We start from the raw sequence: 57,671 nt of genomic DNA on the forward strand, positions 1-57,671 counted from the left end.
CTTGGTATATCTAACTCAATTTCTCCAAAACGAGTGCTTACAGTCTTTTTCGTAGTACCATTTCTACGATTATCTGTATTTTTGTTCTTTTTATCTCCTTTTACATATCCTAATTCTACCTCTAATTCTGCCTCTAACATCTCTTGTAGTGCATCTTTAAACATTTCTTTAAGATATGTGTGGAGATCATTTACTGTTTTTAAATCTCCATCTACTATCATATTTCTTAAAACTTCCTTTGGTAAAGTTGCCATAAAAAATTCTCCTTTCTAGTTTTGGTCTTATTTAGATTCTTGCCAGAAAAGAGAATTTTATTTCCTAAAAGCACAAATTATTTTACACTACCTAATTGTGCATTGATAAAAATTATCAGTTGGACTATTATATCTGCATTTCTTCCCTGTTCGTTATAGCCATAGTTATTGGCGGCACTACTTGCTTCTTCCTAGACAACACTCCCGGAGCATAAAATGAATTATTGACAATGATTTTTCCAAAAGCATTGGCTATTAACTCTTTATATTCTCCTACTACTACCATTTCTGACGCTTCGTTGAATATGTCTGTTAACATCAATATAAATGTGGAATATCCTTGACTATTCCTTCTTTCTTCCATAGTTGATATTAGCTCTTGCTTTAAACCCTTTAAACTCTCTAAATCCATAGTATATACTTGAGCAATGCCTATCTTACTTTCATTAATATTAAATACTTTTAAATCTTGGTTTAGTAATTGTTTCGGTGTTTTATCTACTAAAGAAGTTCCCGCCTTAAACATTTCCATAGCAAATTCTTCTACATTTAAATCTGCAATTCTGGCTAATCTTTCTAACATGATCCTATCCGTGTTGGTAGATGTGGGAGATTTAAATAATAAAGTATCAGATATTATAGCAGCTGCTAATACTCCAGCTATTTTCTTCGAAGGCCTTCTTCCATTTTCAAACATTATGGATGCTATTATTGTTGAAGTGCTTCCCACTGGTTCATTTCTGAAATAAATAGGGTAACCTGTATATACATCAGCTATCCTATGATGGTCAATAATTTCTAAAATCTCACATTCCTCAAGCCCATCTACAGATTGACTCCTTTCATTATGGTCTACTAGTATTACTTTCTTCTTCATGCTAGATATTAAATGGTATCTAGAAATTAAACCTACTACTCTATTGTTATTATTATCATCAATAACCGGGTAGGACCTGTATCTAGTCTGAGACATTTTCTCCTTAACGTTGTCTACTAAATCGTCAAGAGCAAAAGTTACCAGATTTTCCCTAGTCATTACTTGGCTAATAGGAATAGATTGGGTTATCAATCTTGAGGTTGTAAAGGTATCGTGAGGTGTTGTTATAAGGGTAACTCCCTTTTCTTCAGCAATGTTTATAATATCTTCATCCATTTTCACATTTCCAGTTACAATCATTAATGAAATATTGTTCTCAATTGCTATTTTTTGTACATCCTTCCTATTACCACATATGACTACATCGTTCTCTTCCAAGTATTCTACTACGGTTTTAGGTTCCATGGCTAAAACTAAAATTTTCCCCTGTAAAGGTTTCATATTCTTTGGAATTACAATGGCTTCTGCTGACAGTGTATCTATTATATTATCTATGGTTGTACCCGATTTGCCTAAAATACCATTGTCCCAGACATCAATATAGGAAGATATGATATCAGAAATGGTAACTATTCCACATAGCTGTTCATTTTCTTCTATAACTGGAAGACTATTTAAATTGTTCTTCTTCATTATCTCCAATGCCATCCTTAAGGATATATCTGGACTGACTGGAGCAATTTTATCAAAGTCTAAATCTTCAACACTAAGCTTCACAGTTTCTAAAAGCATCGGGGGTTCTACTCCAAAATAGTCTAAAATGAACTTGGTTTCCCTATTAACAGGACCTAATCTCACTGGAATTGCGTTTACATCTCCATTTCCATTTTTATATTCTGCATAGGCTATAGCAGAGCAAATGGAATCTGAATCCGGATTTTTATGTCCTATTATGTATACCGTTTCCTTCATAAAATCCCTCCACTACTGTAGTCAATACATTGTTTTTACCTTACTAGTTCAATACATATAATTAAATTAAAAAGTGGGTCTCGGTTATTAAATGATACTCCCCAACTTAATTATCATCATATTCTCCACTTTTGTATTTATCATATTCTATTAATACCTCATATAAACCTTCACGAACAACATTATGCTTTTTCAATAATTCTCAACCTCTCCTTATCCAAATCTTCAATTACCCTAATGATATCACCTAAATCTGATTCTAACCTTCTCACTATGCCATTAACTTTACTAATGGTATCACTTACCTTTTCCTTTGCCTCATTTATTCTAGATTGAAGTGTTAGATCGACAAGTAATCCATCGAAAAAATAGTCTGCAAAGGTTAAAAATGAACCTATATCAATATCAATATTCACATGTCCATCTACATCCTCTAATTCCCTATAAAATTTTGAAAGCAATGTTTGAACTCTTGAGATTTCCGATTTTGCTTGGTCTATTTTAGAATGTTTAGCCATGGTTACAATCATGCCTCCAGCTAATACATCCCATAACCCCCAGTTACTTGCAGATTGTAAACTTTCATCAACCTGTCTAAGTGAATACAATAAGGACTTCCCAGCTCCAATGGCCTCTTCAACTTCCTTCTTCTTGTCTATGTAATAAGATTCCTTTTCTATAATCTCATCTAATCTATTTCCTATTTCAATATCTAAAGTTCTAATGAGTTTCTTCTTTTCATCTATTATTAACCTATACTCACTATCTAGATCACCAAGTCTTTTTATATTCTCTTTTATGGTTGCAATACCCTTATTCAAATCCATAATTTCTTCATTCACTGCATCAACTTTTAATTTTGCTGCTAAAGCTTCCTCTTTTTCTTTTTCTAATTTTTCAAACTTCCTTCCAATAATGGTATTAATAAAATTGGCAATGGATATTCTTTCAAGCTTTTCCACATCCAGTTCTTCTTTTCTCAATTGTTCAAGCAATTTTGCTTTCTTCTCTTCTAAAACCCTTTTTTGTTTTTCAGCATTCTCAAGCATCTTAAGAAGTCTTTCCTTCTCTCTCATATTAGACTTAATATTTAGTAACCTTTCATTCAATTCTTTCATAATAAACCTCCATAACAGTTAATGGATTTGCAATTTTATGAAGACTGAAAACTATAATCCATTATATTAGACTTTATTCCCATATGAAAGTGGATGCTCAAAAGAAGAATTAGAAAAATTAGAATACTCTCTAGTTCTTTTTCCTCTTAAGAATATTCTCATTCTTTATTGCAAAAATATCAAATTTCAAAATAATTTTTTGTTAAACTCTTTTTGAAACATTTCTGAGTAATATAATATCAATAGACTTCTAAATGTTAAATCACATATACGCCTTTTTTCAGATTTCCAGTCTTTCTCTAATGCTAAACCTATATAAGTTCCCCATTTTGTAAAGTAATAATGTCTTAGTTTCTTATTAAACAACCCATCATTTTCTTCTAATATTTTTGCTAGAAAGTCAACTTGCTCTTTCAATTCACTAATATGTCTGACTACATTAAGTCTAGATAACAATTCTAACCTATGAAACCACATCATCCAATCTCTATCCTTAAAATTGCTTATATTTGGGATAAAGTCATGCATGCAGAAAGAAGCTGGTGCAATCAGCTGATGTCCCTTTAATACATATATATCTGGAATAGGAGATAACTTAACTAATTGTCGTATTGAAGTAGTGACCATCTTTTTATTTTTTTCATTTCTCCATCCCTTGGTAAAAGCAAGTAATCTTAAATCATATATACTTGGCCATTTTACTCCATCAACAAAAATCAACTTGTCTTTATACTGCTTTGTAATATCTTCTATTTTGCTTACAGTAATAACAAATCTAAACTTATCCAGTGAATTTTCTATCTGTTTTTGAATAAACTCTTTATTTTCTATGCCAGCATAAGTAAATACAGTAGCCCTAATTAATTCTGAACCTCCAAATCCCTTTTCATCTAATATTTTCCCTACCTTAAATAGACACCCTTTATCAAATGTATCCTGTCTTTTTTCCAATTCATTTAACATTCTTGCCATTGAAGGGTGTCCAGATAATATACCTTTTTCTGATAATACCCTTATCGCAGTCTCAATTCCTTTTTCACTATGAAAATCTTCATCTATCCAACCATTTACATTTTGTTTCTCAATAAACTCTTGGACTAGTTTATCCCTTAAAATTTGATCTTGTAAACTTTTCTCTTCATCTATATCTATATGATTTAAAATTTCTTTTTTGATTCTATATATTATTGATGGACAAGCATTATTAAATATAAATTCTAAAGTTCTATTCATTAATTTCTCCTTTCATCGTTAATTAATAAACACTTATGAAATATAATACTTCTAATTTGAATTAACTATTTTTTCATAAAGTTAAAACTTACTATCCTTATAATATACTTTAAATGGTAAATAAGTTATTCCTGACTTTTCCCACTCCTCTATCAATTGTGGTAAATACTTATCATCATTAAAAATTGCAATCCCACAATCCCCTCCACCTGCTCCAGAGGGCTTTGCGTAGCCATTTAATTTTGATGCTATATGGCATAATTTAGTTAATAGAGGTGTTTCTATAGTTATGCCTAGATTCTTGCCTAATTCCACTAGAAGTTTTCGATTTATATTGATTTGCTTTTGTATTTCATCAATGTCTTTCTTTTTAAATGCAGCAATCATTTTATCCACACATCTTTTACTCTCATACAAAAAGTTTTCATAGGATATATTGTAAATAGTTTTCCTATCATCTACCTGAGTTACTAAATTCGATGTAATTGCAGGCTTACCTGTCCATCCAACGATCAATTTTAATTCTCTAGGAGGCGTTAGATATTCTATTGACAGATTTGGCCATGGTTTATTTAACAATTGGGTAATTGTATTCTCCTTTTCCTGTTCTATTACCCAATTCCTATCAAAGGACGTATAAGCAATCCAACCTCCATAAACGCTAGCAGCAATATCACCACAGGACCCTTTTGGATTTATAGCCAAATTTGCTAAAGCAGATAACTTAAATAATCCCTCATTAGATACATTAATTTTATAGTGAGTACACAGTGCTTTTACCGTAGCTACTATAACTGCTGCACTAGAACCTAATCCATATTTTATTCCTTCTTTAGTTTCCAACTGACTAACAACCTTTAAATGATAATATACTAATTCTTTACCCAACTCTTTTGCATAATTTTCAACTATTTTAATGGCAGAAAGTATATGGGATAATCTATTACAATCTTTGGTTAGTACAATTTCTCCATCTTCTCTACTCCAAAAAACCTTATCATTATTAGATATTATGCTCCCTTTATCTAGGGATCCTATTAATGAAACTGTAATACCCTTATCAATAGCTACTAAAATTGCAGGATATCCTGGTTCTAGTACCGCATAATCACCAGCTATGAATAACTTGCCAGACGCAAAAGTTTTAATCATACATACATCTCCTTTATAGAATAGTAATACCAGGTCCTGGTTTAGCAATTATAACTTGATCTGGGTCAAAAAACTGAATCAACCTGTCTTTAATTTTATGGCTTTCCGATAGTCTACATAGTATTTTAACATTAGGTCCTGCATCCAGAGTAAAATAGCAATAAATCCCTTCTCTTCTCAGTTGTCGTACTATCTGCATTACCTTAAGACTATCTGGTTCCCAGTAGCAAAATGGCGGGTTAGCTCCTAACATAATAGCATGCATTTTTAATCCATTTCTTTCAGCAATTAAGCCAGTCTTTTTAAAATCTCTATTTCTGATTGCAATTTTAATATGTTTTAAATCTTCTTCAGCACTTTCCACCCAAACTTTATAGAAAGGTGAAGTATCAACTGTCCGCTTCATTCCTTCTCTGCTTGATATTAACTTTTCCATGCTATTTACCATAACGATTACTATTCCAATATCCCATTGAGCATCATCTATTGGCACCGCATAGGAATCTTGATGGGAGGAACCTTTCTTCCATTCTACAAATCCTCCATAAATACTCCTTGCTGCACTACCTGAGCCTTGCCTTGCATATATGGATAATTGCCTATTATCTAAATTTAATCCACTTGCCACATTTGCAGCTGCTGCCAAGGCAGCAAAGCCTGATGCGGAGGAAGCCAACCCTGCTGCAGTAGGCACATAGTTTCTGCTCTTCACTACTGCTGATAAATTTAACCCAGCAGCCTTTCGAAACAAATCCAAAAATTTGCTAACTTTTTCTGTGGTATCTTTCCCTTGAAGCTTATCATTTAAATAGAAATAGTCCCTATCCACATCTTTCCTAAAAATTACTTCCGTTTCAGTGTAAAAACAATCTATGGTAAGGGAAAGACTGCTATTCATTGGTAGAACCAATTTTTCGTCTCTCTTTCCCCAGTATTTAATCAAAGCAATATTGGCATAGGCTCTTGCCCTTCCCCTACTCTTCATTGCCATCAACTCCCATATTAGATATCCAAGTATTTTCTGCCCCATTTAATATCAATTTATTTGATAATTTAATTGCTTCATCTTTAGTAGCAGCTAGGGCAATCATACATCCACCTCTGCCACCGCCAGTTAATTTAGCACCTAATGCTTCATTTCTCATTGCCACAGAAACTAAATGATTCAACTTATCATTGCTTACACCTAGCTTATCTAATATTAAATGGGCCTTGCTCATAATTTGCCCAAGTTTTACAATATCCTTTGATTCAATGGCATCCTTTGCATTTCGAGTTAAAAAACCTAATTGTTCAATCAATGATCTGCCTTTTTGGGGATTTAAATCTATTAATTTTCTTACATCATTAACAGCAGCTTGGGTTTTGCCTAATTCGCCAGTATCTGCCACTATCAAATATGCATCTAATTTAAATGGAAAAGGTATAAAAGACTTCCCTTTAATATAATAAATGGGTTCTTCCCCTATGACAGTTGCTGCATCAATACCACTTGGATTCCCATGGACTATTTTTTCCGATATGTTTGCCCATTTAAACAAGTCCTCTTTGGTTAAGGGCTGACGGAAAAAATCATATAAAGCACGAATAGTTGCCACTGCAACTGCAGCACTAGAACCCATTCCCCTTTCTGGTGGAATGGTGCTTTCAATTCTTATCCGAAAATCCTCTAACTTTTCATCGAAACTATTTACAATGTCCCTAATAATAGTAGTTAATCCTAGTAGCCTATCTGGCACTTCTGAAAAAAATCCATTATAGAAAAAGCAATCCAATGTTAAAGAGCCTTCTTTTCTATAAATAGCAGTTTTAACCTTAGTCGCGGGAAAAGGCATCGCCAATGCAGGCTGACCATGAACTACTGCATGTTCTCCTATTAAAATTACTTTCCCAATAGCTATGCCTATGCTAATTTCATCTCCCATACTATGCTCCCTCTTTACTAAATATTGTTTTTAATCCCTAAGCTCTTTCAACAATTCTATCTCCTTTTTATACCCCTCTAGTTCATTAGGGGTTTCTAGATAAAAAGGAAGGTCCTTTAATAAAGGGTGATTTATTATATTCTTAATGGCGTCTAATCCTATGGTTCCTTCCCCAAGCCTAGCATGTCTATCTTTATTACTATCAAATTCTATCATACTGTCGTTTAAATGGATGGCCTTCAACCTTTCTAACCCAACTATTTCGTCAAATTCTTCTAAAACCCCATCTAAATCCCCTACAATATCATAGCCTGCTGAATAAACATGACAAGTATCAAGACAAACCCCTACCAATTCATCATATTTTACCCCACCGATTATAGCTTTTAACTCCTGAAAATTTCGGCCTATTTCAGTTCCTTTCCCTGACATGGTCTCCAATAGTATCATAGTTGTTTCATTACCGGTTATTATCTCATTTAAAGCATCTATTATTCTCTGAATACCATACTCTACACCCATTCCAACATGATTTCCAGGATGAAAATTAAAATAGGGTATGGAAATTTCATTCGCCCTTTTATAGTCTTCCTTAAGTATCCTTTTAGCCATTCCATAGGTTTTATCCTTATGGGAAGCCAAATTAATAATATATGGAGCATGGGCTAGCAAAGGTCCAAAATCATGTTTCCTTAATATTTCCCGCATCCCTTCAACATCTTCTAAATCCAATTCCCTATTAGATGAGCCTCTTGGATTTCTACTAAAAAACTGAAAAACATTAGCTCCTATATCTAAAGCCAATTCTGCAGCCTTCTTGTAGCCTCTGGCAATAGTTAAATGACAACCTATAAGCATTAAATCATCCTTTCTATGACATCACACAAATCCCTAATCAATAATAAAACCACTTTGTAGGCAATAAAAAGGTCCAAGGCATGGTAATAATCGCAATGGTCAATGCAAGCTTAAACCTAGTACTTAAATCTTCTATTAATTCTTTAAAAGTAATCCTGTAGTTAAATAGGAATATAAAAAATCCCGACATTAATATGGCAAATAGAATTATGATAACAGCCCATATATTGCTGAAAGGGTCATAATTTATTCCAGATAATAGTTCATTGGATAAACCAAAAGAATCACCTAATATTCCCAATATAAATAATATTATAGCACCAATAAAATCGGCCAAAAATCCAAAAATCCATACTTTGACTATACTTTTTCTATAAAAGGACGTCATACTATAATGAAAATCTGCCAATTTAAATATCTTAAAACAAGCTAATATTACTAAAGAATCGATTATATAGTTTCCTATCAAAGTTATGAATATAACTGGTGGAAAAAATAATAAAAGCCATATGGGAAAAATAATATTATTTAATCTTATATCTTTCATCTACTCATCTCCTTAATATTGATTTAATAACTTAGAACATGCTTAGCTGCTGATAGTCTCTATCTTCACATCTTTCAATTATAAGGCTATCATCCATATTCCTTTTTAGTATCTTTTTTAATTCTTCAGTAGGGGTATTTTTCTTTAGCCAAACACCTACCATATCATCCTTTATTATAAGAGGCATCCTTGAATGAATAGATTTCATATTCTCATTAGCTTCAGTAGTTATTATAACAAACATTAGCCTTTCATTTGAATTTTCGTCAATAGTAATCTTATATATCCCTGCAAGAGACATTAATGGATTGCTTTGCAAACTGATCTTGTGCCTTATCTTCTTCTTATCTCCTTCATCTTTCCATTCATAAAATAGATTAGCAGGAATAATACATCTTCCATTATAAAACGAATCTTTAAACATGGGTTTCTCCATGATAGTTTCAGCTCTTGCATTTATTACAACTCCCTTTTTATTTATATATGGAAAACCCCAGTTTGCAAGTATAATGGTTCTATCATTATTTTCTACAAGAATAGGCACATCTTTAGTGGGATAAACATCTCCCCTATCAAATTCCTTAATCTCCCTTTTGTATACTCCATAGGTTCTAGCAATCTCTTCAATATCCGTATCTAATAAAAACCTTCCACACATATATGAACCTCCCTGTAACGAAAATATTAATAACAAAAATACCTTTATACCATTTATACTACAATATATCCTATTTCCCATTATATCGTTTTCATTCATTATACCCTATATTGATGTGTTAAATGTTTTAATTTTTCTATGGCTTCCATATAAAATATGATATAATTTATTCTAGTTATAGAAAAGCTATTATAAATATAGTTTTAAACCAATATGGATTAATTTATATTAAACCATTTTATCCCTAACAGAAGGAGTATTTGCTTATGTTCAATCTGAAAAGAAAGGCATTCAAAAATTTCGATTTCATACTATTTATAACAGTTATAATCCTTTGCCTATTTGGAATCGTAATGATTAAATCTGCTACCTTAACATTTGAAACCAATCGTTTTGTTAAGGTGCAGTTTATCTCTACAATATTAGGCATTTTAGCCATAGTATTTTTATTATTGTTTGATTATCAGCTTTTAGGGAAATTTTATATTCCCATTTATATAGTTTCAGTATTGTTATTAGTAGCAGTAATTTTTTTTGGGACTGGAGATGAGCAATGGGGAGCAAGGTCCTGGTTATCCATTGGAGGTTTTACCTTTCAACCTGCTGAAATTGCAAAAATAGGGATTATAATCTTTCTAGCTAAATTTATTGAGAAAAACGAAAGTGAAATAAACAGGCCCTTTACCCTATTTAAAATACTGTTGTTTTCTGGAATACCCATTTTGTTAATTGCAAAGCAACCTGATCTAGGTACTGCTATAGTATTTGTGTTCTTCGTATTGGTAATGCTCTTTGTAGCAGGTTTAGATTGGAAGTACATTGGCTATGCAATACTAGCTGGAGTATTGAGTCTTCCAATACTATGGTTCTCCCTTGAAGATTATCAGCGAGATCGTATATTAAATTTCTTAGAGCCAGAAAGAGACCCTTCTGTAACAGGTTATCAAGCATTACAATCAAGAATTGCAGTTGGATCTGGAAAGGTATTTGGAAGAGGCTTATTCCAAGGAACCCAAACCCAATATAATTATCTACCTGAAAAACAAACTGATTTCATTTTTGCTGTAGTTTGTGAGGAATTAGGTTTAATAGGAGGACTAGCCATAATACTTTTATATTTCATACTCCTCTTTAGGCTTATTAAAATTGCAAAAAATAGTAAAGACACTTTTGGTTCCCTTCTGATTACTGGCTTTGCTGCCATGTTTTTATTCCATATATGGGAAAACATTGGAATGACCATAGGACTTATGCCAGTAACTGGTATTCCCCTTCCCTTTTTAAGTTATGGAGGAACCTTCCAATTGATAAACTTAATATGTATTGGAATTGCCTTAAGCGTTTCTGTTCATAAAGAAGGTCTGAATTTTTAGCTGCATCTTGCAGCTTTTTTATTGAATAGTACCTTGTATTAAAAGGTAGCATAATATATAATATAGTTAATCATATTTGGAAGGGAATGCTTATGAATATTCAATTTAAAAAAGGAGTATTGGAACTATGCGTTTTATCTTTGTTAACTAAAAGGGAGTTTTACGGTTACGAATTAGTAGAATACATATCAGAATATATTAATATATCTGAAGGAACTATATACCCCCTTTTAAGACGATTTAGAAAAGAAGGATATGTAACAACTTATCTACAAGAATCTCAAGAAGGCCCTCCAAGAAAATACTATAGAATTACAGAGGAAGGATTATCAGCTTATGAAGAACTATTAAAAGAATGGGAAGAATTCACAATTGGAGTTAATAACATTATAAGGGGTGATTTTGTTGAATAGGACGGAATATATCAATACCTTGCGTAATGGATTGATGGGGCTGCCAGAAAACGAAATTATGGATATTTTATACGATTATGAAGAACATTTTGAAATAGGCTTATCTAAAGGAAAATCGGAGGAAGAAATTGCAAGGGAATTAGGTGACCCTAGAAATATAGCAAAATCCTACAAGGTATCTTCTACTATTTCAGAGGCGAAAAACAATCCATCACCTAAAAATTTGATTAAAGCTATATTAGCTGCCATGGCATTAGGCATTTTCAACTTGATCATCGTTTTAGGTCCATTTTTATTAGTCATAGGACTGTTATTTGGCCTCTATGCTGTTTCGATATCCTTTATAGTTGCAGGGATTGGTTCCTTCTTTGGTACAATAGTAGCACCTTTCTTCCCTTATACTATTAGTATAGGCTTCTATCCTATAACAGCTATATCCTTTGGAATTGGTTTAATTGCATTAGGTCTGTTGATGGGTATTGGATGCTTTTATTTAACTAAACTATTGTATCAAGGAATTATTAAATATTTAAGATGGAATATAGATATTATCAATAAGTAGGGGGTAATTTCCATGAATATAAAGAGATTAGTTTCTATATTAATTGGTGTGACGTTAATAGCTTTCGGTGTAGGATTTTTGAGTCTGAGATTAGCTGGAAGTTATTCAATAAATGCAAATAGAGATAAAAACTATTCGGTAAATATAAACAAATCATGGGCAAATAATAGTAATGGTAAATATAAAGAAATAGATGAGAAAGAATTTATATCCTTAGATGGAATTAAAGAAATAGATGTCGATGTAGATATGGCAAGCATTAAAATTGTAACTGAGGATAGAGAAGATCTGTCCTTACACTACTATGGCACAATTTCAAATCATATTAGGACGGATTTAAGCAAAAAAGTATTTGGAAATAAATTAGTTCTTGAAGCTATGGCCCAAATCAATACCAATAAAAATTTAAATAAGTCAATGAAAGCCGATTTATACCTAGATATAATTATTCCCTCCTCATATGCAAACAAGTTAAACTTAAAGACTGATCTCGGTTCTGCAAATATTGAAGGATTGAAACTAGACAAAATGTATGCTTATGGGGAATTGGGAGATGTAAATGTTAAAAATTCAACATTTAAAGAGTTGGATATTAAAGCCTCCCTAGGTGAAATAAATATAGATAATGTAGTTGCAGCAAAAAATAAACTTAATGCAGATTTGGGTTCCATAAAAATCAATAATCTTAAAGGCTCTTTAGATGCAAAGACTAATTTAGGAAGTATAGATATAAAATATGATAAGTTGGATTGGGATATAAAGGCAGAATCAAGCTCAGGTAGCATAAAAATAGTGTTGCCTAAGAATTCAAATTTCACCATCGAGGCTAACACCAATTTAGGTAGTATAGAATCCAGTATGCCATTAGATATCAAAGAGAAAACCAATACTAGATTATCTGGTAAATCTGGCAATGGAAAAAACTCTATAACCCTCATTGTGGATTTGGGAAGTATCAACATTGAAGGGAAATAAGATAATAGGAGGAGTAAATGTTGCAAAATAAAAGGCTTTTGAAGGAAACACTAATATTAGTATTGATAGGAATTCTAATTTCTTCTATAAGTTGTAGTAAAGCATATAAAAGCATTTCTATTAATGATAGTCCCTTAACTACGAAAGAAAAAATGGAGGATTTTGAATATACCTATAATATCATAAAAGAAAACTATCCTTTTTTAGAAGTAAATAAAAGGCTACACGGTGTAGACTGGCTAGCCAATAAGGATGAATATATAGAAAGGATTAAAAATACAAGAACGGATGATGAATTCATAGAAGAATTATCGAATATAATGAGAGAACTTAATAATGGCCACACCCATGTGGTACAGAAGGAGCATTTTAAATGGTATTATAAAGTCTATTCGCAGAATAAATTCCTTTTGAACAGGCCTTGGTTTAAAGTTTTTAACGACAAAAAGGTCTTAGCGAGATACGATTACCTAGGCCAAGAAGAAAGCACTGAAGAATTCGGTTATTTTGGTAACACTGATCCTGCCTTTGAAATGGACATAATCCTTCCTGATGAAGTAGCTTATTTAAAAATCCATAGTATGGATGGTAATCGGGTAGAAGAAGATGGAAAGGAAATAAGAAGGTTTTATGAAGAAATAAAAGATTACGAAAAGCTTATAATAGATATTAGAGGAAATACTGGCGGAAGTGACTACTATTGGCAAGAAAATGTTATTTCTCCTTTAGCTAAGAAGTCAATTACCGTAAGTAATTATCTATTCATAAGAGGAGATTACGGTAACCCCTTTTACAGATCACGGGGCATAAAGCTAAAGCCCATATCTCATTTAGATCAGGATATTTTAAAAAAGATGCCAGAGGAAGTAGAAAGGAATTTCCAAAGATATTGGAAGGTTACCAAAACCATAAAACCTAAAGACCCTATAGATTTTAGGGGTAAAATATATCTGTTGGTTGATTATAGGGTTTATTCTTCCTCAGAAAGCTTTGCAGCCTTCTGCAAGGATAGCGGATTTGCTACCCTGGTAGGTGAAACCACTGGTGGGGATGGAATTGGTATTGACCCCTTATTCTTTTCGCTGCCAAATAGTGGAATAGTCATAAGGTTTAGTTCTATGATGGCTTTAAATGGGGACTTTACCATTAATGAAGAAGTAAAAACCATTCCCCATATAGAGGTAAATGCTACACCAATTAAGGATTATAGATATGACAAAGCTATTCAGTATGTAGTTAACGAAAATTAAGTTGGCATGTGCCCACTTAATTTTCGTTAAGCCTTTTTAATTTTTCTACTATCTCATTATATTCTTTATCCAATGCTTCTATAGCATCGTTTTTATCAGCCAAAGAAAGTTTTCCTAATATTTCCGATAGCTTATATTCAAGGATTGCCTTTTCTTCTAATATCTTTTTATCCATATCTTTAGATTTATTCTTGCTATCTTCCAATTCTTTTAATCTCCCATTAAAGGTTCTTATCTTTTGGTTCTCAATATAGATAATATTATCTGCAATTCTATCTATGAACCTTCTATCATGGGATACAAATAAAATAGTTCCTTCATAATCCAATAAAGCTTCTTCCACAGCTTCTATGGAGTAAATATCCAAATAATTGGTAGGTTCATCTAATATGAGCATATTAAAATCAGAGCTTAATATTTTCGCTAGTGAAACCTTAACCCTTTCCCCACCGCTTAATACCTTAACCTTCTTATATACATCTTCCCTTTTAAACAACAATCTAGCAAGTATAATCCTTATGGTGGTTTCATCATAAATACTTGTTTTCATAATATTTTCTATTATGGATTTATTCTCATCTAATATGCTTAAATCCTGACTAAAATATCCTATTTTTGCTTTACGGGATATTTTAATACCCTTTTCCTCATTCATTATCATGTTTAGTAAAGTAGTTTTTCCACTACCGTTATCCCCTATAAGGGCAGTTTTACTGCCATTATAAATTTGAAAATTCCCCTTCTTAAATAATGTTCTCTTACCAAAGGATTTATTTATATCTTGACCTTCTATAAGGATCTTTGTGTGAATTTCGTCTCCCAATATATCTACCCTTACTTTTTCTAGATCCTTTACCTTCTCCTTCACCTCTAACTTTTCTAACCTGCTTTGTATAGCCTTTGCTTTTTTCTCTAAGCTCCTCTTTGCGCTTTGATTCCCCATTTTATGAAGTCTAGCTTCTGAAATTCCCATCCGTCTTGGTGTTTTCTTAATACTTCTAGACTTGTTTTTGGTTTCAATGATTGCCCTTTCCAGTCTCTTTTTCTCCTTAATATACTTTTCATATTCTAATTCCTTAGTTTTTCTTTCCAGCTCCTTCTGTTCTTTATGGTCAGAGTAATTCCCATCATATAATTTTACATGACCATCTTCAATTTCCAAAATCTTATTACATACCCTATCTAGTAAATCCCTGTCATGGGAAACTATTAACAAGGCATTATCGAAATTTAATAACTTTTCTAGCAGCATATTAATTCCATCTAAATCCAGATTAGATGTAGGCTCATCTGCAAGAAGCAGGCTGCAATCTTTGGAAAAAGCTTCAGCTATTTTTAGTCTGGTCAATTCTCCCCCACTCATATAGGATTTGCTCTTACCCTTCAAGCCAAATTCTGATATATACTTTCCGTGGGCTATTTCTGCATTTCCATATTCCAACTGTTTGATATAGGATATATTCCCAAATCTTCTTATAAATCCTTCATCTGGCAATACGTCTTTGGAAATCAAGTTTAACAAAGTGGTTTTCCCACTGCCATTTAAACCAACTATTCCTACCTTATCTTCCCTATATATTTTTAAATCCTTAATATCTAGAATCAACCTGTCTCCATAATATTTTTTCAGCTTACTAATATCTAAAACAAGCATAAAAAAACCCTCCTTATATAGGAAGGGATTAATTATCATTTATAATAAAATATAGAAATTATACATTGGCAAAGTTATACTAATGTTTATAGAAATATATAATAAATGATAAATTTAATCGCCTTCCGAACATCTTTCAACAACAATAAAGCCTATTAAAATAGGCAGTTTAAGACTTAGATTAAAATGTTCTAAATAGCGAAGGCTTACATTCTCATTATTATATATTTCCATCCTTTCTTACTTACTTACTTACCAATATTTTATCAAATTTTTATTGAAACTTCAATAATTTAGAGTAAATAGGTACATTTATTCTCTAGACGACAAACTAATTTTGAACATCTGGTATTATTATCTCATGGTTTAACTTTAGAAATAAACTATAATCCTTACACTAATTTTTCAAGATTTTTACTATAAAAATTACTCTGATTATAAAGGGCCATATTTTTATTCAGCTTTTTGGAAATAGTTTCACAGTTACTTGAGCAAGTTTAATAATTCAAAATTAATGATTTTACTAATTTTTTCAGTGCAAAAATGGTTTCATCTCATTAATGTCAAATAGTAAAACTGTCTGTATTCTTTAGCTAATGGACATTTTAGCAGATCTATATCATCAGTACATTTTCTTATTTAAAACAAAATATTTGAATACCAGTTTTACATGCCCCAACATTTATTTTAAAACCTAAGCAAATTGGTGCATTGCTTCTATTATCAATGCACCAATAAATAATAAATCAAAATCATATACATCATTTAAGCTTCTTTAAGGCTTCCTGATTTATATAAAGCAGGAACCATTAACTTTATTAATATAGAATAAGTAGGAATATTTACTGCTTGTCTGGTTGCAGCTTTTGTCATGGTTAAAAATAAAGGATGATCAAAGAGAATATTTCTGAAATAAGGCACCATAAAAACGCTTGTTGTTACTTGTCCTACGAATATAGCTATAAATATTTTCCACAAGGATGGCTTATTCCAGTTTAAATTCAGTGTTTTTACTAATATTCCAGGAATTATGCCCGTAAGGGCTGAAGTGAGTACAAAATGTGGCATAAAAGGTCCTGTAGGCCTTAAAAAATGACTAAGAATATCTCCGACAGCACCCACTATACCTCCAACCATAGGCCCAAAGACCACCCCTCCAAATATAATGGGAAATCCTCCAAAATTAATTATACCTGGAATAATCAGTATCCTTGATAGTACGATGTTTAAAGCTATTAAAAAACCTGAAACAACGATAGTTTTTGTGTTTAGTTTTTTCACAAAAAAATACCTCCTTTCTGTAAGATATGACAGCCTGTCACATCAGAAAGAAGATATTACTGAAGTGACAGCGAACGCGATAATATGTCGCAAGCCGAAGCTTTTCGTTTAGAGGCAACGTTCCATCCTCTAACACTTTACGCATATTATCTACTCTGTCATTTTGATTTTTTTCATAAAATTTCATATACTACTAAAAGTATACATCAATGTGAAATACTAGTCAAGCAATAAATACAAATAAATTGTAGAACTCATTCTATATAACTGGACATAGTCTTGAAATTATGTTCTAATTTATAGCTTTAGATTATGGTATAATATAGCAATAGCATAACATTTCTTAATATTGCTAAAGATCGTGTACTAGGAGGATAATTGGAAAACTTAAATAACTTTCAGAACTCTTCTTAGTTAATCAAGAAGATATAATAATTGGAATTACTAACAAACAAATATCAGACGTATGCATTTTTATTGGTATAGTAATAGGCCTATCTAAAAATTTTAATATTATATAGAAAACAAATTGGCCTTCCTGTAAAATATTATAAGAGTATACTAAATAATGGGCTTAATTAGCACTAGCTTCTTAATTTAGAGGTGAATACATTATATAATAAGATTACATTATAAGAACTAGTAATTCCCCTAAAATTAAAAGTTCATTTTACATATGGAGGTGTTAATATCAGAAAGTTAATGGATAGTGTTGCAAAATCGGTAGAAATTAAAGGATCTTTTTACTATTTTTTTTGGATAACTTTTATTGGAACACAGCTATTAATTGATTACAGTAATTATGAATATTATAAATTTATGACGACTGTTAGAACGGTATATTTAGCAATCTATTTTATATTGGTCTTATCTTCCTATGTCTATTATAAACTCAACAAGAAGGATTCAAAAAATACTAGAAATTATATGATAATACTAGGTGTGCTATTAGTTTCTTACTTGTTTAAACTTAGTAGATTATGAAATGAGAACGGATCATTTGCATTAATTCAAAACCCTATGGAAGGGGATGCAAATTGATCCGCTTTTTTGCATTAATTTGAAACTTTTTTAAGCTTTTATCCGTCTTATATATAGAATCTTGTTTTTAGGAGGTGCTTTAAAATAGAACTATCTACAAAAGAATTTGAAACATTATTCAAAAAATATAAAGGCGATATCTATAGAATAGCATATACCTATGTAAATAATGAAGCAGACGCTCTAGATATTGTCCAAGAAACAGCCTATCAGGCTTATATTTCAAAAGATAAAATAAAAGACAAGCTTAAGTTTAAATCATGGCTTTTAAAAATAGCCGTCAATAAATCGAAAGATCTACTTAGAAAAAATAAAAATATTCTATTAGATGATTTATCAAGTGCAAAAGTGCTGAAAACAGAGGAAAAAGAAAGTATTAATATGTTCATGGATAATTTAAAAACCTTATCTATAGATGAAAAGAACATTATTGTTTTAAAAATATATTTTGAATATACCTTTGAAATAATTTCAGATGAACTAAAGATGCCAATAAGCACAGTTAAGACAAAATATTATAGAGCATTGGAAAAATTAAAGATTGAGGAGGGTGTATATGACAGATAAGTTAAGAAATATGTTGAATAGTATTCCTCTTCCTGATAATTTAGATGAAAGTATAAACTTAGGTTTTGAAAAGGGAAAAGAATATAATAACATCAGAAAAACAGAATTAAAAAGATCATTAATTGCTGTAGCAGCTTCATTAACTATAATTATCAGTTCAATAAGTATAATAGGATTAGAAAGGGTCGAAGCAGCCCTAAAACAAGTGCTACAATATGTTCCCGGATATAATATTCTAGTGAATAAAGATGAAGGAATAGTTTTAACCCTTAAAGAACAAGTATATTATGAGGAGGATGAAACCTTTGTTAAGATTATAGCTGCATCTAAATTGGATAATAACCTAACAGTTAGCATAGAAAGTAATTATGACTTAATTGATAATGAAAAAGTTTTGTTAAAAGATGAAAAAAATAATATCTCCCATCCAAAAATCTGTGGTAAAGCAGGCGGTGGAGATTTTTGGCAAGGAGATTATATTTATGAAGTAGAAGGAGAATATAGGGATTATAGCTTGATATTGGGAAACTTGGAGATTCCTTTCACTCTAGAAAATGCAAAAGAAGTAGAAGATTTTTTACAACTAGGGCCCTATGCTCAAGATAAGGGAATTAGCATTGTAGCCATTAAAAAACCTATGGATGATAAAATTATGGTAAGTTTATTGAATAGATCCAAAGATAGAAAAATTGTAGACTATCCCTTTGAAGAAAATTTATCCATATCTGTTTGGAACCCTACTTTAAACATAGATAAAAGCATGTATCTAATAGATAAGGAAGGAAATAAAACATATCCTACAATACCATCTTCCTTTGGTAGCCTAATGTCAGATTTTTATTTCCATATTATGGATAAAGAAGGGTTGAAGCTTGTATTGCCTTATGTGAAAGTTAATTATCCCGATTTGAAAACAGAGAAAATTAATATTCAAACACCAGATGATGGCGAAGTAAAAAATATTAATAAAACTCTAAATTTAGGAGATTTTAAGATAAATGTAGTAGATGTGAGAAAAGATGGGGATGAAATAATAATCAGTTTAAAGGCTAATCCTTTAGAAGATGAAATATTAGATGATGTAAGAATAGGTGGTATTTCTGGCTATGGAATCTGGTTTAATGAAGATACAGGTTTCACAGAACTATTCATAGATAAGGAAGAGGCAGGTAAGGGTTTTTCGATATATTTTGAATCACCAACAACCTTACTTTTAGGAAATTGGGAAATAGAGTTTGAATAAGTTTTAGAGGGGCTAGGTAATGATGATTAATTTTCTCTAAAGCACAAAATTACTTATAGTCTCGTACTATAATAAATGGGGATGGTTCTGTTTGTATCCTAATCTATGAAATTAGGAGTTAACGCAAAAGAACCATTCCCGTTACATTACAGGATTTCCAACATTAAATCATTAGAAGGTTATGATTGTTTACAAATTAGATTCCAGACAGCTTAAGTATACAAGGTCTTGACTTGCTATTCTTATTTGAACGGTTCTATCCGTGCAACTTCTAATCCCATAGAATACTATGCGACAAAAACTGTCCTTCTTGCATTCCATCTCGTGATGGACTGCCTTATCCTAGGTTAGCGATTGATATTTTACTCTCACTATTGGACTTTCACCAACTAGTTTAGCCTAGGTCTGATATCTAGCAAAAAGACTTGTAGAAAACCTCTGTATGACTTCACCTATCCTAGTTCCAACCTTATTTTACTTCCAAAGTTTAAATTACTATAAATAATCTTACTCGCCATTTCTTCAGAGTAATGATATCTATAAATTAATATTAATAATTTCCTTCCATCTATATAATTCCCTTTCAGTCATACTTAGCACCTACATTTTAATTTTTATTTAACCCTTATTAACACATGCTAATTATCTGCAATTATCATGTGTTAATCCCATATTTTTGTTTAGTTTAGTTTGCTTGTTGGTCTAAATAGACTATGTGACAATTTAGATGATATTGAAAGTGTATAAATCAATTATCAAGACTATAACTAAAACACTTCACATCCTATGAAAAAATATCTATACAAAATTGCTTGAGGCCACTTATGTGGATTTAAAATACCATGACAGATCAGAAGCGATATATTTGTTAATTGAATCAATTAAATCTAAAATATACGCTTTTCAAATTAGCAATTATAAAAACTTCAGCTACAGTCCTATAGAAAAAAGAATCCTTATCAATATATCAACTATGGCATATAGTTTGTATGTAGATGAAACCTATCTAAACCTGCTATCCCATATTAGAACGTTACTATATGAGGATAATATTCTTTTTCCAAAATCAGTTATAAACTTGGCAACGCTGTATTATATAAAGGGCGAATATGAAAAATCTCTCTATTTTTCAGATAAAGGAATTGAATACTGCATTAAAAATAAAAGTTTAGATATTCTACCTAAATTCTTTTTTAGAAAGTTTACATCTGAATTGAATTTAGGCTTTAAAAATTATGAGGAGACTTTAAGAAAGGCAATATTTTTAGCAGAAATAAACGATCAGGAATATATTAAAAACATATTTATCAGAAATGCTGAAAAATATTATGGAGTTACAGTCGATTAAATTGACCTCAAGGCACACAAAACACCTCAGGCAATTATAACTGCCTGAGGTATATTTTGTTTAACCTAACTAACAATGTAATCATTTGATTAACCACATGAGTTTGTTTCTCTTATTGGTATCTCTTATTTCACCGCCCTATTTTACAGCTTCATCCAAAAAACAATTAAATCATCTATTTTTTCATCAGCCTCCAAACCATCCTCAAGTAATTGATATATTTCTTTAAGAGAATCTATAACGGATTCAAGCATAGATACCGTCTCTTTTCCCAAGCTGTTGTAGCCTAAACATCTCTCGCAGAAACTCTAATAAAGTGTCCTTCATGAACTAAAAGCCAAAAGGTTTTAGGGGATAAATCTTTATCTGATAGGATATCACCTACTTTTTGCACATAGGCAAAGTGTGCTACAGTAAATACTTTTCGCCTACCATAGGCTACACTGGTCAGTGGATTTATAAGTATTATTATTAATAAAACTGTTAAGATTATGTAGCTGACTATAAGGATTCTTCATAAAGTCTCATTTATGTTACAAATTTAAATCTATGACCTCAAACCTATTTCCACAACTACAATAATACTACATTTTAGGTATTGTAAACAGGATATATTTTAAAATTATATCATATTATAATGGCGATTATAAATCTATAAGAGAATAAAGCCTATTTTTATGAATATCATGATTAGATTTGGAACAGAAACTTCAAAAGGGACAGCTCTATCTGCATCTTCTTCATTAACTTTGAAATTGATGCAAAAACCCCCGTCCCTTTTGCATCTTTTGTATTATGCAAAAGTTTTCTTCTTGCGTCTTCTAATTATAATTCTTATTAATAAAGCTATTAGGGTTAATATAATTAAAATAATGGAATATAGTATTAGAGCTATTCTATTGGGGTTTTTAATCCTTGCAATGATGCTAGGATCATCATCTACTATTTTTCTTCCCTGTTTTTGACTATAGTATTCTGGTACTTGTGGTATGCCATTTTCTTTATCGAAGGATTTTAAATATTCAGCTAGGGCTAGCCATTCTTTAATCTCATGCCCACTGTCATATATTATATGTGCTTCAAAATCCTCGATGGGAACTCCATCCTTGGTCTTAGGAACTATGGACAATAAACCAAAGGATTTATCCCCTACTATTGAAAGCATTTGTGCAGAATATAGACCTGCTACTACCCGGTAAAGTTTATCGTCTTCAATTTCTTCCCTGCTACCATCTTCTCTTTCTAAATAGACATCTGTAACCTTATTAAATATCAGCCTATTAGGATTAAACGTGTAATTAAGCCCCGAAGTGTATAATTGGGCAACACTCATAATTGGAGCAATGGATGCGTCTACCTCTGCAACGGTTTTTAGCTCTTTTCCAGTCAAGTATACTGAAATCAATGGATAGCCTGAAACCTTGTCTGCTCCTATTCCTAGAGAACTTACGGTAAATACATGGTCCACCGTTATATATCCTTTTACGAAGGAACCTCTTATAGTTCCATTAGGTACGATTGCAACGGCAATTGGCTCATAATTCTCTCCTTCTGCTTTCTTAACAGCATAAATATAAGAATCACTAATGAGATTGCCTAAGATATCCTCCCCATGCTCACTACCTAGCTTTCCTAAAGGTGTAAAGCTAAATGGACTATAAGCTAAAACCTCATCGAAAGTTAGATTAAATCTGTCTAAATATTTATCCTGTACAATGGATTTATAATATTCTATTTCCTCAGAAATAGTTTCATCCATTGGTATAGAATCAGTTATGGGCTCTAATCTATAATCCTTTAAGTGCCATTTATTATCTTGACCTGGAGAAATATTTATTATGCCTAAGTTTTCCCCATACTGGCCACAAGAAGCTATTATGGTATTTCCTACTATTATAGGTTCATGAAGAGTTGTATGGGTATGTGCACTTATTATAACGTCTATATCTGGGATCTCCTTGGCTAATATCTCGTCTTCCGATTTTGATTTATCGCTGCTAGTCCCCGAATGGGATAAGCATATTATTAAATCTACGTTCTCTTCGTCCTTTAATATATTAACCATATTTTTTGCTGCCTTAATTTGGTCTGTGAATTCAACTCCGGCCATAGGAGCATTGGAATCTGCTTCCTTTCCCATTAGACCAAATATCCCTATCTTAAAACCCTTTCTTTCAATTATGACATAATCTTTTACTCCATATTCCACCATGGATTTTTTCAATTTCTCTAATTCTGGTGATAAAAGTTCATTGTCATCTTCAGGAAAGAATATATTGGAGGCTACAATTTCAGGTAGTGGATCTCTACTATTCTTTGCAGCCATTAAACTCTCTGCTAATCCCTCTGCCCTGAAATCAAACTCATGATTTCCAAAGGTGGTCACATCATATCCCATTTTCCCCATTATCCTAAGAGCTGGGGAATCGGTAGAAAATATAGTTTGAAAAAGGGTTCCCATGGAAAAATCCCCACCATCTATCAATAATAAATTTGGGTCCTTTTCCCTCTCACTTTTAATCACAGAATATAGACGAGCATATCCACCTAATGTTTTAATCTGTCCTTTTTCCTCAACTTGAAAAGGATAATAATGATCATGCAAGTCATGGGTAAATAGTATTGTTAATGAATTTTTTCCCTCTTCCACAAAAGTCTTATGAGGAATAGCCATAGCTATTAAAAGAATCATTAAAATTAACAATACCTTAATATTCCTTTTCATCGCTCTCCTCCATTCCCATGTTAATATGTTTTTATAAACCATTCTATTAATTGAGATCCTAAACTGATAGATTTATTATGCATCCTCAACACTTCTTCCTTAGTAAACCAATTAGCATCTATTATTTCATCTCCATCTACTTTTATTTCTCCATCTAAATATTCTGCTGTAAATCCTATCATCATGGAATTTGGGAAGGGCCAAGGTTGAGACCCAAAATACTTTATATTTCTTACCTTAATTCCAACTTCCTCATATACTTCCCTTTTTACACATTCCTCAAGGGTTTCCCCATATTCTACAAACCCAGCAATCACACTATATCTTCCATTGGGAAACTGTCTATTGTGAGCTAGTAATAGCTTATCTCCTTTAGTAACTGCTACTATAATTGCTGGTGAAGTTCTTGGCCAAGTAGTGTTATTACACATGGAACATACCATAGCCCTTTCAGATTTACTATCCTTCATATGCATTTTAGAACCACATCTACCACAGTATTGGTTAGACTTTAGCCAATTAAGTAATAATTTGGCCTTTGAGGCTAAATAATAATAGTTTTCCTCAATGGATTTAGAAAGAGTTTTTAAATCCATTAGTTTGTTTTTTTCATCGTCTAAAATATCGACAAACTCTCCACAATAGCAATTGTACCCAAAATAAGCTCCCATACATTGAATATTATATATACTTATATTTAATTTAAGAACATCTTTCCTTCGAGGTATAGATATTTTCCCGTCTTTCTCATATACCATTAACTTATCATCTCTAAACAAGAACCAATAATCGCCCTCGTCTTCATTATGTAAAGGCTTTACTGATGGCTGAAATAGAATATAATCGTCCATATTAAACCTCCTACTTATTAAAACCAGATTCTTCTCTTGCTTCTAGGAAGCATTTTCTACATAAAGGCTCATATTCATCAGTAGCGCCTATTTTAATTCTTTCCATATCCTTTGATTTTCTGTGACTTACCCATCCATCATTACCACATCTTACGCATACAGCATGGTGCTTATATAGGTAATCTGCAATAGGCATTAGTTCCTTTACAATCTCAAAAGGCGTTCCAGTAAAATCTATATCTAATCCAGCTACTATAACGGTCAATCCTTTTTCAAGCAAACTATTAATACCGGAAACAATATTCTCCACTAATCCACCTAAAAACTGTATTTCATCAATGGCAATTACATCAGGTTCTAACTCATTACAGTACTCTATTATCTCATCTATATCATTGACTAAAATTGCATTTATTGAAGTCAGATCATGGGTTACAATTGCATTTTTCTTATATCTATTGTCAATGGCAGGTTTAAAAGCTAATGTTTTATATTTGGCAATATTAAACCTTTTAACATCCTTTTCTAAACTAGATGTTTTACCTGAAAACATAGAGCCAGTGTGAACAATTAATTTTCCTCTGTATTGATGCAAGACAATTTCCCCCTTTTTCCTATTAGTTTTTTCTATTATACCATGATTTTTCTAATTTTATCTTGAAAACTTCCTTGTCTATTCACATAATTTTTTTTATTGAATATTATGAAGTATCATATGTCCTATAAAGGGGAGTTGCTCATGGATAAAAAAACTTTAGTTGAAATTAAAAATTTAGGTATGACCTACCATACTTTTAATGGGGAAACAGAGGCCATACACAATATAGATTTTAATGTATACGAAGGTGAAATATTAGGAATTGTAGGCCCTAGTGGCTGTGGAAAATCTACCTTGCTTTCCATTATTGCAGGTCTAATTAAGCCTTCAACAGGTAAGGTGTTAGTTAATGGAAAAAAGGTAACAGGTCCAATGAAAGATATAGGCTATATGTTTCAGCGAGACCACCTGTTTGAGTGGCGAACGATTCTTCAAAATGTATTACTAGGTCTTGAGATCCAGGGTAAGGTAAAAGATAAGGATGTTAAAAAAGCAGAAAAACTATTGGAAACTTACGGGTTATTAGACTTTAAAAATAGCTATCCCAGACAGCTGTCTGGAGGAATGAGACAAAGAGCTGCTTTAATAAGAACATTAATTGTAGAACCTAAGCTACTCCTATTGGACGAACCCTTTTCCGCTTTAGACTATCAGACAAGATTGGCAATAGCTGATGAAATTGGTGTTATCCTAAAAAAAGAGAATAAAACTGCTCTTTTAGTAACTCACGATATTGCTGAAGCAATATCCATGTCCGATCGAATAATCGTGTTAACCAATAGGCCTGCAAGTATTAAAGATATTATAAATATTGAGTTGAGTTGCCCCGGAGGAGAATGGAGCCCAATTAAATGTCGTGAAGCTCCTGAATTTAGACATTACTTTAACAAAATATGGAAGGAGCTTGATGTTCATGTCTAATAATTCAATATCTCAGGAACATGCTAAGTATCTAAATAGGATTAAGAAAAGAAAGCGTAATATTTTAATTGTACAAATCTCCATATTAATAGTAGGATTAATGCTCTGGGAGGTAGCAGCTAGACTTAAATGGATAGATTCATTTTTAACTAGCTATCCTACAGGTATTTGGCAATTATTTTTGCGGTATTTAAAAGAAGGAGACCTTTTATACCATGTTGGGATTTCTGTCTTTGAAACCATTGTAGGTTTTACTGCTGGAACACTACTGGGAATCCTTGTTGCAATAGGATTATGGTGGTCTGACTTTTGGGCAAAAGTACTTGATCCTTATCTTGTAGTGCTTAATAGCTTACCTAAAACTGCTCTCGCCCCTATAATAATCATTTGGATTGGTGCAGGATACTCTGGAATTATAGTTACAGCCATTACAATTTCAATAGTTGTTACAATTATGAATGTCTATTTTAGCTTCATATCAGTAGACAAGGATAAAATCAAACTACTGCAAACCTTTGGAGCTACTAAGTATCAAATCTTGAGAAAAGTGGTATTACCCTATTCTATACCTACTATGATCAGTACTTTGAAGGTAAATATCGGGCTGTCGTGGGTAGGAGTAATTGTAGGTGAGTTTCTTGTGTCTAAAGCAGGAATAGGTTATCTGATAGTATATGGTGGTCAAGTTTTTAAACTGGACTTGGTAATGATGAGTGTCTTCGTCTTAGCCTTGATCTCAGCAATGATGTATAAAGTAATATCCATTTTAGAGGATAAATTCTTGAAATGGAACGAATAACAAGGTTAGGTCATATATGACCTAACCTTAAAAGTTATTTTTTTCAAGCATACATTCGTCACTTGTATACCCTTAATAAGTAAAATTATAATCAGAACTTCTTTTGCTATAGTTAGAATCATCGTCAATAATACTCTGCTATTTTAACTTTCAATATTATAACTGGTTGAATGGGCTTATCGTTCAAGTCGGTTTTCACAGCTGCAATCTTATCCACCACATCCATCCCCTCAAATACTTGGCCGAAAACGGTATGTCTATAGTCCAGATGGGGTGTGCCTCCTAATTCTCCATAAGCTTTTACAACAGCTTCAGGGAATCCACCCTCTTCACCTATTTGGGCCATTTGATCGATTAAAGATTCTTCAACCGTATCCCTTTGAACTATGAAAAACTGGCTGCCATTGGTGTTTGGTCCCGCATTTGCCATGGATAAGGCACCTCTAAAGTTGTGATAATTAATGTGGAATTCATCCTCAAAAGGCTGTCCCCATATGCTTTCTCCACCAACTCCAGTTCCAAGAGGGTCTCCCCCCTGTATCATAAAACCATCTATTACCCTATGGAAGGTCAATCCATCATAATAGCCATTTTCAACATGAGTTTTAAAATTTTCTACAGCCTTTGGTGCTACATCTGGAAAAAGCCTCATCTTAATAATCCCATAATTGGTTTCCATTACTACTATTTCCTCACCTTTTTCGGGTAATTCCAATTGCTCTAACGACACATTAACGCCTCCTTTTTCTGGTTCTCGGATTTCAATATCTACTTTTATAGGATATCATAAATATCTCCTAAATAAAACGGTAGCTTCCATTTTTGTGAGTTTTATCCTATTAATTTATAATACAATATTCCATTTTTCTCAGTTCTTTCGGCCTCTCCAATATAGGCTAAATGCTCTAAATGACTCATAGCTTCTCCTGATGCAAACCACTTTTGAGGACTAGGGAAATATTCCCAACTATCGCACCTTAAATCCCAATGCATTTTTGATGCTACATCCCTAATGCTCATCTTTTTATCCTTTATAATCCCCCTGATCTCATTCAATCGCTCAGCATGATGTTTTAGCAATTGTTCAATCCTTTTCCTATGAGCTGTTACAATGCTTCTATGGGAAGAAAATAGGAAATCAATGGAGTAATCATAGACTTTTTTTAAGCTCTCAAAGTATATGGACAATATATCACCATTAAATCCCCAAAAGCTAATATTAGGTGTTATCCTATTGAGGACATGATCTCCTCCAAAAAATAGTCTATGCTCCCTTTCATATAGTCCAATATGGCCAGGTGTATGGCCAGGTATATCTACTACCTCCAATTTATAATTTCCTATGGTCAATATCTGGCCTTCCTCTAATGGAATAAAGTCTATAGGTTTCTTAGGACAGTACTTATAACCAGGATGATCATCTATGGATATATTATCCCTCTCTAAATCGAACAATATTTTATAATCATCAAATCTTTTCCAATACTCTTCCTTAGTCATTTCATTAATCATATTTCCATCTATTTCTCCTGCATACACCTTAACCCCTTTCTGATTTAAACTAGCCGCCAATCCAGAATGGTCTGAATGGAGATGGGTTATTAGCAAACTGGTATTTTCAATATTTATATTTAAATCCTTCAACCCTTTCATAAATGCATCTTTACATTCTTCTATGTTAAATCCCGTGTCAATGATTAAGTTTAATTCTTTCGATTTAATCACATAACTATTTAGTGACCTAAGAGGATTATTAGGTAATGGAATCTCTAATAAATAAATATCTGGATATATTTCTAATACCATCTCATCACCTCTAACCTTTATTCCTTGTATATCTATCTATACAGTCCTTGCATATACATACTTTGCCCTTTTTATCATCTGGTACTAACTCAAAGATATGACTTGGTATCTCCACTTCAGTACACCAACAGCTACCCTCTCCATGTTGACAATTATTGTTCTTGCCACAAATAGGGCAAGTTTTTTCCTGTTCCGTTAAAGCCAATTAAATCCCTCCCTATATAATCGGTAGTATGCTAATAAAAGTTAAATAGGGCTAATATTTATCATAGCCCTATAATAAACTTCAGTATTTTTAAACCAAAATTTATCGCTCCAAAGCATATTCTAATATTATGTTCATGATTAATTAAAAATATAGATCTAAATATCAAATTTATCCATTGTATCCCCTTTCCTCCGTTACATATATCATAATTTCCCAATATATTTTATCATTCTTAGAGAATATGGGCACATAGACTAAGGTTTTTGCTTTTATAAACTATATTTTAAAGTCCCAATAACTCCATAGCCTTAGAGCCATTTATCATTAAGTAAATTATTTCACTACATTGAAATCCTTTCATTCTAATGTTAAAACATACTACATGATATCATGTAGCATGTTTTAACTCCCCTTATTTCCATTTGTCAAAATGGACTTTATTTTCATCAAATCTATCTATAGGTTCCTTATCCTCAGCTTTAACTCCAACCACTACCATACCAATTGGTATTAAATTATCCGGTAGTTCTAATACGTCTGCCACAGATTTAATCAGCTTTTCTACGGAATAAATTCCACACCATACAGCCCCTAAGCCTAATCCATGGGCTGCTAATAGCATATTTTGTATGGATGCAGAACAGTCCTCTACAAGAAAACCTATTTCTGGCTGCTTTTCCTTATCTCCGCATACGATTATTCCACATCCTGCTTTTGGTAGCATCTTTGCATACTTGTGGAATTCTGCGATTCTATCCAATACCTCTTTATCCCTTACCACTACATATTCTCTTGGCTCATAATTATGAGCTGATGGAGCTTGAAACCCAGCCTTTAATATGGTTCTTAAATCCTCTTCCTTAATTGGCTCTCCTGTAAATCTTCGTATGCTCCTCCTTGTAAATATGGCTTCTAATACATCCATTAAAATACCTCCTCCTTTTTTGACAAATTTTTATTCATCTTGTCCTTTTATATGAAAAACTCTAAATCATGCCTATTTTTCTTGTAAAAATTAATCCTATCTTCCCTAGACTTAGTATGAAATTCAAACAGATGTCCATCTGGATCACGAAAATAAATGGACTTTCCTTCTTCTTCATATCTTGATCTGCCTTCCTGAATATTCACATTTAATCTCTTCAACTTCTCTAATTTTTTATCGTAATCCTTTTCATCTATAGTAAAACTTATATGGGTATATGATTTATATATTTCATTCCTTGGTATGTCTTCCTCAAGGTTTAGAGCCAACCATAATCCATCTAAATCAAAATAAGCAAGCTTTTCTCCTTTTACAAGCAACTTTGCCCCAAAAACCTTTTGATAAAATTCTATGGACTTCTCAAGATTTGAAACTGAAAAGGTTATATGGTTAATTGGTCTCATAAAGCACCTCCCATGATTCTCTTTGATTTCACTTGCTTAGTAAATGGGATTCTCTTATATATTCTACATTGATTCATATATTCCTTCATAATAATATGAAAATGCAACATTCCTTATCGTTAACTTCCCATTGATTTATAATACTTTACTCCAAATTTCCAAACCAAAAGGCTAATTAAAAAGAATATTGCAGCTACAGGAGACATCCATTGGAACCATAAGGGTGACTTTAATGGACCTGACTTTTCAAGGATCGCCATAGCTGGAAAGTAGTTTATACATGCTAGAGGAATTATAAAAATAAATATTTTTCTAAACCAAGATTTATACATAGACAATGGATATTGGGCTGTTTCTATACCTCCATAAGTAAAAGAGTTCACTATTTCTAAGCTCTGTACAGACCAAAAGGATGATGTAGCTTGGAGTAAAATAAAAAATTCCCTCCAAGTATTGAAAATATTAAAAGGAATACTTTATCTAAAGTCCATCTCATATCTAATTTATAAATAGCCCAGAATAAAACAATAAGTCCTTTAAAAAACCTTCCAACTCTCATTGCTTGAAAATCATACCCTAATCCCTGTAAAACCGTACTTCTAGGCCTTGTAAGTATTCTATCAAAATCTCTATTTTTAACCAGCCAAGGGAAAATGTCAAAACCTCTAGTCCAGGCTTCTACTATTGCAAAAGCAATATGAACCACCCCATAAAATAAAGCTGCTTCTTCAAGACTAAATCCTTTTAGATTTCCAAACCTATCAAAAAGCACCCATAAGCCTATAAAATCTATAAAAGTAATTATAAAATGCCCAATACTCATCATGATAAAGGAAGCTCTATACTATAATTGACTCTGGATACACAATGATAAATACCTAAAATAAAGTCTAAGCCCGCCCATTCCTATCCTCCTTGTACTACAATTCCCTTTAATTTTCTATTTAATAGCCATCGCCCCAATCCATATAATAAAATTACCCAAACTATTTGAAAAATTAAGTATATATACAGTTGATTAAAAGGAATATGCCCAGTATAGAATCTTGATGGGATATCAAGTAAACCACTAAAGGGCAATATTATTAAAATCCTTTTTAATCATTCTGGAAAAAGAGGAAGAGGCACGATCATTCCTGAAGACAAGGTTACAATAGCTGAGAAAAGTCTAGTAATTCCATCATCAGATATAGATCCTAAAGTAATGATATTGATAATATTGGTAATAGTGCAAGAAATCACCAAAGCTTCAAATGTAGTAATAATCCATCCAGCCAATGCTCCTAAAGATGGTGGAAACATCATCTCATAGTCCTTTGGTAATAAAAATAAAGTTATTGTAAAGATAGGTACGGCCCGGAGAATAGTAGGAGCAGTACTTAAAGGCAAAGGCCCTACATAACCAATGATTATATAGATTGATTGGTCTTAGTAATTCATAGCTCACATTTCCAGTTCGAATCAAGTTTTGTACTTCACTATCTCCATTCCAAGGTATCATACTAAACATAGCTTGTCCCATCCATATATAGGTTACAGCCTGACTATAAGTTAAAGGTACTTTATCATTAGTTGCACTATAGAAGGCATAGAAAACCATAACTCGAATCAGTCCAAAAAAGAACTGAGTACATACCCCTGCAATAGCAGCCATTCTATATTGAAGTAATAAAATAAATCTAATTTTTATTATAGATAAATAAACTCTTATATTTTCAACTCCCTATATAAAGTAGCAATAGTTTCTTCTATAGGAGGATTTTCAATAAGTACATCTTTTATTTCATAAGTATTTGATATAATAGCAATTAATTTTGCAGGCAAGATTATTTGTAGGATCAAAATTAACAAAAGCTCTATTGCCTTCCCATTTCATGAGGTAGGTCCCTTCAATATGAAGATTAAAGCCATTATTTTCCAATTCAACAATCGATCTTCGCTCTCCTGATACCCTATTCCTTAATTCATAAATGGAACCATCGGAAAGAATTTGACCCTTACCAATTACTATAACTCGACTACATAAGGTTTCAATATCATCCATGTCGTGGGTAGTAAGTATAATTGTAACTTTCCTTTCAATATTCAACTCTTTTATAAATTTATGAACAGCTAATTTAGATACAGCATCAGACCTATGGTAGGTTCATCTAGGAAGAGTATAGACGGAGAATGGAGTAATGATGCTGCCAGTTCACATCTCATCCTTTGACCGAGGCTTTATTGCCTAACAGGAGTATTTATGAAATTTCCCAAATCCAACAATTCGGTAAGTTCCCTTTTTGCTTTCATATAATCATTTTGGGAAATTTTGTATATATCTCTCAAAAGTTCAAAGGAATCTATAACGGGTAAATCCCAACATAGTTGGGTCCTCTGACCAAATACTACTCCAATATTTCCTACATGTTCTATCCTCTCTTCCCATGGAACCTTACCTAATACTTGATATTTCCCCGAGTCCGGCATAAGAATTCCACTTAATATTTTTTATTGTAGTAGATTTACCTGACCCATTTGGTCCTATATATCCTACCAATTTTCCCTCATTGATTTTAAAGTATACTCTATCCAAAGCATTTATAGTTTCATACTCTCTATGAAAAAGATTCTAAAAGCATTTATTATACCATGATTCCTTTTAGGAATTTTAAATGATTTACTCAAATCCTCTGCTACAATAGACATTGAAAAACCCTCTTTTCAGTTTCCAAATTTTAGACGTATGCAAAATATTATCAAAATTTAATAAGGAAGTCAATAAAAAATACTCTATTGTAAAATAGAGTATTTTTGATAATACGTTAAATATTAGCTATAGTAACATTAATTTGAACCACATATTGCTTTAATTTTATTATTTTATCCCATAATACCTAGATGCTCTAATAATATTTTAGTACCTACAACTATTAAAATAAGGCCGCCTAACACCTCAGCTTTTGATTTGAATTTGCACCCCAGATCATAGCCTAATTTAACTCCAATACAGGAAGTGGAAAATGTTATAATTCCAATTATGGTTACAGCCATATATATATTTACCTTCAACAGGGCAAATGTTATACCTATGGCTAGGGCATCGATGCTGGTGGCAATAGATAAAACTAACATATTTTTTAAGCTAAAGGCTTCCTCACTCATTGGGCAAGAATTATCTCTTGATTCCTTTATCTTTTTTATCCCAATTATAAAAAGCAGTATAAAAGCAATCCAATGGTCCAAAGCCTTGATGTAAACCGAAAATTGAATACATAATATGTATCCCACAAAAGGCATAAGGGCTTGGAAACCTCCAAAGAAACCACCAGTAACAAGTGCATTTTTATAGTCCATCTCTTCCATAGATAAACCTTTACATACTGCAACTGCAAATGCATCCATGGCTAACCCAAATCCAATAACTATTAGCTCAAATATTTTCATCACAAGTTCTCCCTCTATTCAATGGTCAGTTCCATCTTAACATAAAAAAGCTTTTATATAAACATTTTTCGCAAATGATGTCGAAATATAGAACTTCCCCTACTCTATCTTTTTACCTACAGTACCAATATAGACTACAAATTGTTCCTCTCCATCTAAACCAAGTAGGTTATTTATCTCATCATCGTCAAAGGCTGCAATGGCACAAACTCCACAATCTATGGATTGGGCAGCTAAGTATAGGTTTTGGCAAACATGTCCAGCATCTAAATGTATGTATCTATAGCCTCTTTCCCCATATCTCCATTTCATCCTGTAGATTATAGTAGTCCACATGAAGGTTACTGCGCTATTTTTCACAAAAATTTGGTCAAGACAGCTTTTGCTCATCTTATTGGCTATATCATGCTCTGTATTAATTTCTAAAAGCTTATGTTCAATAGCTAAGTACCTATATAATCCTGGTTTCATTCCATCTACCATGTTTATAAGTAGATAGGTTTCAAAAGAATGTCTTGCTCCTGCTGAAGGAACATTTCTTAAAGTAGATGGTCTTGAAGTGATTGTTTTAACTCCTTGGGTACACCACAATAGGTAGGATAATTCCTCAATAGTCAGCGGTTTATCTGCATATTTTCTTAAGCTTTTCCTTGATTCAATAGCTTCTCTCAAATCTAAAGGCTTAACCTCTATATCCTCTGCTTTAGGTAGGTCTATTAGTGTTCCATCCTTAGCGTATTCCAATTCTAGAGATGGTTGAGGCAATCCCTTTTGCTGATCTGACTCTTCCAAATATTGGTATTTGGTCTTTTCCATAAACTCCTGTCCAATTGTTTTATCCACATTCCCACTCCTTTCATCAATCAACCCCATACTAAACTATCAATATTTACTCAAAGCAGATGTATTAATATCCCTATAAAATGGAGTACTGTCCCACCCAATACAAATAAGTGCCATATAGCATGATTATATGGAATTTTTTTATTACTGTAGAATATAGTTCCTAAAGTATATGTTAATCCCCCACCTAAAATCCATAGCATGAATTTTAAGGATGTCATCCTTACTATGGGCCTAAAAGTAAATATTGCTAACCAACCCATTGCTATGTAAATAATTAGAGAAATTGCCTTATACTTATCGAATTTTCCTGCAGTAAATATTTTAAATATTACTCCTATAATAGCAATAGACCAAATTGCTATCATAATTCCCACCCTTAAGCTTCCTTCCAATGAAAGCAAAGCAACAGGGGTATAAGTTCCTGCTATAAACAAAAATATAGAAGAATGATCAAACACCCTTAATATTTCTTTTGCCTTTTTATTGCTAATAGAATGATAAAGAGTTGATGACAAATACATTAGTATCAAGCAAAACCCATATATGCTAAAAGCAATAATAGAAAGAATATCTTTGGCTCTAATAGAATAAATTAACAGTATGATTAGGGCTGTAATACCAAAGATTGCTCCGAGGCCATGAGTTAGGCTATTAGCTATCTCCTCTTTTTTTGAATATCTTCTTAAATTTTTCAATACCTATTCAACCCCTTTTGATCTAATTAAATTTAATTCTCCTATTGTAAGTATACCTCATGCGAAAAATCTTATCCTTTTTTTTAAGTTTTCTGTAATACAATATTACAAAAATTTATAACCCACTATGATGCTCGTTAATATGATATAATATAGTGGTTCAAATTATAGATAAAATTACTTTTCTGGAGGCGAATACATCAATGAATAGGATAATAAAATGCAAAGCTTGCCCAGTTGGCTGTGAACTTACAATATATAAAGACCAATTATCCCCTACTGAATATACCGTTGAAGGAAATAGCTGTGGTAGGGGAATAGAATTTGGGATAAAAGAAGTTACTGAGCCTTCAAGGGTATTAACGGGTAGGGTGCTACTAAAAAATGCTGCCATGAAACACCTGCCCGTAAAAACTACAGGAGTAATCCCAAAGGATAAGATAGACGATTGTTTGGAAATCCTTAAAACAACTGAAGTTACTGCCCCTATTAAAAAAGGAGATTTGATAATAGAAAACATTTTAGGATTAGGTGTAGATGTAATAGCAGCAAGAAGGGTTAAATAGGCAGTATTATTTCAGTCCTAAACCCTTTATTTTTTTCAGTTATAAATCGAATTTGGCCATTGACTCTACTAATCCTTTCTTCTATTCCAACAAGCCCATTTCCCTTTACGATTTCTTCGCAACCAATTCCATTATCTTTTATCCTCATTTGTATTCGATCCCCTACCTCTATATCTATATTCACCTTATTTGCTTTCCCATGTTTAATACTGTTGGTAATACTCTCTTTAATGGTGGTATATAATATATTTTTATACTCTGGAGAAAAATCTTCAATCTTAGGGTCTATATCGTATTCTATTTGGATATTAGAATTATCAGCAATATTCTGCCTTAATTCCTCCAAGGATCTACTAAAATTTTCAAATATGCTCTCATCTTTTAGCGCATATACTGCTCTTCTTAAATTTTCCACACTATCTTTCGTTAGCCTTTGGCATTTTACTATTATTTCATTTAACTTATCTTCTTTATCCACCATATTGAACAATACATCCAGATTCATATTTAGGGCTATGAGATTATGGCCTATATTGTCGTGGATTTCTTGGGCCACCCTATTTCTCTCCTTAGATATGGTGAGCTTCTCTATTTCTTCATTTAGTTTTTCCACCCTGTTTTTCTCTATCAATAAGGCCCTGTAGGAGAATACGGAAGCCGAAGAAAATAATACCAGTATAATCATCATCAAAAAATCCCTTGGAGACTCTAAGATTACTTGGAGAATACCTATTCCATCCAGCCAGGCAAATCTAAAAAGAGGAATAAATATAATTGCTAAGGCATTAAGAGTGTAAAGGTATATCAATGCCTTTTTATCTCTTAGAAAAGCAACATCGATTAAAATCATAAATAGATAAATTTTTATATTTCCCCCTACAAAAAATTCTAAGACAGATACAATGACAATCGAAATTATTATAGAAGTATAATATATGGTATTAGATTTTTTATAGAGATGATAGGATCTTAAATAGTCGTTAAAAATTGCCAAAGCCAACAGAGTTGAATAGATGATTAAATCTATTGTGTTTCCTTTGTTCCTTGATATGATATCGGTAAAAAAAATAATATATAAAATTTTTCTCAATATTGTATTGAACTTCCTCCAAATATCCATATAAATACCACCTGAATATAAATATGGTCTATGATGTACTCCTTACGTTTTTAGTTTCTATCAATGGGGCTTTCTTATTTAATAGCTTATATGTCAAAATACTAAGGCCAATTAACATTAAACCTTTAACATAGAATACAAATATATCTCCTATTTGTTCATATATAAAAGCACCAAGTATTGGACCTAGCATTCCTCCTAGTCCAAGAGCCAATTTATACTTTCCGTAAGATTTTCCCCTTTGGTTTTCACCGACAATATCAATTACCAAAGCATACTCAGCAGGTTCACAAAACATTGAAACTATAGAGATTAATACATTAATTACCATAAAGTAGTAATAATCTTTAGCTGAGGGAATCAATAGATATAGAAATCCAAGCATCAATATTCCAATAGATAATATTTTTCTCCTATCGTATTTATCAGAAATTTTGCCAAGTTTATTAGGTAGAAACATGGATAGAATAGCGCCTGGGATGAATAGATAGCTGATTAAATACAATTTATCCGTAATATTCTCCCTAACATATACTAGGTAAATATGGCCTGTTAAGTTGGATACAAAAGCAGTTAATCCCATTAATATTAAAAAAAGATTGAAACTTTTATTATTGCTTGCTAAATTTTCTTTATAGGATTTTTTTAATGAGATAGTTTCCTCTATCTTAAAGATAGCATAAAATAGGCTAATTAAGCTAGTAATTAGATATAAAAAAAATACGGCTTTAAAGGAATTTCTAAATAGATTATTAAATATAATGGTAAACCCAATAAAAGCACCTAGAAAATCCCCTCTATTTAGGGATTCATCTATAATACCAAAGTTTTCAGACCTATTACCTTCATGGCTTATATCGGATATTATTGTATCCATGCTAATCCATAAAAAGGAACTAGCTATACCTTGAAAAGTTCTCACAGCAAATAGATGTATAAAATCATCGCCAATAAACAAAAAAAGATTTACTAAACAATAAAAAAATATACCCAATACTACCCCAATTTTTCTACCCTTTTTATCGATTAACAAACCAACAGCTGGTCGCATTAAAATGGTAAATAGTGAAAAAGCAGAATAAATAAAACCTAATTCCATAACAGAAATCCCAATAGAATAAGCATATACTGGTAGGAAAAAACCTATTATGGAAAAAGGGAACGAAATATAGAAAGCCGTCTTCTTTAAGGCTTTTAAATAATCCATATTAAACCTCCTCTACGCGATAAATAAATACCTTACCTCTAATATAGCCCTAAATCCAACGGATTTCTTGAATCTAAAGTAACCATTTTAGTCATGTTTTGTGTATGACTTTAGTAATATATACTAAAAGTTATGACTGTTCCTTCTATCAGATTAAAAAATTTTATTACGGTTCTTCAAATAGATCACCAACTGGGTTCTATCCCTTAATTCTAACTTATCTAGTATTCTGGTGATATGATTTTTCACCGTTCCTTCCGTTATATATAACATTTCACTTATCTCCTTATTGCTCTTACCTTCACCTACAAGCTTGGCTATTTCCAACTCCCTAGGGGTTAGGCTTTCTAATATTGACTCTTTTTTGATGGTCTTGCTGCCTTTAATAGCACCAGCTATGGTTTTAGCCACTTCTCCATGGAATAACATGTCTCCTCTATAAACAGATTTAATGCTATTTATCAATTCTTTAGAGCTAACATCTTTGAGAATATAGCCATCTGCCCCATAATTCAGCCCTTGAAATATGTACTCGTCTTCATTGAAAGTAGTAAGTATTATTATCTTTATATGGGGGTATTTTTCTTTTATTATTCTAGTAGCCTCCACCCCATCCATGATGGGCATTCGTATATCCATTAGAATTACATCTGTTTCCTTTTCCTGTAATAATTTAATTGCTTCTTGTCCATTAATAGCCTCTCCAATTATATGTATGTCTTCATAAAGGCTTAACATCATATTTAATCCTTCACGTATAAGAGCTTGATCATCAACTATTAAGACTTTTATCATAATACATCCCCCTAATTGAGATTAAACTCAACTTTTGGGAGACTAATGTCTCCCTTATTCTTCTTGGTCCGTCAAAATCAATGGGCCCTCCTTCGTTATAGCAATAGTATGTTCATACTGAGCTGATAGCTTGCCATCAATAGTCCTGGCTGTCCATTGATTATCGTCTATTGTACAAGCATAATGACCCACGTTAACCATAGGCTCTATGGTTATAACCATACCTTCCATAAGTCTAAATCCTCTACCAGCCTTACCAAAATGGGGTACTTGTGGATCTTCGTGCATATTTCTGCCTATCCCATGACCTACAAAATCTCTCACAACGGAGAATCCTTCAGATTCTACATAAGACTGAATTGCATAGGATATATCCCCTATTCTATTACCTATTATAGCTTTTTCAATACCTATATACAAAGCCTTTTTAGTCACATCTAATAATTTTCTTGCCTCATCGGAGATATTTCCCACCGGATAGCTCCACGCTGAATCTGCCAACCATCCATCTAAGTTAACCACCATATCGATAGTCACAATATCTCCATCTTTTAAAGGAGTTTTTCGGGGAAAACCATGACATATTTCATCATTGATGGAAGCACAAGTTGCATAAGGATATCCATGATAGCCTTTTTGTTCCGGAATTGCTCCTCGCTCCATCAAAAATTCTTCTACAAATTGGTCTATCTCATAGGTGCTAATCCCTGGCCTAATCATCTTAGCAATTTCCTTATGAACAGTTGCTAAAAGTTTACCAGCTCTTTTCATCATTTCTATTTCTTGTTCCGTCTTAATGATAACCATATATCCTTTCCTTTCTATCTATAATTCTATTTTAATATATACCAAAAATACCCGATATAATCAAATATCCTTCTCATTTTGGTTAATTAATGCAATAAATCTTCCATCCTCCCGTAAACTATCTAAATCCTCATCTCTTTTCATCATCTCAATTATTTTAGGATACAACTTTATTGTTTTTTTTAAATCCTCAATAGCCTTATCTTTTTCATTCAATCTAGCATAGCAACAAGCCCTATTATAATATAGATACTTAGCATAAGGATTGTTTTTTATCCCTTCCGTCAACACTTCTATAGACTCTCGATATTTCCCTTCTTCTATATAGATTGCCGATTTATTCAAATAGGAATCGGAATAATTTGGGTTTTTTGCTATAGCTTTATCATAATATTCTAAAGCCTTTTTGTGATTTCTTAATTTTTTATAAATTACTCCCATGTTGAATAAGGCTTTATAATAATTGGGGTTAATCTCTAAACTCTTCTTTATCATATTATATGCCTTATCATATTCTTTTAACTCTTCATAGATGGAACCTAAATTGTTATAAGCAATGTAATCATCAAACTTTAATTTAATAACCTTTTTATAATAAAAGATAGCCTTATCTTTATATCCTAACTCATCATATAGATTAGCTAAATAGAAATAAGCCCTATCATAAAAGGGATCTATTTCAATTGCCTTACAATACATTTTCAACGCTTTTTTATGTTCTTTTAATCTCTCATACATGGTTGCCATACCATAAAAGGCACCTGCTTGATTCTGATCCATAATGGCAATTCTTTGGTATGCTTTTAAAGCCATTTCTGGTATATCCAACTCATCGTATATAAAAGCCATATTATATAGAATTTGAATAGTATCCTTTTTGCCACCTTTAAATCTCAAAGCTTTAGTATAAAATTTAACAGCTCCCATCCTATCTTCAGCTAAATAGGCATTTTCAGCTAGAATTATGTAATTCTTCCTTCTGTCAAGATTATTAAGCCTATTCTTCATCTCATAAACCACTCCTAGATATAATAGTTAATTATAGTTTATCACAATTTACCTTTAGATTATTACTATTCTTAACAAAAATAAAAAAAGCAAGCTCATAGGCTTGCTCTTATATAACTATATTTTTAATGCCCTCACAGAATTTAATATGGCAATGATGGATACGCCAACATCGGCAAAAACTGCCTCCCACATAGTTGCAATACCAAAGGCTCCTAGTACCAATACTATTAACTTCACTCCTAATGCAAATACTATATTTTGAACAACTATTTTTTTGGTATTTTTCGCAATCCTAATACCTTTAGCAATTTTGCCTATTTCATCTGTCATAATTACAATATTGGAAGCCTCAATTGCTGCATCGGACCCTAAAGCCCCCATAGCAATTCCTATATCCGCCCTTGCCAAAACTGGTGCATCGTTTACTCCATCTCCAACGAAGGCTACTTTCCCCCTTGTCTCCTTAATTATCTCTTCTAATATTTTTACCTTGTCTTGAGGTAATAAATTGCCATATACTTCATCTATATCAACGATTTTACTCACTTTTTTTGCAGTTTCTTCTTTATCTCCAGAAAGCATGATTGTTCTTTTTACTCCTTCTGATTTAATGCTTCTAATATCTTCAATTACACCTTCCTTCAACTCATCTGATACTTCTATAGTACCAATATGAACTCCATTTTTACCTACATATACTGTAGTCCCGATGGACGCTTTTTCTGTTATTTTTATATTTTGATCCTCGAATAATTTCTTATTTCCAACAAATACCATGTTCCCATCTATTTCAGCTTCAATTCCCTTTCCAGGTATTTCCCTGTAATTATCAATCCTAGTTTTATCTATTTCTTTTTCATAAGCTTCTACTATGGATTTTCCAATAGGGTGGTTTGAAAAGGATTCGCCTAATGCTGCTAATTCTAATACTTCCTCTTCTGTTACTCCATTATAACTATCTATTGTAGTAACCTTAAATATTCCCTTAGTTATTGTTCCCGTCTTATCGAATACTATGGTATCTACTTCATTCAATCCCTCCAAATAGTTTCCACCTTTTACAAGAATCCCTACTTTAGAAGCTGCTCCAATTCCTCCAAAAAAACCTAGCGGAATGGATATAACTAAGGCACAAGGACAGGATATTACCAAGAATACGAAAGCCCTGTAAGCCCAGTCGGATATATTATAGCCTAAAAGTACAGATGGAATGATTCCTATGGCTAAAGCAATAAATACAACAACCGGTGTATAATATCTGGCAAATTTAGTTATGAAATTTTCTGTAGGAGCCTTTCTGCTTGCTGCATTTTCAACTAAATCTAAAATCTTAGACACTGTAGAATCCTTAAATTGCTTCTCAACCTCCACCTTTATTAGCCCTTCATTATTGATGAAGCCGCTCAATACTCTATCGCCTATATTGATCTCCTTAGGCACTGGCTCTCCTGTTATATTGGATGTATCAACGGTAGATTTCCCCTCTATCACTATACCATCTAAGGGAACCTTTTCTCCTGGTTTTACTATTATACGATCTCCTACATGAACTTCTTTAGGACTTACAATAATTATTTCTCCATCTTTTTCTAAATTGGCATAATCGGGTCGAATATCTATCAAGGACGATATGGATTTTCTTGAATGATTAACTGCTAATCCTTGGAAAAACTCACCTATTTGATAAAATAGCATTACAGCTACTCCTTCTGGATATTCGCCAATGGCAAAAGCCCCTAATGTGGCTACTGTCATTAGAAAGTTTTCATCAAAGGGCTGTTTTGCAAACAAATTCTTTATAGCTTTAATTATAATTTCAGAACCTATAATAACATAGGCTGCTAGATATATTGTAAATCTAGGAATCCCGTCTAGTTTGGATAGCCACGGTATTGCGAAAAGGATTCCACTTATTAATATTTTCATTATATCCCTTTTATCCAAATCACCATGTTCATGATGATGGTTGTATTGAACACTAGTTATTTCCTCCACCACATTTACACCTGGTTCTAATCTTTTCACTATATTTTTAATTTCTTCTATTATGCCCGTTGTTCTATCCTCTTCAACTACTTCAACCCTTAGTTTTTTTGTCACAAAATCCAAAGTTGCATTATCTACACCATCTATTTCATTCGTTAGCTTTTCAATTTTAGATGCACAACCAGCACAATTTAATCCTTCTAACCCTAGAATGAACTCTTTCATCAACATATCCCCCTTATTAGTTATTAAACATTTGAGCAAATGTTCATATGTTTGATTATATTATATGCCCTAAAGGCAAAACTGTCAACAAAAAAACGCCTCTTTAGGCGTTTTTATATACAGTAAAAAGGTCTTCTTACAACTTGATTTCTGCTATTACCCTATATCTAGAATCCCCACATTCTATATCTTCTTTCTCTAATAATTGCCACTCTGACTTTATTCCTATTACTTTTCCTAACTCTTTAAAATAGTACATTATTATTCCAGCATCCATAAGGTCGGTTTTACCTTCTTCTGAGTATTTTAATAAAAGAAGTATTTTATCATCCTTTATAATAAACCTCCAGGGCTGCAAATTATAATTGGATGGAGCAAATCTAATATAATAAAAAAGATCTTCTAATCCTCTTTTCTCCAGTTCCCCAGCATTTATTGAATTACCTATTTTATCTTTAAAAACGATATCGGATACTCCATATCTAGAACTAGTAGGCTCCTGTACAAAGGGGTTTTTTGCCTTTGGGTAACCTAATGCCACTAAATATCCTATATTTTTGTTTTCTTCTCCAAGGACTTTAACTTTAACCCCTCTATCAACATCCTTAATATTAACCCAACAAGTGCCAAGATTCCGATGGGTTAATAAAGTCATCAATTTCTCAGTATAATAGGAAGCAGTAATAATAGACTTATCATTTACTTCTTTTAATCTTACTCCAATATAACAAGGACTTTCTATCATTACTCCAGAATAACCTGCTAAACCATTCAATACATTATAGATTTTTTCTCCCTCTTCAAATAGTATGAAATTAAAATACTTATTATCCACTTCCATTTCTAAATCCTTAAATATTTCCAATACTTCTGTTTTAGTCCTATCATCCATTTTCTTTTTTTTAAAGTCCCTTACCGATTTCCTGTTTTTTAAAAAATTGCCCATTAACATTTCCATCCCCCTTTTAACTGGTATATATTAATATATACCACTATTGCTTTCTCTTAATCCTTTTTAACCTTGAAAGAACCCTATTAATGATAATATATAATTCATTAGATAGTTATGAACTAATATGGCAGAACCTGTTCCCAATACTATACCTGCAACTACATCTGTTGGGTAATGGACTCCTAAGTATATTCTGGAAATTCCAATAAGTAAGGCTATGGGGAAGACTAAAATAGACAATTTAGGCATATTTAAAGCTATGATAGCAGCTATAGAAAAACTGGCGGAAGTATGTCCCGAAGGAAATGAGTAATCCTTTAAAACAATTCCAAAGGTATTCAAATCCTTAAGTATATTATAGGGTCTTTCTCTGCTTAATAGGCTTTTTAAGCTATAGGTAATACTTTGGCTTATAGCAAGCGTTACTGCACCTTGTATCCCAATAATCCTACCAATACCTTTACCAAACACTAAAAGACAAAAAATAATAAAGGTGGTAGAAAAAACTCCTCCTAAATTAGTAAACCTAGGCATAAATCGATCCAAAAATTTAGATTTCATATTTACATTTATAATTTGTATGAATTTTTCATCAAACCACCTAAAGCCTTTCATCATTTTAACACCTCTAAAACAGATAAATACAATTATTTGGTATTGTTTAAATACCCTTATTAAAATATTATAACTCATTTAATCTAAATCTCCATTAAATGATTATATTTTTTGCTTTTTTAATATTTCCATTCATGATAATATAGATAAGGATATACACCTTTTTATAAGTATTTTCCATACAAGGGTGGTGTTTTATGAACCTGAGCAAGGAACAACAACAAGCTATATCTCACGTAAAGGGCCCAGCTTTAGTCTTGGCGGTTCCAGGGGCAGGAAAGACTACCGTACTAATCCATAGGACTGCTAATCTAATTCTCAATGAGGGAGTTAGTCCCCAAAAAATACTATCAGTTACCTTTAGCAGAGCCTCAGCAAAAGATATGAAAGGTAGGTTTAATAGTATTTACGGAGATATTACCAATATACCAGTCCACTTCTCAACTATACATAGTTTTTCTTATGGTGTAATTAGAGAATATGCTTATAAAAATAGGAAACAGTATACCTTAATTGAAGATATGAATAAAGAAATTAATAAGGTTCAAATACTTAGAAATATATACTTAAGCATTAACAAGGAACATATTACTGAGGAAAAACTAGAATCTATAATAAACTCTATAGGATATATTAAGAATATGTTAATAGGCCCAGAAGAATATTTGTCGCAATTTAAGTTGGACATAAGTAATTTCCTTGAAATCTTTCACACTTATGAAAGTTATAAGAAAAACAACCACTTAATAGATTTTGACGATATGCTCACATTAGCTTTAAAAATATTAAGGGAAGATAAATACCTATTAGAAAAATACAGAAAAAAATACGAATACATACAAGTTGATGAAGGACAGGATACTTCGAAAGTTCAATTAGAAATAATAAAAATATTAGCTCACCCTAAGAACAATTTATTTATAGTGGCAGATGATGATCAATCCATTTATGGCTTCAGGGGAGCTTATCCTAAAGGACTATTTGAGTTTAATAAGATATATGGCAATGGGAAAATCTTCTTCATGGAAGAAAATTATCGTTCCTCTAAAAACATAGTAAGCGTTAGCAATAAGTTTATCAAAAAAAACACCCTTAGATTTAATAAGAATATTTTTACAAAAAATCAATATTTTGAACCTATAAAAATAGTTAAGGTAAAAGATTTAGAGGAAGAGTACAGATATCTGATGGAAGAATTAATAAATATAAATGACTATGCTAATACTGCTATATTATATAGAAATAATTTATCTGCCATTGGAATAATCGAATGTCTAGAAAGGAATAGTATCCCATTTTATATAAAGGATATTAATGTTAAATTTTTCGACCACTGGCTAGTTCAGGACATTGTGGATTTTTTCCAACTAGCAAATGATAGCTCTAATATAGCAATTTTTGAAAAAATATATTATAAGATGAACGGTTTTATATCCAAAAAACAAATTAATTATATTAAAACCCTCTATATAAAAGAATCCGTATTTGATAGCCTACTTAGTATACCTGGACTAAATGAATTTTATAGAAAAAATGTATTAGAATTAAAACTCAATTTTAAAAAATTATCTATGATGAATCCCTATGAAGGCATATCCTTCATTGAAAAGTCCTTAGGCTATGGTGATTACCTCAAGGAAAGCCATATGAGATTTGGCTATACTATGGATTCTCTAAAAACGATCCTAAATTATTTGAGAATGATTGCTTCTAATACTGAAGGCTTAAAGAAATTTTTCACAAGATTAAAGTATTTAGAGTATCTTTGTAATCAGTCGAAAAATACAAAAGAAGGTATAACCTTATCTACAATTCATTCAGCCAAAGGATTGGAATTTAATAGAGTATATATTATAGATTTAATCGATGGAGATTTCCCAACTAGTAGTAGCATAGATGCTTTTAAAAAGGGAAATATTGGAGCTATGGAAGAAGAAAGAAGACTTTTCTATGTTGGAATGACTAGGGCAAAAAAATATCTAACTTTAATTACTTATTTAAATAAGGATAGCAAAAAAACAAATCCTTCCAGATTTTTGTTGGATTTAGAGGCTATATGTAATTAACTTAAAGCATTACTTTAATATACAAAACCTTTATTTAAAGCCATTTTTATCTCAAGTTAAACTTTAACGCTAACTTATAAAAAATCGTGAATTTTAAATTATCATATTTTTTAAAAAAATAGGAATACTAAAGACGAAAAGCTACATTCAAAATATAAGAATTGAGGAGGATAAAAGTGGCTAAGAATAAGAAAGATTCTTTAAAGAATCAAAAAAATAATAAGAACAGCAATAAGGGCAAAGACAACAAAGACGATAATAAGAATGATAATAATGTAAACAATGACAATTTCTAATCAAAAGAACCCCATTGCATAATGGGGTTCTTTTGATGTTAATTTATATTTTCTATCTCAGAATAGTCTACAGTAAAATATTCATCCTTATCTATTGATATATGCCCTGAAGTATAGGGTTTGCCTTCCGTAGAAATATAAACCTTCTCTACATTGTAATAATTACCTAAAGTATTTACTATACTCTTTAATATTGTCGATTCCATAGCACTGCCTACATTCATTTCAGTTATTAATTCATTAGAAAAATCCACCCTAACCATCTGATTACCCCTATCCAACAATATGGAGTTAATCTTAACATTCTCAGGAATAGAAGCAAGTAAGTCATCCCTACCAGATTTTTTAAGATTTTCTTCTAAAATCTTCTCTATGCTATCATTTGTATTAAACTCAATACTTTTTTCAATATATGCAACTTTAATATCCTCATACATTGGATAATAAAAGCCAATATTTACTCTATCGGGTTCATATTCCAACCTTTCCAAAAGGGATTTTACCTCAAATTCACCATCCCTATAAATTGATGCCACATGTCCAATTCCTTTAACATAATAATCTGCTTGGTTTCTACCTTCCCCCAATTCAGTAGTTACCTCTAACGCCTTAAAGTTTCCATAGGGGGTTTCTATATCTACGTCTATTCCAGTAATACTCCTTTTGTATCCACCAAAAGTATCCCAGGATGTCCCAATTTTTAAAGGCTCCTTTAAAATTATATTACTATCCCCATTGTTTATATTTAACATGTTTTCGATATGATAGAACTCTCCTTGACTAAAAATCTCCCTAAGTTCACCATCCTTATACTCCAAAACGCTAACTACTACAGTACCTGGATTATATACTTTAATCTGACCCCTATTTTCTCCAATGAATTCGAAAAAAACCCTCTTTTCAGCAAATTCATTTCCCACCCCTTGGTAATCCATTTTCATATTCTCTTTAAATGGGTAATAATCTTCAATAGTTAAACTATCTTCATCATTTCCATCTAAGTTTTTGGCATCGTCTGGTACATTTTTTCCCCCACAGCCAACAAATAATACTGAGATTAAAAGCAGCATTCCTATCAAGGCTCTAATGGTTTTCATCACAAACACCTCATTCTCACACATATTTAGCACACACCTACCTAGATTATGTCCCTTTTTATAAATTTTATATACTCCTCATAAAATTTCTACATTTGCTCTTAATTTATATATAACATCTTTTCTTTCAACAATTATAACAACTCTATTAGATAGGTATTCATCATTTCTAATACTTATTAGAAATTCCTTGTTAGGATTTATAGCAATAGGATTTCCAACCATTTTAAGCATGGACAAATCCCCTACCGTATCCCCATAAGCATAGCTGTTTATTAAATCCACATCATATTTTTTAACAAACTCATCCAAAGTTTTCTGTTTGTTTTCTGAATCCCACATTCTTATTATTTGCCCAGTAAAATTTTCATTTTCATCAACTAAATAAGTAGTTCCTCTGTATTCGGTAACCCCGTACTTTTCAGCCATTTTAGATACCAGGAAATCAGGGCTGCCTGATATGAAAAATACCTTATGCCCTTGATTTTTATGCCATTCTATACGATCTCTAGAATATTTATATACCATGTCACCATTTACATTGATAACTTGCGAAGCAATAAATTCAATATAAGGCTTATTCACTCCTTTTAACTCTTCAATATATACTTTAGCTAAGGTTTCAAGATAATGCTCAAAATCACCAAACCTTTTTTCCCATTCCTCGTATGTAGGCTTTATTTTGTTATACCATATAACTGGGTCAATTACTTCATATTTAATTAGTTTCTTAAAATGCTGTATCATTAATGAATTTCTAAAAAGGGTACCATCAATATCGAAAAAAGCTGCTACATTTCTCATAATATCACCTAATTTCTATTTACTTACTATATAGTATATACCCAAGTAAGCATAGTAGTATCTTTTTATAAAAAGGAAACAAAAAATACCCACAGAGAAACTCTGTAGGTATTTCTATGGTGCTCCTTCAGGGACTCGAACCCCGGACACCCTGATTAAGAGTCAGGTGCTCTAGCCAGCTGAGCTAAAGGAGCCTATCCATTTGACATTATACATTATACTACTATTGATCGGATTTGTCCATACTTTTTTTTAATATTTTATTATAATCTTCTCTTAATAATCCCATTAATATTTCATCATGGTATTTGCCATGCCTAAAAACCCTTTGCCTTAACCTCCCTTCTTCTTTAAAGCCACATTTTAAATATGATTTAATAGCTCGTTCATTAAAACTATAAGTAGCAAGCTGAATCCTATTTATATTAGTATGTTGGAATAAAAAATTAATAAGCACTTTCATGGCATCAGTACCATATCCTTTGCCCCTATATCGTTTATCTCCTATAAAAATCCCCACCTCTGCAGTTCCATTCTTCCAATCATACCAATTGATTCCACAACCTCCAATATATACTTTATCATTTAATGTTTCTATGGCAAAACTATATTTATCTTGGTTCTTATTTTGACTATTAAACCATTCCTGCTCCTTTTCTAAAGTCATCGGATAAGGAATTCCATTGCTTAAATTCAACATAACCTCTGGATCATTCAAATACCTATAAGCCAACTCTACATCAGACTGCTTATATTCCCTTAATCTAACCAATTCTCCTTTTAACATTTTTATCCCCCTCATGACTAGATGTTTTTACTATTATACATTTTTTTATTAAAATGTCAACAAGAAATCCAGACCAAATAGTCTGGATTTATACTTTACTCTTCATATTTTTTATTTAAGAAAAACACTGATAAGGTTCCTGGGCCAGAATGAGCTCCTATGGCACATCCAACCATATTAATTATAAATTGAGTACAGCCAAATTTTTCTTCGATCATCCTTTTTAATTTCATAGCCCCATCTAAGTCATCCCCATGGTTAATTCCAATGACCTGACTTTTTAAATCTGCATGGCCTGCCCTCTCTTCCATTAGCTCGATCATCCTAGCTAATACCTTTTTTCTCCCTCTTACCTTTTCTATTGGTCGTAAAGTGCCATTTCTAGGTATGTCTAAAATAGGCTTTATATTTAATAATCCCCCCATAAAAGCCTGGGTTCGCGTAACCCTTCCGCCTCTATACAAGTATTCAATATCGTCTACTGTAAATATATGCTCTATATGTTCAACGTAGAAATCCAACATATTCAATATTTCTTCTTTGGTTTTTCCTTCTTTTGCCATTTGAGCAGCTTTGTGAACTAATAATCCAAAACCTATGGAAGCAGATTTTGAATCCACTATATCAATATTCATACTAGGATACCTTTCCTTTAATGAATCCCTAACCAAAACTGAAGTCTGGTAGGTACTAGAAAGTCCAGATGAAAAAGCTATGTAGATTACATTTTTTCCTTTCTGTGCACATTCTTCAAACTTTTCTTCAAACATTTTTGGGGGTATTTGAGCAGTTTTATAAACCTGACCCATTCTCATATTGTCATATAAAGTTTTAGGCTCCATAGTAACGCCATCTAAATATTCTTTATCATCTTTAATTACTACAATTGGAAGCACATCTATATCATATTCTTCAATTATTTCTTTAGGTAAATCACAACCACTATCGGTTAGTATTTTCACTAACATTAAATCCCCTCCTTAGTTATCCTGTAACTATAATATACCATTAAGTCCCAGCAATTAAAACTGAAAATTGTAAAACTCTGCATATATTATAAAAATATAAAATAGATTATAATACCAAAAATAATGAGAGGTGGTTTTTTTGAAATTTTTCTTTATACGAAAAAAAAACCTATATTGGTTAATAGGTATCATAATCGCTTTAATAGCATTATTCATTATATTTTCAATATTATAGCATTACATCTATGAACAATCCTAATTTATTAAAAATGAGCAGATTAACAATAAACTACTGCTCATTTTTTTTATTGCTATATTTATAATATTTATGAATTAATTTATCCAATTCAACACTAAACTTTAAAACTTCCTCTTTGCTCACTTCCCTTAAAATTAAATTATTTAACTTTTCTCTTTTTACCTCAATTTCAGATTTTAATTCTTCTAATAAATATTCATGACACATCTTCCCCATTCCCTTCAATAAAATTAATATTTTTATATTCATTTGCTAAAGTGTTGATCAAAAATTAACACGCACTATCAATAATTCTATCATCAGATTTATTTTTTTCAAATCACTATTTCTTATTATCGCTATTCATATTTTCTATACTTAAAATTTCATTGTTATTACCTGTTACTTTTACTTTTGTATATTTTATACCACTTATTCTGTAATTTTATCCACTTTAATGACATATAATAACAATTTGTATATAATATTTCTCTCAAAATGTAGATTAAAGTATGAAGAAACTGCTTTAATTTCTTGAGTCTTTAAAAATCCTAGTTAACCATAATTCCACTAAAATCATAGTAGGATATTTTATTTTTTTAAAACACATCTTAATATATTTAATTATAATTTTAATATTTTTAATATTTATATTGACTTTTTTAATTTTTTGACTTATCATTAGATTAAATCCATCAACTAGAAAATATTAACACTAAAGGAGGTAATTTCTGTGATCAGTTATGCAATTGAAGTCAATAATCTTAAAAAAGAATTTGTAGTAAAGAAAAAGAATAGCTTTTTAAAGCGTAATAGTAAAAAGGAGATTTTCGTTGCTGTTGATAATATAAGTTTTCAAGTTAGAAAAGGAGAGATATTTGGTTTTCTAGGTCCTAATGGAGCAGGAAAAACTACCACTATTAAAATGATATCTACTCTACTTAGGCCTACTTCTGGTACTGCAATTATTAATGGAATTGACTGTGTAGAGAAGCCCATGGAAGTATTAAAAAATTTAGGAACCGTATTGACTGGTGAAAGAAGCATATACTGGAAATTGACAGGTAGAGAAAACCTAGAATACTTTGCTGCCATGAATGGTATAACAGGCAAAAATGCCCAAAAAAAAATAGATTATTTGTTAAAGCGATTTAATCTCGATAAACGAGCAGACGAAACGGTGGAAAAATATTCTACAGGAATGAAACAAAGGGTAGCTTTAGCAAAGGCTTTGATTGCAGACCCAGAAATATTGATTTTGGACGAACCCACTTCTGGTCTGGACCCCCAATCTGCTCGAAATTTAAGGGAATTAATCCTAGAAATAAAGGAAGAAGGTAGAACCATATTATTAACCACCCATTACATGGAGGAAGCAGACCAGCTTAGCGACAGAATAGCCATAATAGACCATGGGCAAATTATTGCTATGGATACACCATATAATTTAAAGAATGCTTTAAATAAAACCAACGTAATAGTGTTAGAGCTGAAAGATTGGAATTCAAATACTGAAGAAAGAATTAAAGGGATTCCAACTGTTGAAAATATTACATCTAGATTTGACGATATAACCCAAAGATGGGAAGTTAAAATCCATATAGCCAATGGTACTAATTCCATAAACGATTTAATAACCAATATAATTTCATCCGACAATAAGATTATCAATTTTAGAGTAGAAGAACCCACATTAGAAGATGTATTCATCAATTTAACTGGAAAATCACTAAGGGAATAGGAGGTAATACTATGAATATTTTAACCCCTATATTTTCAGTGGTAAAAAAGGAATTGAAAATAATGTTAAGGTATCCTTCTTGGTTTATTTCCCTTATAGTATGGCCGATTATATTCCCTTTTGGATATATATTTACCGCCAAGGCATTATCTGGAACTGAAGCTAGCTCATTAGTCCAATTTCAATCTATTGCTGGCACCACCGACTATGTAACCTATATGTTAATAGGAGCTACCATATGGATGTGGAATAACATGATGCTTTGGGTCTTTGGCTCCAGCTTAAGGATGGAACAGATGAGGGGAACCCTAGAATCCAACTGGCTATGCCCGGTCCCTAAAATTAGCATATTATTTGGGTATTCTATCACCCAATTTCTGATGAGTATAGTCTATGTATCGGTGTCAGTATTAGAATTTAAAATATTTTACAATTTCAAATTTGTTGGAAGCCCTCTATTGGCATTGCTAATCATGTTAGTATCTGTGCCTTCCGTTTATGGACTGGGATTTATATTTGCTTCCTTAGTATTATGGGTTAAAGAAGCCAATTCAATGGTATTTCTAGTAAGGGGAATAATATCCATATTTTGCGGGATAACCTATCCACTGGCAGTGCTTCCTAATTGGATGAAAAATATTTCTAAATTCATACCAATGACTCACAGCGTTAATGCCCTAAGGGCAGTTATTTCCTCTGGTGCAACCATAGATGATATTAGTAAAGAATTAAATTTCCTAATAATATCCGGCATTATACTGATGTTTTTAGGGATAATGGCTTTTTTCTATACCCAAAGAAAGGCAAAAAACATAGGCTCTTTAGGCCATTATTAGTCTAGTGACAGGAGGGAATGAAATGGAATTAAAAAAATATTTTATAGCAGCAAAGGCCATAATTAAAAAGGATGCAAAGATATTTTTTAGATATCCAGCCAATGCAGTATTTAGAATAGTCGAACCCATGATATGGATTACCCCTGTATACTTCCTTTCTAAAGCCTTTCAAGTTAATGGTGAGAATATTGGTTTTAGCCAATATTCAGGCACCACCGATTATATGGCTTTCCTTGTCATTGGAAGTATTGTTAGCAGCTTTATAAGCTCCGTATTATGGGGTATGGGTTTTTCATTGAAAAACGAAATGGATGCAGGAGTAATTGAATCCAATTGGCTAACTCCCATTCCTCTTTGGGTCCAACTTGTTGGAAGGTCCATTTTTTCATTGTTCATTACTACCATAAATGCCTTAACTGTCGCCTTTTTAGTCTGGATAATGTTTGGATTTAGTATAGGCAGTGGAATACTTGCATCAATAGTTACTCTTTTGCCTATGCTAATAGCCCTATACGGTTTAGGTTTTGGAATTGCCTCTTTAGTACTAATAACCAATAATGCCAACAATATTATAGATATAAGTGATTTTTCTTTAAGCATGTTATCGGGACAATCCTTTCCTATTACAGTATTACCAAGGTTTTTAATCCCTATTTCCTTAGCCTTACCAATAACCTATGGCTATGATGCCATAAGAGGGATACTATTGGACACCAATACACTCTTACCCCTCCAAATAGAACAATTGATTTTAGTTCTATTTATGATAATTGGAACCCTTACAGGATATAGGATATTAAAAAAAGTAGAAAAATATTGTAAAACTGTAGGAAATATCGGTTTTCATTAAATACTCCCCCATATAAAAAGGCGGTAGTATTTTACTGACTACCACCTTTTTATATTATAACAATATTTCTCCAAGTTCCCCCAATATTTCTCCAGCCTTTCCTATTATCTCTAGATCAAAATTATATCCCCTTGCCTTTTCCATATTAATATATATGGTCTTACCTTTAGCAATATAGGGCATTTGGTTTACGGGAGATACCTGTAAACTGGTTCCAATTATTATGAAAACATCTGAATTTTTTACATCTCTTATAGCTCTATCCCAGATATTAGTAGGTAACATTTCCCCAAATAGAACTATTTCTGGCCTTAAAAAATTTTTACCACATTTATTACAATTTTTCTTATCCAAAAAATCTTCAATAGTATGTCTTGTACCACATTCATTGCATTTTATTCTTCTTAAATTGCCATGAAGTTCATATACATTTTTACTACCTGCCCTAGTATGTAGACCTGAAATATTTTGTGTAGCAATGCTTTTCAAATAGCCTTTTTTTTCAAGTTCAGCCAATACATAATGGCCTTTATGAGGCACCACGTTCTCCATATTTTTAATTCTAGCTGAATAGAATTCATGAAATAGAGGATAATTTTGATACATGGCTTCTACTGTAGCCACTTTAGCTGGATCTACTTTATACCAAAGTCCATTTTGGGACCTAAAGTCCGGGATATTGCTTTCAGTATCCATACCTGCTCCAGTCATAACTACCAAGCATTTGGAATCTTTAATAATATTAGCAAGCTTCTCTATTTCATTTCTCATGCTATCAACTCCAGTTATCATTCATCCCTTATTATTTTACAGCCCAAGGTCCTTTCCATTTCCTTTAATGCAAAGCCATGAGCTTCCTGGTCAAAAGAAGCTACCCCTTTTTCGTAGATATTCACTTTATAGCCTAGATTCCTAGCATCTGCAGCAGTATATAGAACACATATATTGGTGCATACTCCCACTAGACAGATTTCATCTACCCCTTTTTCCCTTAAGTAAAGGTCTAAATCCGTCCCGAAAAAAGCACTATAACGCCTTTTCCTTATAACCTTGTCCCCATCTTCTACTTCTAAATCTTCAATTATTTGGCTGCCATCAGTATTGGTTATGCAATGTGGTGGAAACATATCAAATTCCTTGTCATCTTTTTCATGGCTATCACAAATATAGATAACCGGAGAATCATTTTGTCTAAATTCAATAACCTTTTCTTTAATAAAAGGTATTATCTCCTTCCCTGCAGGTCCTGTAGTCAAAATTCCATCTTCTTCTATAAAATCTTTTAACATATCAATTATTATCAGTGCTTTCACCTATTACACCTCCCAATTTATCCCTTTAATTTTCTTAAATACAGTATATCATATTAATTATTTTAATTCATATAAACCTTTTCAATTAATATTTCATAAAAAATCAAAAAATTATTTTAAAAAAGTATTGACTTTAGCCCTTTAAGATATTATCATAATATCTAATATAAAAAAGCATTGAGGGAGAAAAAGATATCCTACCTTAATTACAGAGAGTTGGGTTTGGTGAAAGCCAACATTAAGGGGATATGTAATATTCACTCCTGAGCTGTTTCGTTGAAAGTTCAATCGAGTAGACGAATCCGAAAGCCCATCGTTACAAGGGATAGGACTGTTAGGTCTGAATGAGGTGATGACTTGTTGTCATAATTAGGGTGGTACCGCGGAATAATCTTTCGTCCCTATAAATATAGCTAGAAAGCTGTATTTATAGGAACGAAAGATTTTTTTTATCCAAAATTTGAACCTAGCCAGTTAAAAATAAAATTTAGGGAGGAGCTTCAAATGATGAAAAGAAAAATGAGTTTATTAGCATTAATACTTACATGTATAATCATCCTATCTGGTTGCAATTTTGCAAAAGAAAAACCCATCAATAGTTCACAGGAGGAAGTCTTCCAAATTGGGATTATCCAATTTGCAGAACATCCTGCTCTAGATGATGCTAGAAAGGGCTTCGAGGATGGTTTGAAAGAATTAGGAATAGAAGCTAAAATTCACTATCAAAATGCTCAAGGGGATATCCCTACTACGACTAGCATTGCCCAGAAATTTGTTAAAGACAAAGTGGATTTAATATATGCTATTGCAACACCAGCTGCCCAAGCTGCTAAACAAACTACTTCCGATATACCAATACTTTTTAGCGCAGTAACAGATCCTGTAAAAGCCGAAATAGTAGAAAGCTGGGAAAAAGTTGGAGGTAATGTAACTGGAACTTCTGACAAAGCACCTACCGAATCTCAATTAAGAATATTCAAAGAAATTGACCCAAATATAAATACCATAGGCATAATATACAACACTAGTGAATCCAATTCAGAAATACAAGTCGAAGAGGTAAAAAAAATAGCACCTAAGCTAGGTATAGAAGTGATTACAGTTGGAATTAGCAATATAAATGAGCTGGCTCAAGGATTGGATTCCATAATTAAAAAAGTTGACGCTCTATATATGATTACAGATAATTTAGTTGCTGCTTCAGTAGAATTGGTTAGAGAAAAAACCATAGAAAACAAAATCATAACAGTATCTGCTGAAGAAACTCAAGTAAGAGGTGGTCTATTGATTACAAACGGCCTCAGCTATTATGAACTTGGGAAACAAACAGCCCAAATGGCAAAGGAAGTATTAGTTGATAAAAAGGATATATCTTCTATGCCCGTTGGAATTGCTGAAAAAACCGTAGTAACCGTTAATATAGAAACATTAAAAGCATTAGGCTTAGATGAAAACATGCCTTTGTTTAAAGACAGTATAAAAGTGGGCAATTGATTTGAAATCTTAAACATTTAAAGAATGGAGGATGTGACAATGAATGCATTGATAAAAACTTCTCTGGAACAAGGGCTCATATTTAGTATTCTAGCTATGGGAGTACTAATAACTTATAAAATATTGAATATTGCCGATCTGTCGGTGGAAGGCACCTTCCCCTTTGGCGCCTTCATATTCGCTAAATTTATCTCTATGGGCATAGACCCAATCATTAGTACTCTACTAGCTTTCTTCTTCGGCACTTTAGCTGGATTGCTAACTGCAATCCTCTTTACAAAATTAAAAATCAAACCATTATTGTCGGGAATATTGACTATGACTTTATTGTATTCAGTAAATCTTAAAATAAACGGAAAAGCTAATATCCCATTATTTAGCTATAGTTCAAT

The 57,671-nt window shown here is 32.1% G+C and carries 60 protein-coding genes, 1 tRNA gene, 2 pseudogenes, 1 riboswitch and 1 other annotated feature (1 of these 65 running past the window's edge); of the genes and pseudogenes, 17 read left to right on the top strand and 46 right to left on the bottom strand.

The genetic code is table 11. The features are described 5' to 3' along the window. The 10 genes from BLV68_RS08410 to BLV68_RS08455 form a co-directional block, all read right to left on the bottom strand. On the bottom strand, nucleotides 1-254 hold a 254-nt coding region (locus BLV68_RS08410; protein ID WP_200773569.1), incomplete at its 3' end, for a transposase. A 127-nt stretch (nucleotides 255-381) separates the two neighbouring features. Further along, a complete protein-coding gene (locus BLV68_RS08415; RefSeq protein WP_093752805.1) occupies nucleotides 382-2,043 on the bottom strand; it encodes a putative manganese-dependent inorganic diphosphatase in 1,662 nt (553 codons plus the stop codon). A gap of 182 nt (nucleotides 2,044-2,225) precedes the next feature. After that, nucleotides 2,226-3,161, bottom strand: a complete 936-nt coding sequence (locus tag BLV68_RS08420) for a hypothetical protein (protein ID WP_093752807.1) — start codon at nucleotides 3,159-3,161, stop codon at nucleotides 2,226-2,228. Nucleotides 3,162-3,347: 186 nt separating this feature from the next. Beyond that, a complete protein-coding gene (locus BLV68_RS08425) occupies nucleotides 3,348-4,394 on the bottom strand; it encodes a hypothetical protein (protein WP_093752809.1) in 1,047 nt (348 codons plus the stop codon). A gap of 81 nt (nucleotides 4,395-4,475) precedes the next feature. Then, on the bottom strand, nucleotides 4,476-5,546 hold the full coding sequence (locus BLV68_RS08430; RefSeq protein ID WP_093752811.1) for a phosphomevalonate kinase: 1,071 nt from the start codon (nucleotides 5,544-5,546) through the stop codon (nucleotides 4,476-4,478). A gap of 13 nt (nucleotides 5,547-5,559) precedes the next feature. Beyond that, on the bottom strand, nucleotides 5,560-6,531 hold the full coding sequence (gene mvaD / locus BLV68_RS08435) for a diphosphomevalonate decarboxylase (protein ID WP_093752813.1): 972 nt from the start codon (nucleotides 6,529-6,531) through the stop codon (nucleotides 5,560-5,562). Continuing rightward, nucleotides 6,521-7,471, bottom strand: a complete 951-nt coding sequence (gene mvk, locus BLV68_RS08440) for a mevalonate kinase (RefSeq protein ID WP_093752815.1) — start codon at nucleotides 7,469-7,471, stop codon at nucleotides 6,521-6,523. The genes mvaD and mvk overlap by 11 nt, the downstream gene beginning before the upstream one ends. A 30-nt stretch (nucleotides 7,472-7,501) precedes the next feature. Then, a complete protein-coding gene (locus tag BLV68_RS08445) occupies nucleotides 7,502-8,329 on the bottom strand; it encodes a deoxyribonuclease IV (RefSeq protein WP_093752817.1) in 828 nt (275 codons plus the stop codon). 37 nt (nucleotides 8,330-8,366) lie between these two features. Then, nucleotides 8,367-8,876: a hypothetical protein gene (locus BLV68_RS08450; protein WP_093752819.1), complete on the bottom strand. Its 510-nt coding sequence runs from the start codon at nucleotides 8,874-8,876 to the stop codon at nucleotides 8,367-8,369. Between the two features lie 31 nt (nucleotides 8,877-8,907). Further along, nucleotides 8,908-9,534 carry an SOS response-associated peptidase gene (locus BLV68_RS08455; RefSeq protein ID WP_159428653.1) on the bottom strand — a complete coding sequence of 209 codons (627 nt, stop codon included), beginning with the start codon at nucleotides 9,532-9,534 and terminating at the stop codon, nucleotides 8,908-8,910. Between the two features lie 266 nt (nucleotides 9,535-9,800). Here BLV68_RS08455 and rodA point away from each other — a divergent pair, with 266 nt between their 5' ends. The 5 genes from rodA to BLV68_RS08480 all read left to right on the top strand — a co-directional run bounded on the left by rodA (nucleotide 9,801) and on the right by BLV68_RS08480 (nucleotide 14,107). Then, the gene (gene rodA / locus BLV68_RS08460; RefSeq protein ID WP_093752823.1) at nucleotides 9,801-10,907 is read left to right on the top strand and encodes a rod shape-determining protein RodA; all 1,107 of its coding nucleotides are present in this window, start codon (nucleotides 9,801-9,803) and stop codon (nucleotides 10,905-10,907) included. Between the two features lie 92 nt (nucleotides 10,908-10,999). Continuing rightward, complete coding sequence (locus BLV68_RS08465) at nucleotides 11,000-11,320, top strand: PadR family transcriptional regulator (RefSeq protein ID WP_093752825.1); 321 nt, start codon at nucleotides 11,000-11,002, stop codon at nucleotides 11,318-11,320. Beyond that, nucleotides 11,304-11,882 carry an HAAS signaling domain-containing protein gene (locus BLV68_RS08470; RefSeq protein ID WP_234949865.1) on the top strand — a complete coding sequence of 193 codons (579 nt, stop codon included), beginning with the start codon at nucleotides 11,304-11,306 and terminating at the stop codon, nucleotides 11,880-11,882. Before BLV68_RS08465 ends, BLV68_RS08470 begins: the two co-directional genes overlap by 17 nt. 12 nt (nucleotides 11,883-11,894) lie before the next feature. Continuing rightward, the gene (locus BLV68_RS08475) at nucleotides 11,895-12,857 is read left to right on the top strand and encodes a DUF4097 family beta strand repeat-containing protein (protein ID WP_093752829.1); all 963 of its coding nucleotides are present in this window, start codon (nucleotides 11,895-11,897) and stop codon (nucleotides 12,855-12,857) included. Between the two features lie 17 nt (nucleotides 12,858-12,874). Then, a complete protein-coding gene (locus tag BLV68_RS08480; RefSeq protein WP_093752831.1) occupies nucleotides 12,875-14,107 on the top strand; it encodes a S41 family peptidase in 1,233 nt (410 codons plus the stop codon). Nucleotides 14,108-14,123: 16 nt separating this feature from the next. On the opposite strand, the gene abc-f is transcribed toward BLV68_RS08480, so the two are convergent. Together abc-f and BLV68_RS08490 are read right to left on the bottom strand one after the other, a co-directional pair. Continuing rightward, entirely contained in the window at nucleotides 14,124-15,761 is a 1,638-nt protein-coding gene (gene abc-f, locus BLV68_RS08485) for a ribosomal protection-like ABC-F family protein (protein WP_093752833.1), read from the bottom strand. A gap of 765 nt (nucleotides 15,762-16,526) precedes the next feature. Then, nucleotides 16,527-17,042 carry a folate family ECF transporter S component gene (locus BLV68_RS08490; protein WP_093752835.1) on the bottom strand — a complete coding sequence of 172 codons (516 nt, stop codon included), beginning with the start codon at nucleotides 17,040-17,042 and terminating at the stop codon, nucleotides 16,527-16,529. A 66-nt stretch (nucleotides 17,043-17,108) separates the two neighbouring features. After that, nucleotides 17,109-17,202: riboswitch (THF riboswitch) on the bottom strand. A gap of 965 nt (nucleotides 17,203-18,167) precedes the next feature. Here BLV68_RS08490 and BLV68_RS08500 point away from each other — a divergent pair. The 3 genes from BLV68_RS08500 to BLV68_RS08510 all read left to right on the top strand — a co-directional run bounded on the left by BLV68_RS08500 (nucleotide 18,168) and on the right by BLV68_RS08510 (nucleotide 21,241). Then, on the top strand, nucleotides 18,168-18,650 hold the full coding sequence (locus tag BLV68_RS08500) for an RNA polymerase sigma factor (RefSeq protein ID WP_093752839.1): 483 nt from the start codon (nucleotides 18,168-18,170) through the stop codon (nucleotides 18,648-18,650). After that, nucleotides 18,640-19,893, top strand: coding sequence for a hypothetical protein (locus tag BLV68_RS08505; protein WP_093752841.1), 1,254 nt, complete (start codon nucleotides 18,640-18,642; stop codon nucleotides 19,891-19,893). Before BLV68_RS08500 ends, BLV68_RS08505 begins: the two co-directional genes overlap by 11 nt. An 826-nt stretch (nucleotides 19,894-20,719) precedes the next feature. After that, entirely contained in the window at nucleotides 20,720-21,241 is a 522-nt protein-coding gene (locus BLV68_RS08510) for a hypothetical protein (protein ID WP_093752843.1), read from the top strand. Between the two features lie 793 nt (nucleotides 21,242-22,034). Here BLV68_RS08510 and BLV68_RS08515 read toward each other — a convergent pair. The 3 genes from BLV68_RS08515 to BLV68_RS08525 are packed head-to-tail and all read right to left on the bottom strand — an operon-like array spanning nucleotide 22,035 to nucleotide 25,412. Beyond that, nucleotides 22,035-23,966: a bifunctional metallophosphatase/5'-nucleotidase gene (locus BLV68_RS08515; RefSeq protein ID WP_093752845.1), complete on the bottom strand. Its 1,932-nt coding sequence runs from the start codon at nucleotides 23,964-23,966 to the stop codon at nucleotides 22,035-22,037. A 20-nt stretch (nucleotides 23,967-23,986) separates the two neighbouring features. Beyond that, a complete protein-coding gene (gene nudC, locus BLV68_RS08520) occupies nucleotides 23,987-24,817 on the bottom strand; it encodes an NAD(+) diphosphatase (RefSeq protein WP_093752847.1) in 831 nt (276 codons plus the stop codon). A gap of 10 nt (nucleotides 24,818-24,827) precedes the next feature. After that, nucleotides 24,828-25,412 carry a thymidine kinase gene (locus BLV68_RS08525; protein ID WP_093752849.1) on the bottom strand — a complete coding sequence of 195 codons (585 nt, stop codon included), beginning with the start codon at nucleotides 25,410-25,412 and terminating at the stop codon, nucleotides 24,828-24,830. A gap of 144 nt (nucleotides 25,413-25,556) precedes the next feature. Here BLV68_RS08525 and BLV68_RS08530 point away from each other — a divergent pair, with 144 nt between their 5' ends. Beyond that, nucleotides 25,557-26,336: an ABC transporter ATP-binding protein gene (locus tag BLV68_RS08530; RefSeq protein ID WP_093752851.1), complete on the top strand. Its 780-nt coding sequence runs from the start codon at nucleotides 25,557-25,559 to the stop codon at nucleotides 26,334-26,336. Continuing rightward, complete coding sequence (locus BLV68_RS08535; RefSeq protein WP_093752853.1) at nucleotides 26,329-27,135, top strand: ABC transporter permease; 807 nt, start codon at nucleotides 26,329-26,331, stop codon at nucleotides 27,133-27,135. Before BLV68_RS08530 ends, BLV68_RS08535 begins: the two co-directional genes overlap by 8 nt. Before the next feature lie 124 nt (nucleotides 27,136-27,259). On the opposite strand, the gene BLV68_RS08540 is transcribed toward BLV68_RS08535, so the two are convergent. From BLV68_RS08540 to trhA, 15 genes and pseudogenes are all read right to left on the bottom strand, one after another. Next, nucleotides 27,260-27,865, bottom strand: a complete 606-nt coding sequence (locus BLV68_RS08540) for a peptidylprolyl isomerase (RefSeq protein WP_456154807.1) — start codon at nucleotides 27,863-27,865, stop codon at nucleotides 27,260-27,262. Nucleotides 27,866-27,966: 101 nt separating this feature from the next. Continuing rightward, entirely contained in the window at nucleotides 27,967-28,941 is a 975-nt protein-coding gene (locus BLV68_RS08545; RefSeq protein ID WP_093752855.1) for an MBL fold metallo-hydrolase, read from the bottom strand. 10 nt (nucleotides 28,942-28,951) lie between these two features. After that, entirely contained in the window at nucleotides 28,952-29,146 is a 195-nt protein-coding gene (locus BLV68_RS08550; RefSeq protein WP_093752857.1) for a cysteine-rich CWC family protein, read from the bottom strand. Between the two features lie 415 nt (nucleotides 29,147-29,561). Further along, nucleotides 29,562-30,074, bottom strand: a complete 513-nt coding sequence (locus BLV68_RS08555) for a nitroreductase family protein (RefSeq protein WP_093752859.1) — start codon at nucleotides 30,072-30,074, stop codon at nucleotides 29,562-29,564. 47 nt (nucleotides 30,075-30,121) lie between these two features. After that, nucleotides 30,122-30,538, bottom strand: a complete 417-nt coding sequence (fosB, locus tag BLV68_RS08560) for a metallothiol transferase FosB (RefSeq protein WP_093752861.1) — start codon at nucleotides 30,536-30,538, stop codon at nucleotides 30,122-30,124. Between the two features lie 119 nt (nucleotides 30,539-30,657). Further along, a pseudogene (locus BLV68_RS16290) lies at nucleotides 30,658-31,364 on the bottom strand (ABC transporter permease). Nucleotides 31,365-31,639: 275 nt separating this feature from the next. Then, nucleotides 31,640-31,927 (bottom strand): hypothetical protein, encoded by a 288-nt coding sequence (locus BLV68_RS08570; RefSeq protein WP_200773734.1) that lies wholly within the window; start codon nucleotides 31,925-31,927, stop codon nucleotides 31,640-31,642. Next, on the bottom strand, nucleotides 31,845-32,192 hold the full coding sequence (locus BLV68_RS16295) for an ABC-2 family transporter protein (RefSeq protein WP_143035259.1): 348 nt from the start codon (nucleotides 32,190-32,192) through the stop codon (nucleotides 31,845-31,847). Before BLV68_RS16295 ends, BLV68_RS08570 begins: the two co-directional genes overlap by 83 nt. Nucleotides 32,193-32,321: 129 nt before the next feature. Beyond that, a complete protein-coding gene (locus BLV68_RS15240; protein WP_143035260.1) occupies nucleotides 32,322-32,627 on the bottom strand; it encodes a hypothetical protein in 306 nt (101 codons plus the stop codon). A gap of 23 nt (nucleotides 32,628-32,650) precedes the next feature. Beyond that, nucleotides 32,651-32,746, bottom strand: a pseudogene (locus BLV68_RS16300) (hypothetical protein); the annotation flags it as partial. Between the two features lie 12 nt (nucleotides 32,747-32,758). Beyond that, nucleotides 32,759-33,007, bottom strand: a complete 249-nt coding sequence (locus BLV68_RS15250; RefSeq protein WP_234949879.1) for a P-loop NTPase family protein — start codon at nucleotides 33,005-33,007, stop codon at nucleotides 32,759-32,761. Continuing rightward, entirely contained in the window at nucleotides 32,973-33,113 is a 141-nt protein-coding gene (locus BLV68_RS15965) for an ATP-binding cassette domain-containing protein (RefSeq protein WP_327192043.1), read from the bottom strand. The genes BLV68_RS15250 and BLV68_RS15965 overlap by 35 nt, the downstream gene beginning before the upstream one ends. Before the next feature lie 287 nt (nucleotides 33,114-33,400). Next, nucleotides 33,401-33,964 carry a manganese efflux pump MntP gene (locus BLV68_RS08585; RefSeq protein ID WP_093752867.1) on the bottom strand — a complete coding sequence of 188 codons (564 nt, stop codon included), beginning with the start codon at nucleotides 33,962-33,964 and terminating at the stop codon, nucleotides 33,401-33,403. 99 nt (nucleotides 33,965-34,063) lie between these two features. Next, nucleotides 34,064-34,807, bottom strand: coding sequence for a SagB/ThcOx family dehydrogenase (locus BLV68_RS08590; RefSeq protein ID WP_093752869.1), 744 nt, complete (start codon nucleotides 34,805-34,807; stop codon nucleotides 34,064-34,066). Between the two features lie 50 nt (nucleotides 34,808-34,857). Beyond that, on the bottom strand, nucleotides 34,858-35,505 hold the full coding sequence (gene trhA / locus BLV68_RS08595; RefSeq protein WP_093752871.1) for a PAQR family membrane homeostasis protein TrhA: 648 nt from the start codon (nucleotides 35,503-35,505) through the stop codon (nucleotides 34,858-34,860). A 203-nt stretch (nucleotides 35,506-35,708) separates the two neighbouring features. Here trhA and BLV68_RS08600 point away from each other — a divergent pair, with 203 nt between their 5' ends. Beyond that, on the top strand, nucleotides 35,709-36,071 hold the full coding sequence (locus BLV68_RS08600; RefSeq protein WP_093752873.1) for a DUF1667 domain-containing protein: 363 nt from the start codon (nucleotides 35,709-35,711) through the stop codon (nucleotides 36,069-36,071). On the opposite strand, the gene BLV68_RS08605 is transcribed toward BLV68_RS08600, so the two are convergent. From BLV68_RS08605 to BLV68_RS08640, 8 genes are all read right to left on the bottom strand, one after another. After that, nucleotides 36,064-37,191, bottom strand: coding sequence for a sensor histidine kinase (locus BLV68_RS08605; RefSeq protein WP_093752875.1), 1,128 nt, complete (start codon nucleotides 37,189-37,191; stop codon nucleotides 36,064-36,066). The genes BLV68_RS08600 and BLV68_RS08605 overlap by 8 nt on opposite strands. A 28-nt stretch (nucleotides 37,192-37,219) precedes the next feature. Further along, entirely contained in the window at nucleotides 37,220-38,398 is a 1,179-nt protein-coding gene (locus tag BLV68_RS08610; RefSeq protein ID WP_093752877.1) for an MFS transporter, read from the bottom strand. Nucleotides 38,399-38,551: 153 nt separating this feature from the next. Next, nucleotides 38,552-39,193: a response regulator transcription factor gene (locus tag BLV68_RS08615; protein ID WP_093752879.1), complete on the bottom strand. Its 642-nt coding sequence runs from the start codon at nucleotides 39,191-39,193 to the stop codon at nucleotides 38,552-38,554. A 54-nt stretch (nucleotides 39,194-39,247) separates the two neighbouring features. Then, nucleotides 39,248-40,000 carry a type I methionyl aminopeptidase gene (gene map, locus BLV68_RS08620; protein WP_093752881.1) on the bottom strand — a complete coding sequence of 251 codons (753 nt, stop codon included), beginning with the start codon at nucleotides 39,998-40,000 and terminating at the stop codon, nucleotides 39,248-39,250. A gap of 60 nt (nucleotides 40,001-40,060) precedes the next feature. Further along, entirely contained in the window at nucleotides 40,061-41,008 is a 948-nt protein-coding gene (locus tag BLV68_RS08625; protein ID WP_093752883.1) for a tetratricopeptide repeat protein, read from the bottom strand. A gap of 117 nt (nucleotides 41,009-41,125) precedes the next feature. Next, nucleotides 41,126-43,222 (bottom strand): heavy metal translocating P-type ATPase, encoded by a 2,097-nt coding sequence (locus BLV68_RS08630; RefSeq protein ID WP_093752885.1) that lies wholly within the window; start codon nucleotides 43,220-43,222, stop codon nucleotides 41,126-41,128. A gap of 136 nt (nucleotides 43,223-43,358) precedes the next feature. Further along, nucleotides 43,359-44,174 carry a nitroreductase family protein gene (locus tag BLV68_RS08635; RefSeq protein ID WP_159428654.1) on the bottom strand — a complete coding sequence of 272 codons (816 nt, stop codon included), beginning with the start codon at nucleotides 44,172-44,174 and terminating at the stop codon, nucleotides 43,359-43,361. Between the two features lie 63 nt (nucleotides 44,175-44,237). Then, entirely contained in the window at nucleotides 44,238-44,789 is a 552-nt protein-coding gene (locus BLV68_RS08640; protein ID WP_234949867.1) for a phosphatase PAP2 family protein, read from the bottom strand. A 197-nt stretch (nucleotides 44,790-44,986) separates the two neighbouring features. Between BLV68_RS08640 and BLV68_RS08645 the strand changes: the two genes are divergently transcribed. Beyond that, nucleotides 44,987-46,855 carry an ATP-dependent helicase gene (locus BLV68_RS08645; RefSeq protein ID WP_093752889.1) on the top strand — a complete coding sequence of 623 codons (1,869 nt, stop codon included), beginning with the start codon at nucleotides 44,987-44,989 and terminating at the stop codon, nucleotides 46,853-46,855. Nucleotides 46,856-47,189: 334 nt separating this feature from the next. Here the strand turns inward: BLV68_RS08645 and BLV68_RS08650 are convergent, their stop codons facing one another. From BLV68_RS08650 to BLV68_RS08675, 6 genes are all read right to left on the bottom strand, one after another. Continuing rightward, a complete protein-coding gene (locus BLV68_RS08650) occupies nucleotides 47,190-48,248 on the bottom strand; it encodes a GerMN domain-containing protein (protein ID WP_159428655.1) in 1,059 nt (352 codons plus the stop codon). A 78-nt stretch (nucleotides 48,249-48,326) separates the two neighbouring features. Further along, nucleotides 48,327-49,052, bottom strand: coding sequence for an HAD family hydrolase (locus BLV68_RS08655; protein WP_093752893.1), 726 nt, complete (start codon nucleotides 49,050-49,052; stop codon nucleotides 48,327-48,329). A gap of 117 nt (nucleotides 49,053-49,169) precedes the next feature. After that, a tRNA-Lys gene (locus BLV68_RS08660) sits at nucleotides 49,170-49,246 on the bottom strand. A gap of 29 nt (nucleotides 49,247-49,275) precedes the next feature. Beyond that, a complete protein-coding gene (locus tag BLV68_RS08665; protein WP_093752895.1) occupies nucleotides 49,276-49,839 on the bottom strand; it encodes a GNAT family N-acetyltransferase in 564 nt (187 codons plus the stop codon). Between the two features lie 95 nt (nucleotides 49,840-49,934). Further along, nucleotides 49,935-50,807, bottom strand: a complete 873-nt coding sequence (locus BLV68_RS08670; RefSeq protein WP_093752897.1) for a DegV family protein — start codon at nucleotides 50,805-50,807, stop codon at nucleotides 49,935-49,937. Between the two features lie 289 nt (nucleotides 50,808-51,096). Continuing rightward, nucleotides 51,097-51,273, bottom strand: coding sequence for an aspartyl-phosphate phosphatase Spo0E family protein (locus tag BLV68_RS08675; protein WP_143035269.1), 177 nt, complete (start codon nucleotides 51,271-51,273; stop codon nucleotides 51,097-51,099). A gap of 505 nt (nucleotides 51,274-51,778) precedes the next feature. On the opposite strand from BLV68_RS08675, the gene BLV68_RS08680 reads away from it, so the two are divergent. From BLV68_RS08680 to BLV68_RS08690, 3 genes are read left to right on the top strand one after another with little or no spacing between them, the layout of a single operon-like run. Then, a complete protein-coding gene (locus BLV68_RS08680) occupies nucleotides 51,779-52,786 on the top strand; it encodes an ABC transporter ATP-binding protein (RefSeq protein ID WP_093752901.1) in 1,008 nt (335 codons plus the stop codon). 11 nt (nucleotides 52,787-52,797) lie between these two features. Then, nucleotides 52,798-53,622, top strand: a complete 825-nt coding sequence (locus tag BLV68_RS08685) for an ABC transporter permease (RefSeq protein ID WP_093752903.1) — start codon at nucleotides 52,798-52,800, stop codon at nucleotides 53,620-53,622. A gap of 22 nt (nucleotides 53,623-53,644) precedes the next feature. Next, a complete protein-coding gene (locus BLV68_RS08690) occupies nucleotides 53,645-54,472 on the top strand; it encodes an ABC transporter permease (protein WP_093752905.1) in 828 nt (275 codons plus the stop codon). A gap of 54 nt (nucleotides 54,473-54,526) precedes the next feature. Here BLV68_RS08690 and BLV68_RS08695 read toward each other — a convergent pair whose 3' ends face one another. Both BLV68_RS08695 and BLV68_RS08700 read right to left on the bottom strand, forming a co-directional pair. After that, entirely contained in the window at nucleotides 54,527-55,243 is a 717-nt protein-coding gene (locus tag BLV68_RS08695) for an NAD-dependent deacylase (protein WP_093752907.1), read from the bottom strand. A gap of 17 nt (nucleotides 55,244-55,260) precedes the next feature. Then, nucleotides 55,261-55,785 (bottom strand): cysteine hydrolase family protein, encoded by a 525-nt coding sequence (locus BLV68_RS08700; RefSeq protein WP_093752909.1) that lies wholly within the window; start codon nucleotides 55,783-55,785, stop codon nucleotides 55,261-55,263. 168 nt (nucleotides 55,786-55,953) lie between these two features. Then, nucleotides 55,954-56,191, top strand: a binding site (T-box leader). Nucleotides 56,192-56,289: 98 nt separating this feature from the next. Here BLV68_RS08700 and BLV68_RS08705 point away from each other — a divergent pair. Next, nucleotides 56,290-57,279, top strand: coding sequence for an ABC transporter substrate-binding protein (locus tag BLV68_RS08705; RefSeq protein WP_200773711.1), 990 nt, complete (start codon nucleotides 56,290-56,292; stop codon nucleotides 57,277-57,279). A 39-nt stretch (nucleotides 57,280-57,318) separates the two neighbouring features. After that, nucleotides 57,319-57,671 carry the 5' portion of an ABC transporter permease gene (locus BLV68_RS08710; protein WP_093752911.1) on the top strand. The gene runs 547 nt beyond the window's last position, so the window shows 353 of its 900 coding nt (coding positions 1-353); the start codon lies at nucleotides 57,319-57,321; the stop codon falls past the right edge of the window.

The organism is Tepidimicrobium xylanilyticum (assembly GCF_900106765.1).
In the GTDB taxonomy this organism is placed as follows: domain Bacteria; phylum Bacillota; class Clostridia; order Tissierellales; family Tepidimicrobiaceae; genus Tepidimicrobium; species Tepidimicrobium xylanilyticum.

Bases quoted from the DNA above. Each gene is read 5' to 3' on its own strand.
- BLV68_RS08690 (WP_093752905.1), top strand. From the start codon at position 53,645: ATGGAATTAAAAAAATATTTTATAGCAGCAAAGGCCATAATTAAAAAG.
- BLV68_RS08515 (WP_093752845.1), bottom strand. From the start codon at position 23,966: ATGAAAAGGAATATTAAGGTATTGTTAATTTTAATGATTCTTTTAATA.
- rodA (WP_093752823.1), top strand. From the start codon at position 9,801: ATGTTCAATCTGAAAAGAAAGGCATTCAAAAATTTCGATTTCATACTA.
- BLV68_RS08615 (WP_093752879.1), bottom strand. From the start codon at position 39,193: ATGATAAAAGTCTTAATAGTTGATGATCAAGCTCTTATACGTGAAGGA.
- BLV68_RS08445 (WP_093752817.1), bottom strand. From the start codon at position 8,329: ATGCTTATAGGTTGTCATTTAACTATTGCCAGAGGCTACAAGAAGGCT.
- map (WP_093752881.1), bottom strand. From the start codon at position 40,000: ATGGTTATCATTAAGACGGAACAAGAAATAGAAATGATGAAAAGAGCT.
- BLV68_RS08530 (WP_093752851.1), top strand. From the start codon at position 25,557: ATGGATAAAAAAACTTTAGTTGAAATTAAAAATTTAGGTATGACCTAC.
- nudC (WP_093752847.1), bottom strand. From the start codon at position 24,817: ATGGACGATTATATTCTATTTCAGCCATCAGTAAAGCCTTTACATAAT.
- BLV68_RS08420 (WP_093752807.1), bottom strand. From the start codon at position 3,161: ATGAAAGAATTGAATGAAAGGTTACTAAATATTAAGTCTAATATGAGA.
- BLV68_RS08545 (WP_093752855.1), bottom strand. From the start codon at position 28,941: ATGGTATTAGAAATATATCCAGATATTTATTTATTAGAGATTCCATTA.
- BLV68_RS08465 (WP_093752825.1), top strand. From the start codon at position 11,000: ATGAATATTCAATTTAAAAAAGGAGTATTGGAACTATGCGTTTTATCT.
- BLV68_RS08640 (WP_234949867.1), bottom strand. From the start codon at position 44,789: ATGAAAGGCTTTAGGTGGTTTGATGAAAAATTCATACAAATTATAAAT.
- mvaD (WP_093752813.1), bottom strand. From the start codon at position 6,531: ATGAAGAGTAGGGGAAGGGCAAGAGCCTATGCCAATATTGCTTTGATT.
- fosB (WP_093752861.1), bottom strand. From the start codon at position 30,538: ATGAGACCAATTAACCATATAACCTTTTCAGTTTCAAATCTTGAGAAG.
- BLV68_RS08455 (WP_159428653.1), bottom strand. From the start codon at position 9,534: ATGTGTGGAAGGTTTTTATTAGATACGGATATTGAAGAGATTGCTAGA.
- BLV68_RS08625 (WP_093752883.1), bottom strand. From the start codon at position 41,008: ATGAAGAATAGGCTTAATAATCTTGACAGAAGGAAGAATTACATAATT.
- BLV68_RS08610 (WP_093752877.1), bottom strand. From the start codon at position 38,398: ATGGATTATTTAAAAGCCTTAAAGAAGACGGCTTTCTATATTTCGTTC.
- BLV68_RS08685 (WP_093752903.1), top strand. From the start codon at position 52,798: ATGAATATTTTAACCCCTATATTTTCAGTGGTAAAAAAGGAATTGAAA.
- BLV68_RS08670 (WP_093752897.1), bottom strand. From the start codon at position 50,807: ATGTTAGTGAAAATACTAACCGATAGTGGTTGTGATTTACCTAAAGAA.
- BLV68_RS08425 (WP_093752809.1), bottom strand. From the start codon at position 4,394: ATGAATAGAACTTTAGAATTTATATTTAATAATGCTTGTCCATCAATA.
- BLV68_RS08655 (WP_093752893.1), bottom strand. From the start codon at position 49,052: ATGAGAAATGTAGCAGCTTTTTTCGATATTGATGGTACCCTTTTTAGA.
- BLV68_RS08645 (WP_093752889.1), top strand. From the start codon at position 44,987: ATGAACCTGAGCAAGGAACAACAACAAGCTATATCTCACGTAAAGGGC.
- BLV68_RS08535 (WP_093752853.1), top strand. From the start codon at position 26,329: ATGTCTAATAATTCAATATCTCAGGAACATGCTAAGTATCTAAATAGG.
- BLV68_RS15250 (WP_234949879.1), bottom strand. From the start codon at position 33,007: ATGCCGGACTCGGGGAAATATCAAGTATTAGGTAAGGTTCCATGGGAA.
- BLV68_RS08415 (WP_093752805.1), bottom strand. From the start codon at position 2,043: ATGAAGGAAACGGTATACATAATAGGACATAAAAATCCGGATTCAGAT.
- BLV68_RS08675 (WP_143035269.1), bottom strand. From the start codon at position 51,273: ATGTGTCATGAATATTTATTAGAAGAATTAAAATCTGAAATTGAGGTA.
- BLV68_RS08605 (WP_093752875.1), bottom strand. From the start codon at position 37,191: ATGGATATTTGGAGGAAGTTCAATACAATATTGAGAAAAATTTTATAT.
- BLV68_RS08650 (WP_159428655.1), bottom strand. From the start codon at position 48,248: ATGAAAACCATTAGAGCCTTGATAGGAATGCTGCTTTTAATCTCAGTA.
- BLV68_RS08555 (WP_093752859.1), bottom strand. From the start codon at position 30,074: ATGGATGTATTAGAAGCCATATTTACAAGGAGGAGCATACGAAGATTT.
- BLV68_RS08705 (WP_200773711.1), top strand. From the start codon at position 56,290: ATGATGAAAAGAAAAATGAGTTTATTAGCATTAATACTTACATGTATA.
- BLV68_RS08630 (WP_093752885.1), bottom strand. From the start codon at position 43,222: ATGAAAGAGTTCATTCTAGGGTTAGAAGGATTAAATTGTGCTGGTTGT.
- abc-f (WP_093752833.1), bottom strand. From the start codon at position 15,761: ATGCTTGTTTTAGATATTAGTAAGCTGAAAAAATATTATGGAGACAGG.
- BLV68_RS08665 (WP_093752895.1), bottom strand. From the start codon at position 49,839: ATGTTAAAAGGAGAATTGGTTAGATTAAGGGAATATAAGCAGTCTGAT.
- BLV68_RS08600 (WP_093752873.1), top strand. From the start codon at position 35,709: ATGAATAGGATAATAAAATGCAAAGCTTGCCCAGTTGGCTGTGAACTT.
- BLV68_RS08430 (WP_093752811.1), bottom strand. From the start codon at position 5,546: ATGATTAAAACTTTTGCGTCTGGCAAGTTATTCATAGCTGGTGATTAT.
- BLV68_RS08450 (WP_093752819.1), bottom strand. From the start codon at position 8,876: ATGAAAGATATAAGATTAAATAATATTATTTTTCCCATATGGCTTTTA.
- BLV68_RS08480 (WP_093752831.1), top strand. From the start codon at position 12,875: ATGTTGCAAAATAAAAGGCTTTTGAAGGAAACACTAATATTAGTATTG.
- BLV68_RS08475 (WP_093752829.1), top strand. From the start codon at position 11,895: ATGAATATAAAGAGATTAGTTTCTATATTAATTGGTGTGACGTTAATA.
- BLV68_RS08695 (WP_093752907.1), bottom strand. From the start codon at position 55,243: ATGAGAAATGAAATAGAGAAGCTTGCTAATATTATTAAAGATTCCAAA.
- BLV68_RS08635 (WP_159428654.1), bottom strand. From the start codon at position 44,174: ATGTTAATGGGCAATTTTTTAAAAAACAGGAAATCGGTAAGGGACTTT.
- BLV68_RS08505 (WP_093752841.1), top strand. From the start codon at position 18,640: ATGACAGATAAGTTAAGAAATATGTTGAATAGTATTCCTCTTCCTGAT.
- BLV68_RS08585 (WP_093752867.1), bottom strand. From the start codon at position 33,964: ATGAAAATATTTGAGCTAATAGTTATTGGATTTGGGTTAGCCATGGAT.
- mvk (WP_093752815.1), bottom strand. From the start codon at position 7,471: ATGGGAGATGAAATTAGCATAGGCATAGCTATTGGGAAAGTAATTTTA.
- BLV68_RS16295 (WP_143035259.1), bottom strand. From the start codon at position 32,192: ATGGCTGCTATTGCAGGGGTATGTACTCAGTTCTTTTTTGGACTGATT.